The organism is Streptomyces sp. NPDC007157 (assembly GCF_040634235.1).
Lineage (GTDB): Bacteria > Actinomycetota > Actinomycetes > Streptomycetales > Streptomycetaceae > Streptomyces.
Genome location: NZ_JBEYFE010000013.1, coordinates 55,967 through 112,573, shown reverse-complemented (window position 1 = coordinate 112,573; position 56,607 = coordinate 55,967). Strand labels below are relative to the sequence as shown.

The window sequence follows — 56,607 nt, the reverse complement described above, 5'->3', positions numbered from 1 at the left end:
CCCGACCTGCGGGAACTACCGCTTGTGCTGCGAGTCCGCCACCGTCACCTCGACGCGCTGGAACTCCTTCAGCTCGCTGTAGCCGGTGGTGGCCATCGCCCGCCGCAGCGCGCCGAAGAGGTTCATCGAGCCGTCCGGGGTGTGGGACGGGCCGGTGAGGATCTCCTCGATGGTGCCGACCGTGCCGAGGTCGACCTTCTTGCCGCGCGGCAGTTCCTCGTTGACCGCCTCCATGCCCCAGTGGTGGCCCTTGCCGGGCGCGTCCGTCCCACGGGCGAGCGGGGAGCCCATCATCACCGCGTCCGCACCGCAGGCGATCGCCTTGGGGATGTCGCCGGACCAGCCGACACCGCCGTCGGCGATCACGTGGACGTACCGGCCGCCGGACTCGTCCATGTAGTCACGGCGGGCCGCCGCCACGTCCGCGACCGCGGTGGCCATCGGGACCTGGATGCCGAGCACGTTGCGCGTGGTGTGGGCGGCGCCGCCGCCGAAGCCGACGAGGACGCCCGCGGCACCCGTGCGCATCAGGTGCAGGGCCGCCGTGTAGGTGGCACAGCCGCCGACGATCACCGGGACGTCGAGCTCGTAGATGAACTGCTTCAGGTTGAGCGGCTCGTGCGAGGACGAGACGTGCTCCGCCGAGACCGTCGTACCGCGGATGACGAAGATGTCCACGCCCGCGTCCACGACCGCCTTGGAGAACTGGGCGGTGCGCTGCGGGGAGAGCGCGGCCGCCGTGACCACGCCGGAGTCGCGCACCTCCTTGATGCGCGCGCCGATCAGTTCCTCCTTGATGGGGGCCGCGTAGATCTCCTGGAGCCGGCGGGTGGCCTGCTCGGCGGGCAGCCCGGTGATCTCGTCGAGCAGCGGCTGCGGGTCCTCGTGCCGGGTCCAGAGACCTTCGAGGTTGAGCACGCCGAGGCCACCGAGCTCACCGATGCGGATGGCGGTGGCCGGGGAGACGACCGAGTCCATGGGGGCGGCCAGGAACGGCAGCTCGAAGCGGTAGGCGTCGATCTGCCAGGTGATCGAGACCTCCTTCGGGTCCCGCGTACGGCGGCTGGGGACGACGGCGATGTCGTCGAAGGCGTACGCCCGGCGGCCGCGCTTGCCGCGCCCGATCTCGATCTCAGTCACGTCTGTGGCCTTTCCTTCTTCGTTTCAGCGTCTTCCAGTATCGCCGACGGGTACGGCAAGGGCGGCCCCGGTGCGCCCGGGACCGCCCTGGAAAGGCCGTGGAGACTACTTGCGGCTGTAGTTCGGCGCCTCGACCGTCATCTGGATGTCGTGCGGGTGGCTCTCCTTGAGGCCCGCGGAGGTGATGCGGACGAACTTGCCCTTGGATTCCATCTCCTCGATGGTGGCGGCGCCCACGTAACCCATGGTCTGGCGCAGTCCGCCGACGAGCTGGTGCAGCACGTTGGAGAGCGGGCCGCGGTAGGGCACCTGGCCCTCGACGCCCTCGGGCACGAGCTTGTCGTCGGAGGCGACCTCGGCCTGGAAGTACCGGTCCTTCGAGTACGACCGGCCCTGGCCGCGGGACTGCATCGCACCGAGCGACCCCATGCCGCGGTACGACTTGAACTGCTTGCCGTTGATGAAGAGGAGTTCGCCGGGCGACTCCTCGCAGCCGGCCAGCAGGCTGCCGAGCATCACGGTGTCGGCGCCGGCGGCGAGCGCCTTGCCGATGTCGCCGGAGTACTGCAGACCGCCGTCGCCGATCAGCGGGATGCCGGCCGCGCGGGCCGCGAGGGAGGCCTCGTAGATGGCGGTGACCTGCGGGACGCCGATGCCGGCGACCACGCGCGTGGTGCAGATGGAACCGGGGCCCACACCCACCTTGATGCCGTCGACACCGGCGTCGACGAGCGCCTGGGCGCCGTCGCGGGTGGCGACGTTGCCGCCGATCACGTCGACGTCCACGCTCGACTTGATCTTCGACATCCAGCTGAGGGCGTTGCTGTTGTGGCCGTGCGAGGTGTCGACGACCAGGAAGTCCGCGCCGGCCTCGGCGAGCGCCTGGGCCCGCTCCAGGGCCTCGGGGCTGGCCCCGACGGCGGCGCCGACGAGCAGGCGGCCCTCGGCGTCCTTGGCGGCGTTCGGGTACTTCTCGGCCTTGACGAAGTCCTTGACCGTGATCAGGCCCTTGAGGACGCCCTCGGCGTCCACCAGCGGCAGCTTCTCGATCTTGTGCTTGCGCAGCAGCTGGATGGCCTCGGTGCCGGAGATGCCGACGTTGCCGGTGACCAGCGGCATCGGGGTCATGACCTCGTGCACGCGGCGGGAGCGGTCGCTCTCGAAGGCCATGTCACGGTTGGTGACGATGCCGAGCAGCTTGCCGGCCGGGTCGGTGACGGGCACGCCGCTGATCCGGAACTTGGCGCACAGGGCGTCGGCCTCGGCGAGGGTCGCCTCCGGGCGCACCGTGATCGGGTCGGTGACCATGCCGGACTCGGACCGCTTGACCAGGTCGACCTGGTTGACCTGGTCCTCGACCGACAGGTTGCGGTGCAGCACGCCGACGCCGCCGAGGCGGGCCATCGCGATCGCCATGCGGGACTCGGTCACCTTGTCCATCGCCGCGGACAGGAGCGGGATGTTCACCCGGACGTTGCGGGAGATGCGGGACGAGGTGTCGACCGCGTTCGGGAGCACCTCGGATGCACCCGGCAGCAGCAGCACGTCGTCGTAGGTAAGCCCGAGTGTCGCGAATTTTCCGGGCACTCCGTCGACGTTGGCAGTCATGACACCTTCCCCAAATGGCCTTGAACGGTGCGGATGTCCATGCTAACGGGAAGCACAGGCCCCAAATTCCACGGTACGACTCAGCTTCAGGCTTCGTATGTTCGTACGGAAATGAGCGCACACCTGTTCATCGGGGGCGGCGAACCGTGCGGCTACTGCTCCGCGAGGGCGCGCAGCCGGCTCAGGGCCCGGTGCTGGGCGACCCGGACCGCGCCCGGTGACATTCCCAACATCTGACCCGTCTCCTCGGCGGTGAGACCCACCGCGATGCGCAGGAGCAGGAGCTCGCGCTGGTTCTCGGGGAGGTTGGCCAGGAGTTTCTTGGCCCATTCGGCGTCGCTGCTGAGCAGCGCCCGCTCCTCGGGGCCGAGGGAGTCGTCGGGGCGTTCGGGCATCTCGTCGGAGGGGACGGCCGTGGAGCCCGGATGGCGCATCGCGGCCCGCTGCAGGTCGGCGACCTTGTGGGAGGCGATGGCGAAGACGAAGGCCTCGAAGGGGCGGCCGGTGTCGCGGTAGCGGGGCAGCGCGAGGAGGACCGCCACGCAGACCTCCTGGGCCAGGTCCTCCACGAAGTGCCGGGCGTCGCCCGGCAGGCGGGACAGGCGCGTGCGGCAGTAGCGCAGCGCGAGGGGGTGGACATGGGCGAGCAGGTCGTGCGTGGCCTGCTCGTCCCCGTCGACGGCGCGGTGGACGAGAGCGCCGATCGTCCCTATGGCGGTGACCGCCTCGTCGTCGCGCATCGGTCCATCGTGCCCTGCTGCCGTCGGTGGTGTGGCACCGCGTCCGTCGTTGTGCACTGAAGCGTTATGAGTAGGTGCGCCGGAGCTCATCCCTTGCGCCCTCCCCTTCCGCTCGAACGACTCGTCCCCGAGAGACTCCACACCTCAAGGATGCGGCATCGGCGCCGAAACGAGCAGCGGGCGTGCGGCGCTCCGCCTTGCGGACCCCGCCCACCGTGAGGTAGGCGGGGGCGTCCGGTCGGTCCGCGATCCCGCTGCGGCGCAGCTCACCGCCCTGCTATCGGACCAGTCCCCAGCGGAAGCCGAGGGCCACCGCGTGGGCGCGGTCTGAGGCGCCGAGCTTCTTGAACAGGCGCCGGGCATGGGTCTTCACGGTGTCCTCGGAGAGGAACAACTCCCGGCCGATCTCGGCGTTGGAGCGGCCGTGGCTCATGCCTTCCAGGACCTGGATCTCGCGCGCGGTGAGGGTGGGCGCGGCGCCCATCTCGGCCGAGCGGAGCCGGCGGGGCGCCAGCCGCCAGGTGGGGTCCGCGAGCGCCTGGGTGACGGTCGCGCGCAGCTCCGCACGCGAGGCGTCCTTGTGCAGGTAGCCGCGGGCGCCGGCGGCGACGGCCAGGGCCACCCCGTCCAGGTCCTCGGCGACCGTGAGCATGATGATGCGCGCGCCGGGGTCGGCCGACAGCAGCCGGCGCACGGTCTCGACGCCGCCCAGTCCGGGCATGCGCACGTCCATCAGAATCAGGTCGGAGCGGTCGGCGCCCCAGCGGCGGAGGACTTCCTCGCCGTTGGCCGCCGTGGTCACGCGCTCGACGCCGGGCACGGTCGCCACCGCGCGGCGCAGCGCCTCTCGGGCAAGCGGGGAGTCGTCGCAGACGAGGACGGATGTCATGACCGCCCTCCGCAGCTGATGCGCGTCACCTTGAGCCTCCAGGCTGGTACGGAATCGTCACCTGTGCGGTCGACCGTCTCGGACGCCTGCCCGAGCGCTTGTTGTTTCAACCGCCTCCGCACTCTCAACGACGGTCACTCGAAAGAGTTACGGGGCTGCCTGCCGTCTTCGGCACTCTACGTGAGGGCGCGGACACGGTGCAGACATGGACGTCAGACCCTCAACTTTTCATCACATCCAATGCCCCATTTAGACCTTTTTCTTCCCGTTTCACGGTGTCTGGGGCTAGATTCGCAATGAGTCATATTTTCATCTCTCTAGACCGGAGATGTACGGTCGTTGGCACCGTATCCGCCCAGAACGGCTACAAGGGGTCACGTAATGGCAGATTTCTCCCGCCTTCCCGGACCGAACGCGGACCTGTGGGACTGGCAGCTCCTGGCTGCCTGCCGTGGGGTCGACAGCTCGCTCTTCTTCCATCCCGAGGGCGAGCGCGGGGCGGCTCGGAGTGCCCGTGAGAACTCGGCCAAGGAGGTCTGCATGAGGTGCCCGGTCCGTGCGGAGTGCGCGGCACACGCGTTGGCGGTCCGCGAGCCTTACGGAGTCTGGGGCGGCCTGACCGAGGACGAGCGCGAAGAGCTCATGGGGAGGGCGCGCAACAGGCTGGTGTCGGCCTCGACGACCAGCGGCGACCCCCTCCCGCACACCTGAAGGAACCGATTCCCTCGCACACACCTGAAAGAACGTTTCTTCTAACCGCTGCCGATCGGGCCGCCCGTCGGCCCCGCCTTCCTAGGCCCGCTGGGCCGCCCGGCCCAGCTGTTCCAGCGTCGCCGCCACCGCCGGCACCTGTGCCAGGTCGGGCAGGGTGAGGGCGACGATCTCCCGCACCACCGCGGGTTCCAGCGCCACCGTGCGCGCGCCTCTCGGACGTACCGACTCGATCGCCAGCTGGGGCAGCACCGCGACGCCCAGACCGGCGCCGACCAGGCCGACCACGGCCGGGTAGTCGTCGGTGGCGAAGTCGATGCGGGGCGTGAAGCCCACGTTCTGACACGCCTGGACGAGCTGTCCCCGGCAGCGCGGGCAGCCCGCGATCCAGGGCTCGTCGGCGAGTTCCCCGAGGGCGACCGACTCCGCGCGTGCGAGCCGGTGCCGTTCGGGCAGCAGGCCGACCAGCCGGTCCGTCAGCAACGGCCGCACCACCAGGTCGTCCCACTCCTCGGCGCCCGCCGCACCCTCGTAGCGGAAGGCCAGCGCGATGTCGCAGTCACCCGCGCGCAACAGCTCCACGGATTTCGGCGGCTCGGCCTCCTCCAGGGAGACCCGGGTGCCGGGATGGGCCGCGCGCAGGGCGGCCAGCGCCGTCGGGACCAGGGTGGAGCTGCCGCTCGGAAAGGAGACCAGCCGGACCCGGCCGGCGCGCAGGCCGGCGATCGCGGCGACCTCCTCCTCGGCGGCGGTGAGCCCGGCGAGGATCCCGGAGGCGTGCCGCACGAGGGCCTCGCCGGCCTGGGTCAGACGCATCTCACGGCCGTTGCGCACCAGCAGCGGAGTGCCCACCGAGGTCTCCAGGGCCTTCATCTGCTGACTGACGGCGGGCTGGGTGCAGCCCAGTTCACGCCCCGCCGCCGAGAAGGAACCGGTGGTGGCGACGGCGCGCAGGACGCGGAGATGACGGGCCTCTATCACCCCTGAAGCATAAGGCGGGCTTGGACAGCGCACCCCGAAACGCGTCGACGCTTTGAGGCCGGTCCCGTACCTTCGGACCATGGAGCTTCTCTCGGTGAACCTCGGAATCCCGACGCCATCGCCCCACACGGACCAGAAGGACGGCGTGACCGGCATCGACAAGCGCCCCGTGGCCGGCCCGGTGCGGGTGCAGGCGCCCGGACCCAAGGGGGTCGCGGGCAGCGGACTGGCCGGGGACGCGGTGTGCGAGCTGCGCCACCACGGCGGCGACGACCAGGCGGTGTACGCCTACGCGCGCGAGGACCTCGACGCCTGGGAGAAGGAGCTCGGCCGCCCGCTGCCGAACGGCTGTTTCGGTGAGAACCTCACGACAAACGGGCTGATCGTGTCGGACGCGCTGATCGGCGAGCGCTGGCGGATCGGTTCCGGGGTCGTACTGGAGGTCACCTCCGGGCGCATCCCGTGCCGTACCTTCCAGGGCCATCTGGGCGAGCGGGGATGGGTGAAGAGGTTCACGCGGAAGGGTGCGTCCGGTGCCTACCTCCGAGTGATCGAACCGGGCGATATCCGGGCCGGCGACCCGATCGAGATCGTGCACCGGCCGGCCCACGGGGTGACGGCGGCGATGGAGTTCCGCGCGACCACCACCGAGCGGGAGCTGCTGCCGCGGATCCTCGCGGCGGGCGAGGCGCTGCACCCGGAGGCGCTGGCGCTGGCCCGGAAGTACGTGGCCGCGCGACAGGACTGAACGGCCGTCACTCCCGGGTCGTTCACCGGCGCTTCACCCTTCGGGAGAGCTGGTGCGCGCAGCGGACGCCGTCAGTCCGGGTAACTACCCTTGGGCCATGACAACGGCTCTGATTACGGGATCGACCGCGGGGATCGGTGCCGCGTTCGCGCGGCGGCTGGCGGCGGACGGGCACAACCTCGTTCTGGTGGCGCGGGACACCAAACGGCTGCGCGAGCAGGCGACCGAGCTGCACGACCGGCACGGCATCGAGGCGGAGGTGCTCACCGCCGACCTCGCCGAGGACACCGGCATCGAGTCGGTCGCAGGCCGCCTCGGCGACCGCAGGAACCCGGTCGACCTGCTGATCAACAACGCGGGCTTCGGCAACAAGGGCCGTTATCTGGACGTCCCGATGGCCGACGAGCTGAAGATGCTCAAGGTGCACTGCGAGGCGGTGCTGCGGCTGACGTCGGCGGCGGCCGAGGCGATGCGGGAGCGCGGGCGCGGCGGTGTCGTCAACGTGGCCTCGGTGGCGGCCTTCGTGCCCCGGGGCACCTACGGGGCCTCGAAGGCGTGGGTCGTCCAGTTCACCCAGGGCGCGGCCCGCGACCTGGCGGGGACCGGCGTCCGTCTGATGGCCCTGGCGCCCGGTTTCGTGCGCACCGAGTTCCACCAGCGGGCCGGGATGGGTACGGACAACATCCCGGACTGGATGTGGCTGGACGCCGACAAGCTGGTCGAGGCGGCGCTCGCCGACCTCGCGCGCGGCAAGTCGCTGTCGATCCCGGACCCGCGGTACAAGGTGCTGACCGGTCTGGCGAAGGTGGCGCCGCGCGGGCTGCTCGGCGGCATCACCTCGAAGACGGGACGCAAGTACGGGCCGCAGTGACGGCTGTGGTGCCGCTTGCCCCCGGTGGGAAAATGGGCGTGACGGTACCGGACCCAGGGGGGCCGGAGGCGGTGGCATGACGTTCGTACAGCTCATCGAGTGCAGGACCAGCAGGCCGGCCGAGATGGACCGGCTGATGGACAGGTGGGTCACGCAGGCCAAGGGGAAACGGACGGCGACGCACGCGGTGGTCGGCAAGGACCGCTCCGACGCGTCGCACGTCGTCGAGATCGTGGAGTTCCCCTCGTACGAGGAGGCGATGCGGAACTCCAACCGGCCGGAGACCGACCAGGTCCTCAACGAGATACTGGCAATCTGCGAGGGGATGCCGACGTTCACGGATCTGGACGTGGTGCGCGACGAGCGGTGGTACGCCGACACCGCGCGGCGGTTCTTCGAGACGATCGCCGCGCCCGGCCCGTTGGTTCCGCTGGACGACCTGATCACCGAGGACTACCACGACCACGAACCGGTCGAGGGCCAGGACACCATCGGCATGGACGCGATGCGCCGCAAGCTGGAGATGTGGCGGGCGGCCTTCGACTTCTCGTTCCTCGTCGAGGACCAGATCGCCCAGGGCGACCGGGTGTGCACCAGGTGGCTCTGGACGGGTGTGCAGAAGACGGAGTTCATGGGGGTGCCGAACACCGGTCGGCAGGTCACCATGGCCGGGACGACGATCCACCGCTTCGACGCCGCCGGGAAGATGGCCGAGGGCTGGTTGCAGTACGACCGGCTCGGGCTGATGGAGCGGCTCGGAGCGCTGGACGCGCTGGCGAAGTAGGCAGACGATCGAAGTACCCGCGAGGGGCGAAGCCCCCGTTCCGGACAGGAACGGGGGCTTCTTCCGTCGGGTGAGCGACACACGCTGCGACCGGCTGCCCGTGTCGCACGAGCGGATGCCGCGAGGACGGCGGCGTGTCCCCTCGTCACTGACGATTCGTCACCTTCCCTCAGAAAAAGCTCAGCCGATGGTCAAGCCAATGTCAAGCAAACGCCAGGCAAAGGTAAAGTCCACTGCTCCGAAACACCATCGAAAGTGGACAGAATTGAATTGATCATGCCATTCACCTCCCCTTCGTGACTGCTAGGTTCACGGCGGCTCCGGACCTGACCATCCGGGACCTTGCACAACAACGGGAGGAAAACATGCGCAAGTTGGCAGTCGGCGCAATAGCCGCAGGCCTGTTCGCCGTCAGCGCGGGGACGGCGGCCGCCGCCTCATGGCACACCGTTCCGACGCTGTCCACCGGCGGCGGTTCGTTCACCAGTGGCCAGTACGCCTTCTGGCCCTCGAACCAGAACCACGGCGCCTTCGAGTGGGCGGGCAACCTGAACGACACCGACAACGGTGACGGTCACAACGTCTACATGCAGGTCCGCGTCGAGGGCTACGACTGGAGCCGCTACAACGGCAAGCAGAAGCACAGCGTCCCGCTCGACAAGCTGAACTGGGACGGCGCCGCTCTGCACACCGACGACGCCTACATCCGCGTCTGCCGTGACAAGGGCTCGCTCAACCCTGACAACTGCTCGTCGACGAAGCACTACCAGAGGTAGCCGGCGCTTCGGCAGGACCGCGGGCCCAGGGGCACATCCCCCCTGGGCCCGCACGCTTCTTTGGGGGAAGCCATCAGCACGTCAGACATCATCTCGGCCGTCGGAGTCGACCTCTCCTACGGCAACCACCAGGCCGTCCGCGACGCCCATCTCTCGGTCGCCCCGGGTGAGGTCGTGGCCATCACAGGGCAGAGCGGCTCCGGAAAGTCCTCGCTGCTCTACTGCCTCGCCGGCGTCCTGCCGACCACACGTGGTCAGGTGCGCTTCGAAGGCCGCTCACTCGGTGACCTCTCCGACGACGAGATCAGCGCCCTGCGCCGGGAACGGTTCGGGTTCGTCTTCCAGTACGGCGAACTGCTCCCGGAACTGACCATCGAGGAGAACACCGCGCTGCCACTGCGTCTGACCGGACAGCGCAAGCGGCCCGCTCTCGCCAGAGCGGGCGAAGTCCTGGACCGGCTCGGCCTCGGCGAGCTGCGTGAACGCCGGCCGTCGCAGGTCTCAGGAGGGCAGAGTCAGCGCGCCGCGGTGGCGCGCGCCCTGGTCCACCGGCCCGCGGTCGTGTTCGCCGACGAGCCGACGGGCTCCCTGGACAGCGCCAACGCCTCCGCCGTACTGAAGGAGTTCCTCGGGCTGGCCCGCTCACAGGGCACCGCCGTCATTCTGGTGACGCACGATCACGGGGTTGCCGCACAGGCCGACACCCGATACACGATGGCGGACGGGGTACTCACGCCGCGAGGTGCGGCGTGACGGAATTCCTGCTCGGTCTGCGACTCCTCTTCGGCGCGGGACGAGGCAACCGCACACGCTTCTTCCTGATGGCGGCCGGCGGCTCCATCGGTGTCTGCTGCCTGGCCCTCGTCCTCACCGTTCCGGCGATCCTGCACGCCCACGACGGCCGGGCCGCGGCACGACAGCCCGTCACCTCCGCCAAGGGGCCGGCGGACGGCACGCTCGTCGTCCAGCGCTCCGACGCGTACGGGTCCAGGCCGTTCACCCGCGTGTTCATCGCCAGGGGCACCGAGGGAACACGGTCGGCCCCGCCCGGTCTGACCCGGCTCCCCGGCCCCGGCGAGGTGTTCGTCTCGCCGCGGGTCCATGACCTCCTGCGCGAGGCCCCCGCCGTCAAGGGGCTGCTGCCGGGACGGGAGAAGGGAACCATCGCGGGGGCCGGGCTCGCGCACCCGGACGAGCTGTACGCGTACGTCGGCACCACGCGCGGCCGTATCGCCCACGAGGGCCGGACCCTGAAGGGTTTCGGGTACGACTACGCCCCGTCCCCCGCCGTGGAACCGTCCACGCTGACGGACGTGCGGTTCGCCCTGGCCACCCTGGTTCTGCTGCCCCTGGGGATCTTCCTCACGGTCTGTGCGCGTCTGTCGGCCGCCAGCCGCATGCGGCGCCTGGCGGCGCTGCGCCTGCTGGGCCTCAGCGTCAAGGGCACCCAGCGCGTGAACGCGGCGGAGACCGTGATGGCCGCGCTGCTCGGCGCGGTGCTCGGCCTCGGTGAGTACTGGGTTCTCAACCAGGTGATGTCCAGGACCGGGCTGCCCGCGCTGCGGTGGTATCCGGACGACGGTGCCCTGTCCGCGACCACCGTCGCCGTCTGTCTGATCGGCTGCCCGGCGCTGGCCTGGTTCGTCGGCCGCAAGAGCGCGCGGGAAGCCGCCGCCAACCCGCTGGCGGTACGCCGCACCGCGCTCCCGCGACCGCCGTCCAAGTGGGGCGGTCTCCTCCTGATCGCCGGTATGGGCATCGTCTCCGGCTTCTGCCTCAGCGGTGTGCTCGGGCACCCGGCGTCGAGTGTGGGCGTGAACGCGCTGCTCGTGGTCGGCGGCGTCGTGCTGACCGGAGTCGGGCTCGTGCTCACGCTCCCGTTGATCTCGTACGTTCTCGCCCGCCGCGTGGCGGCGTCCACCCAGTCCCTCACGCTGAACCTGGCGATGCGGCGCAACGAGGCCGAGCCCGGAAGCACGATGAGGGTCGTCACCGGTCTCGTACTCCTCGTCTACGCCGCCTCGCTCGCCCAGGGTGTTCTGATCCAGCTGGAGCAGGTCAGCCGACCGTCCGGGCCCGTGCAGGACTACTCCCTCTCCCTGTCCGCCCTGAGCCCGGACCGGCAGAGGGAACTCGGCGGCCTCGCCGGTGTGCGCACTCACGCCGTCATGATGAACTCCTGGGTCGACTTCGAGAGGAAGAGCCCCGAGGACGCGTTCGCGTCGTCGGCCACCGCCCTGATCGCCACCTGCGCGCAGCTGGACCGCATGGTCCAGCGCTCCCAGGGCTGCGTGGACGGCAAGGTGATGAGGCTCGTCGACCCCAACTCCAGCGTCGGATCCGGCGTGAAGCCGGGCACGCCCTTCCGGTTCCGGCTCTCGGGGAGCGGGACCGGGCACCTGGACATCGGCTTCCCCGCCGACGGGATCGTCTACAGCGGGTACTCCGCGTCCGCCGTGGGCAACGCCGTGCTCCTCGTCCCGCCGTCGGCACTGCCCGCACACGCCCGGCCCCGTGACGCCGAGCTCGTACTGACCAGCAGCTCGGAGCCCGGACAGGTCCGCAAGGTCCTCGACGGCATCGGTGCGATCGCCCCGATCGCCGAGGTGGAGCTGGTCGGACTGAACGTCCAGGGACTCGAACAGATATCGGTCGTCGAAACCCTGCTGGCCCTCGGCATGGTCATGGGGCTGGTCATCGGCGTGGCCGCGTTCCTGGTGTCCGTGACCGACCGCGCGGTCGAACGCCGTGCGCAGGTCACCGCCATCACCCTGATCGGTGCGCGGGCCCGGACCATGCGGGCCGTGCAGTGCCTCCAGGTGGTGCTGCCGCTCGGTCTCGGTCTCGCCCTGGCGGCCGTCACCGGGAAGCTCGCCGAGTCCAGCTACCTGATCACCGGTGGCGGGGCGATCCGCTGGGATGTCGCCGGCATCCCCCTGCTGTCCGTGGCGGTGGCGGGAGTGGTGGCGGCCGCGGCAGCGGGCTCACTGCCGCTGGCCGGCCGCCGGATCGATCCGGAGCTGATCCGCCGCGACTGACCGGTCGGCTCGCCAGGACGAAACGGGCTGCCCGAGGCCGGGATCACCGCTCATCGACACACGGGGTGCTGAGACCCGGACGCGTCCCGGCAGTCCGGTGAGAGCACTGTGCCCCGCCGCAGAGCGGCGGGGCACAGCGACCTACTGCTCACCGGCTTCGCCGGCGTGCCTCAGTGGGAGTGGCCGTGGGAGTGACCGGCGGCGGCCGGCTCCTCCTCTTCCTTCTTCTCGACGACCAGGGTCTCGGTCGTCAGGAGGAGGGAGGCGATGGAGGCGGCGTTCTCCAGGGCGGAGCGGGTGACCTTGACCGGGTCGATGACGCCGGCCTTGACCAGGTCGCCGTACTCGCCGGTGGCGGCGTTGAAGCCCTGGCCCTTCTCCAGCTCGGCGACCTTGGAGGTGATGACGTAGCCCTCCAGGCCGGCGTTCTCGGCGATCCAGCGCAGCGGCTCGACGACCGCGCGGCGGACCACGGCGACACCGGTGGCCTCGTCGCCGGTCTTGCCCAGGCCGCCCTCCAGCACCTTCGCGGCGTGGACGAGCGCGGAGCCACCACCGGAGACGATGCCCTCCTCGACCGCGGCGCGGGTCGCGGAGATGGCGTCCTCCAGACGGTGCTTCTTCTCCTTCAGCTCCACCTCGGTGGCGGCGCCGACCTTGATCACGCACACGCCGCCGGCCAGCTTCGCGAGGCGCTCCTGGAGCTTCTCGCGGTCCCAGTCGGAGTCGGTGTTCTCGATCTCGGCCTTGATCTGGGCGACGCGGCCGGTGACCGCACCGGAGTCACCGGCGCCGTCGACGACCGTGGTGTCGTCCTTGGTGACCGTGACACGGCGGGCGGAGCCCAGCACGTCCAGGCCGGCCTGGTCGAGCTTGAGGCCGACCTCCTCGGAGATGACCGTGGCGCCGGTGAGGATCGCCAGGTCCTCCAGCATCGCCTTGCGGCGGTCGCCGAAGCCGGGGGCCTTGACCGCGACCGCGTTGAAGGTGCCGCGGATCTTGTTGACGACGAGGGTGGAGAGCGCCTCGCCCTCGACATCCTCGGCGATGATCAGCAGCGGGCGGGAGGCGTTGCCCTGGATGATCTTCTCGAGCAGCGGGAGCAGGTCCGCGATGGAGGAGATCTTGCCCTGGTTGATGAGGATGTAGGGGTCCTCCAGGACGGCCTCCATGCGCTCCTGGTCCGTCACGAAGTACGGAGACAGGTAGCCCTTGTCGAAGGCCATGCCCTCGGTGAAGTCCAGCTCCAGACCGAAGGTGTTGGACTCCTCGACGGTGATGACACCGTCCTTGCCGACCTTGTCCATCGCCTCGGCGATGAGCTCGCCGACCTGCTGGTCCTGGGCGGACAGCGCGGCGACGGCGGCGATGTCGGCCTTGTCGTCGATCGGACGGGCGGAGGAGAGCAGCTCCTCGGAGACAGCGGCGACGGCGGCGTCGATGCCCTTCTTCAGGGCGGCCGGGGAGGCACCCGCGGCGACGTTCTTGAGGCCCTCGCGGACGAGCGCCTGGGCCAGCACGGTGGCGGTGGTCGTACCGTCACCCGCGATGTCGTTGGTCTTGGTCGCCACCTCCTTCACCAGCTGGGCGCCGAGGTTCTCGTACGGGTCGTCGAGCTCGACCTCGCGGGCGATGGTGACACCGTCGTTGGTGATGGTGGGGGCGCCGAACTTCTTGTCGATGACGACGTTGCGGCCCTTGGGGCCGATCGTCACCTTGACGGTGTCGGCAAGCTTGTTGACGCCGCGCTCGAGGGCGCGACGGGCGTCCTCGTCGAACTTCAGGATCTTCGCCATGGGAGCGGTTCAGCCCTCTCGGAAAACGTGAGTGAAACGAACCGCGCCCCCGACGCCCGGCTTCATAAGGTCGCGGGGGCCAGGGGCGCAGCTCAAAGCAGAATGTGCTTGGGGTGAACTACTTCTCGATGATCGCGAGCACGTCGCGAGCCGAGAGGACGAGGTACTCGTCGCCGTTGTACTTCACCTCGGTGCCGCCGTACTTGCTGTAGAGCACGACGTCGCCGACCTTGACGTCGAGCGGCAGGCGCTCGCCGTTCTCGAAACGGCCCGGGCCCACGGCGAGGACAGCACCCTCCTGGGGCTTCTCCTTCGCGGTGTCCGGGATGACCAGGCCAGAGGCGGTGGTCTGCTCGGCGTCGAGCGGCTGGACCACAATGCGGTCCTCAAGCGGCTTGATGGCAACCTTGGAGCTGGTGGTCGTCACGATCCGACCTCCCCCTTCGGAGATCTCACGGGGTTAACTGTCTGAGGTGGCGACCAGGTGGATCCGTCGTCGCGGGTGCCGGACCTGCCCGTCGCGTTGTTGGCACTCTCATCTGCCGAGTGCCAGAGCCGAGACTATGACTGCGATTAGCACTCGGTCAAGCGGAGTGCCAATTGCCCGCGGCGCGGCGCGGAAAAAAATAGTGACCGGGGCCGCTGTGGCCGTCCCTGGGCCGCCGCCGGTTCCTACAGGTAATCCTCCAGCCGCCCCACCGTCAGACCGTTCTCCTGGACCCGGCGGAGCAGGCGGGTCGTGCGTTCGCGCAGGGTCAGGCCGGTGGCCTCGTCCGGGCCGACCAGGACGATGTCGCCGGGGCGCAGCCGCTTCTCGCCGTGGCGGTACGCGACGCCGTCGGCCGTCATCGCCGCGCGCCACAGGACCACCGCCGCCACCCCGCAGTCGGCCGCCGCGCGCAGGGTGGTGGTGTCGTACGTGCCGTAGGGCGGGCGGAAGAGGCGGGGGCGGATGCCGAAGCGGGACTTCAGCTTCTCCTGCTGGCCGCAGATCTCGGCGCGCTGGCCGGCGTAGGGCAGGCCGGGCATGGCCGGATGGTCGAGGGTGTGGTTCTGGACGCTCGCGCCGACCTCCTGGAGGCGGGCGAAGTGGCCGTAGCCGGGGCCGACCACGCTGTCCGTGAGGAACATGCTCACCGGGAGCCGCAGTTCACGGACCATGTCCACGAACCGCGGGTCCTTCTCGGCACCGTCGTCGTAGGTGAGGAATACGACCTTGTCGGTGGTGGTGACGTGGTCCACGACCGGGGGGAGGTTCGCGTGGAGGGCGAGCGGGTGGAGCGGCGGGTGCGGCGCCGGGAGCAGGGGTGCGGTCAGGCCCCAGTGGCGGTACGGCTGTTCGCCGGCCGGGCCGTGCGGCCGTACCCGGTCGGCCGCCTTCTTGCCCAGCCGTTCGATCGGGTCGACGGACTGCGCGCAGCCCGCCAGGAGGAGGGCGGCGGTCAGCAGCGCGGCCGTCGCCCTCGGCCGGCTCACAGGTAGTCCTCCAGGCGCGCCACCGCATAGCCCTCGCGGGTGACCTTGTTCAGAAAGCGGCGCATGTCGTCGACCATCGTGCCGTCCCAGTCGTCCTTGCCCCGGAAGTGCGTGAGCACGATGTCCCCGGGGTGCAGGCCGCGGTCCCACTCGCGGTACTCCCAGTGGTCGACGAACACCTCCTCGTCCCAGATCGGCGCGTACTTGATGCCGCAGGACTTGGCGGCGCGCAGGGTGTCGCCGTTGTAGTTGCCGTAGGGCGGCCGGAAGACCGTCGGCGCCTTGCCGAACTGCTTCTTCATGATCGTCTGCATGCCGCAGATCTCGTCCCGCTGCTCCTCGTAGGACAGGCCGGGCAGATAGGGGTGGGTCAGGGTGTGGTTGTTGAGGGTGTGGCCCTCGGACTGCATGGTGCGGAAGTAGCCGTAGTCGTCCTTGACCAGGTAGTTGCTGAGGAACGCGGTGTAGGGGATCCGCAGGTCGTTCATCATCCGGAGGAACCGCGGGTCCTTGTTCGAGCCGTCGTCGATGGTCAGGAAGACGACCTTCCGCTTGGTGGGGATCGTGGTGAAGACCGGGGGCAGATCGTCCTCCTCCTGCCCGTCCACCTCGAAGCCGTCGCGCGCGGTGATCCTCGGCTTCACCTGCGGCGGGGCCGGGGGCCGCAGCGGGACCGCGTCCAGGCCCCAGCGCCTGGCGGCGGCGACCAGGGCGGCGTGGGAGTCGGGGGCGGGTGCCGCCCGGGGCGGCGCCTGCCGGCCGGCGGGCGGACGGGCGGTGGAGCCGGTGTCCGGCCCCGCGCAGCCGGACATCAGGGCGGCCACGGCCAGCAGGCCCGCCGCGCCCGCCTTCAACCCTTTTTTGTCATTTTGTACGACTACTCGCATGGCGTCGGATCCTTCCAGTCCCTCCCCCGGAACCGGCGCCGACACCGCCGCCGGAGGCGAACCATCCACCGACTGGCCGACAATGACCCGGTGAACGACCTCCTCGCCCCCCTCCTCTCCCCCGAGGGCCGCGCCCTCCTCGCCGAGGTCCGCGGCACCGCGCCCGCCGACGAACTCGCCGTGGCCACCCGGCTGCGCCGCGAGCACCCCGCCGACCTGGTGTCGGCGGCACTCGCCCAGGCCCGGCTGCGGCAGCGGGCGGCGGCGAAGTTCGGGGAGGCGGACGCGGACCGCATGTTCTTCACACCGAACGGGGTCGAGCAGTCGACGCGGGCGAGCGTCGCCTCGTACCGGGCGGAGTCTCTCCGGGCGCTGGGCGTCCGCACCATCGCCGACCTGTGCTGCGGCATCGGCGGCGACGCGATCGCGCTCGCCCGTGCCGGGATCCGCGTGCTGGCGGTGGACCGGGACCCGTCGGCCGCGGCCGTGGCACGGGCCAACGCCGAGGCGCTCGGGCTCGACGACCTGATCGAGGTGCGGGAGGCGGACGTCACGGAGGTGGATACGGCCGGCTACGACGCCGTGTTCGTCGACCCGGCCCGGCGCGGCGGCCGGGGCCGCATCTTCGATCCGGAGGCCTACTCCCCACCGTTGTCGTGGGCCGTCGAGGCGGCCCGGCAGGCGTCGTGCGGTGTGCTGAAGGTCGCGCCGGGCATCCCGCACGAGGCGATCCCCGCGGATGCCGAGGCCGAATGGATCTCGGACGGGGGCGACGTCAAGGAGGCGACGGTGTGGTTCGGCGCGCGGGTGACGCCCGGCGCCCGGCGGGCGGTGCTGCTGCCCTCGGGGGCCGGCGTGTGGGCCTCGCCCGACAGCATGCTGCCGAATCCCGAGGTGCGGCCCGTCGGGCGGTACCTGTACGAGCCCGACGGCGCCGTCATCCGGGCCCACCTGGTCGCCGAGGTGGCCGCGGACCTGGACGGCGGACTGATCGACCCCACCATCGCGTACATCACGGCGGACGAGCGGCACATGACCCCGTACGCCAGCGCGTACGAGATCACCGACCAGCTCCCCTTCAACGTCAAGAAGCTGAAGGCGCTGCTGCGCGAGCGCGGGGTCGGCACGCTGACCGTGAAGAAGCGCGGGTCGGCCGTGGAGCCGGAGGAACTGCGCAGGAAGGTCAAGCCGCAGGGGCCGAACTCGGCGACGGTGTTCCTGACCCGGGTGGCGGGGGCGCCGACCATGCTCGTCGGCGCCCCCGCGCGGCCTGCTACTGGTGCTGGGCCGTCCTGATCGTGCCCAGGTTCGGCTCGGCGACCGGACGGGCGGACTTGGTCCCGGCCGAGGCGGGCTCACCGGCGTCCGTGCGCTGCGCGAACGTGCGCGCGGCCGAGGCGACCCCGTTGAAGTACGGCCGGTACACGAAGTCGTTGCCGCTCGCGCTGATCGACGAGCCGGCCGTGTTCAGCGCGCCCGCCGTCACCGAGCCGGTGTCGCCGAAGGCGATCACGGCCTGGGTGCCGGCGGACTCGCGCAGCAGATAGCTCTTGACCTCGTCGGACAGCGCGGGCCTGGAGGTCCACAGCACGGGCCCGTAGATGTTCATCGCCGAGCCCGCGGAGACCCCGTCCCGCCAGGACCCGGCGTAGGCGACGGCGGCCTGGCCGGGGGTGGTCCACCAGAACTTGGCGAGGGCCACCGACAGCGCCTCGCTGTTGGCCCCCGTGATCGGGTAGTAGTAGTACGTCGACGGCCACTTGGAGAACGACGCGTGGGTCAGCGCGTACTTCGCGTCGGACCCGACCGTGATGACCATGGTCTTGGCCGGGTTGAGGCTGTTGAGGTACGACTTCACCGCCGACGTCAGCGACTTGCCGCTGGTCAGGACCACACTGCCGGAGCTGCCCGTGCCGTCGGCGCCGGCCGCGGCGGCCGCCGGGAGCGCCGCCTGGTAGTCGGTGCCACTGGCCAGGAAGACGTACGACGGGCTGGTCGTGACCGTCTTCGCGGCCTTGACCGAGGTGTCGTAGCGGTCGGTGCCGGAGACCCGCTTCGGGACGTAGCCGAGGGACTTCAGCTGGGTGGAGACGTTGGTGGTGAGGACCGAGGTCCCGCCGACCATCCAGACGTTCGCGCCCTTCTTCAGGGTGCGCTTCAGCTCGTTCTTCACCGCCGTCGACAGCCCGGTCTTCACGGTCGTCAGCACCGGGCCCTGCCGCTTGCCGGCCAGTGCGGTGGCGGTCGGCGCGTCGGCCGAGTCGTCCTGGCCGAGCAGCACGGCGGACTTGGCGTCCAGCAGGCCCGCCTCGCTCTGGCCGACGGTGTTCCAGCTCCAGCGCGAGGAGGCGATGTCGGTGGCACCCGCGTCGGCGCCCCAGACCCGTGCGGTGGTGTTCTTGCGGACCGGCTGCCAGCTGGGGTTGCTGCCCTCCCAGGTGGTCGGGACCGGGGTGAACGCGCCGCTGGTCAGGTCGAGGTACTCGGTGCTGTGCGCGTCGCTGTTGTTCGGGTTGGTGTGGACGTCGTAGAGGATCCGGGTGCCGGTGGGCGACCAGGACGGGTTGGAGTAGGAGCGCGTGTCGTCGGTGAGCTGCTTGAGGCCGGTGCCGTCCGCGTTCGCCGTGAAGAGCTGGGAGTCACGGACGAAGACCAGCTTGGTGCCGTCGGGCGAGAAGGCGGGCTGCCCGGCGTGGCCGAGCACGAGCTTGACCGTGTCCGCGGCCGAGTCGTAGACGTAGACGCCCGGGTCCCCGGAGCAGCCGCCGTTGCGGCGCTCGAAGGCGACCCGGCCGGAGCCGTCCACGGTCGGGTTGGAGTCGCAGGCGGTCGACGGCTCCTGGGCGTTCGACAGCAGCGGGCCGGGGGCCCAGGCGCCGTCGGAGGGGCCGTAGGCGAGCTGGCCGCCGTCGGAGAACACGACGTAACGGCCGTTCCAGCCGTAGGTCAGGTCCGTGTAGCCGACGTTGTCGTTCCGCATGCCCTTGGCCAGGGGCAGGGTGAGCTTGGTGGCGCCGCTGGTGCGCACGCTGCTGATCGTCTGGTACGAGCCGGTGACGAACCGGCTGCCGTCCGGCGCCCAGGCGCCGTAGAGGCCCGAGGCCACGGACGAGACGGCGGTGGCCGCGCCGGTGACCGGGTCGATCAGCCGCGGTCCGTCGGTGAGGATCCTGCCCTCGGTTCCCGGCCAGGGCCCGGCGTCGTCGGCGACGGCGCCCGGCGCGAGCGCCAGGGTGCCCGTCGCGGCCAGTACGGCCGCGGTCGCGAGCGCCGCCGCACGGCGGCGCGTGAACATTCTCAAGTTGTCGACCCCCCATGGTCTGTACAGCCCCTGCACAGGGGCCGGGTCACTGTAGTGACCAACTAGTTGCCATGGGAACAGAGTTGCGGATGAACAGCTGTCTGCTTCCAGGTTACGAAGCACACTCCCGCGCCCTGGCCAGCAGCAACTCCCGCTCCCGCTCGTTGCGCGCCAGTCCCGCCGCCCGTTCGAACTCCGCGCGGGCCTCCGCCGTACGCCCGAGGCGGGCCAGCAGGTCACCCCGCACGCTGGGCAGCAGGTGGTAGTCGCGCAGGGCGGGTTCGGCCGTCAGCGGGTCCACGATCGCCAGGGCCGCCGCCGGACCGTCCGCCATCGACACGGCCACCGCCCGGTTCAACTCGACGACCGGGGACGGGGACCGGACCGCCAGCAGGCCGTACAGGGTGGCGATGGACCGCCAGTCGGTCTCCTTGTAGGTGTACGCGTGCGCGTGGCAGGCCGCGATGGCCGCCTGCAGGGCGTACGGCCCCGGGGCGCCCGTCGCCGTGGCGTCGGCGCGGGCCAGCGCCCGGATGCCGCGGGCGATGAGCATGCGGTTCCAGCGGCGGCGGTTCTGGTCCCTGAGCAGGACCGGCTCGCCGTCCGGGCCGGTGCGGGCGGCCGTGCGGGAGGACTGGAATTCGAGGAGCGAGGTGAGGGCGTGCACCTCCGGCTCCTTCGGCATCAGCGAGGACAGCACGCGGGCCAGCCGCAACGCGTCCTCGCACAGCGAGGGGCGCAGCCAGTCGTCGCCCGCGGTGGCCGCGTACCCCTCGTTGTGGATCAGGTAGATGACGTCGAGCACGGAGCCGAGCCGGGCCTCGCGGTCCGGGCCGTAGGGCACCTCGAAGGCGATGTTCCTGGTGGCCAGGGTGCGCTTGGCGCGGACGATGCGCTGGGCGATGGTCGGCTCGGGGACGAGGAAGGCGCGGGCGATCTCGGCCGTGCTCAGACCGCCGAGGAGGCGCAGGGTGAGGGCGGTGCGGGCCTCCGGCGACAGCACCGGGTGGCAGGCGGTGAAGACCAGACGGAGCAGGTCGTCGTCGATGTCGTCGGGGTCGGCGGGCTCCTCCGGCGGGGCGGCCGTCTCCATCCCGCGGCCGATCTCCGCGAGCTTGCGGGCGTAGTTCTCCCGGCGCCGGACCAGGTCGACGGCGCGGTGCCGGGCGGTGGCCGTGAGCCAGGCGCCCGGGTTGTCGGGCACCCCGTCCCGGGGCCACTGCTCCAGGGCGGCGACCAGGGCGTCCTGGGCCAGTTCCTCCGCGATGCCGACGTCCCGGACGATCCGGGCGACGCCGGCGATCACGCGGGGCGACTCCAGGCGGAAGACGGTCTCGATGGCGTGCCGGGCATCGGCGTCGACGGAGGGCTGTGTGCTCACAGCCCTCCATTCGACACCCCCGGACGGCGGTACGCCAGGAGGGTCAGCCCTCCGCGATCTCCCGGACCTCGCAGGTCACCGTCCAGAACTCCTCGTGCACCTTGAGGAACCGCTTGGTCCACTCCAGAGCCTCGGCCATGTCCTTGCACTGCATGATCGCGTAACCGCCGACGACCTCCTTGGACTCGGTGAACGGCCCGTCGGTGACGGAGATCTTCCCGCCCTCCCAGTGCACCCGGGTGCCCTGGGCGGTCGGCGTGAGCCCCGCGGTGTCCAGCATCACGCCGGCCTTGGTGATCTCCTCGATCAGCTCGCCCATCCGCTGCATCAGCTCCTGGCTGGGACCCTCGGCGGGGGCGGCGCTCTCGTCGATCTTCACGAGCGACAGGTAACGGGGCATGGTGACTCCTGGGATTCCGGTGCGGTGCGGGGTCTCTCCCCGCATCTCACCCTTGCGTCGAACGCGCCGGCCCCGGATCGACACGCGCACCGGAATCTTCCGAAGTTTTTTTCCGGCGCGGCTCCCGCTACTTCAGCGAGTCCCACAGTTCACTCGCGGCCGGCTCCTTCGCGATCACCCGGTTGGGGTCGGACGGGGCCGTCACCACCGGCATCATCACGGTCTTGAGATGGTCCGAGGTCAGGCCCTTGAGGCTCTGCCCGAGGCGCATCAGCTCGCTGAGCGAGTCCAGGCCCGTGTCGGTGGTGAGGCTGGCGGTGACCGCGTCGGCGACCTCGTAGAGCTTGGCCGGGTTGGTCAGGAGGCTGATGGAGGCCATCTGGTCCAGCAGGGCCTTGACCAGTTTCTGCTGGAGGCCTATCCGGCCGAGGTCGCTGCCGTCGCCTATGCCGTGCCGGGTGCGGGCGAGCGCCAGGGCCGTGGTGCCGTCGAGGTGGTGGGTGCCCTTCTTCAGGTGCAGGTGGCTGTCGTCGTCGTCGATGTCCTGGTCGGTGGTCACGGTCACCCCGCCGAGCGCGTCCACCAGCTTGGCGAAGCCCGAGAAGTCGATCTCCAGATAGTGGTCCATGCGGACGCCGGTGATCGACTCGACCGTCTTCACCGCGCACACCGCCCCGCCCACCGAGTAGGCGCTGTTGAACATCGCGTTGTAGGCGACGGACGTCGAGCCGCCGGAGGAGAGCGGGCAGGAGGGGCGGGTGACCAGGGTGTCGCGCGGGATGCTCACGACCGTGGCCCCGGTGCGGCCCGCGTCGATGTGGACGACCATCGCCGTGTCGGAGCGGGCGCCCGAACTGTCGCCGCCGCCGAGCTTCTTGTTCTCCTTGCCGCTGCGCGAGTCCGAGCCCAGCACCAGGATGTTGACGGAACCGGTGGGCAGCGGGGACGCCGACGCGGACGCGCTGGCCGTCGGGGTGGTAACCGCCCTGGCCGGGCGGTCGTCGCCGAGCGCGCTGTTGATGTCGACGCTCTTGATGTTGTCGTTGAGGTGCCAGTAGACCCACCCCGCGCCCGCGATGCCCAGCGTCATGACGCCCGCCAGGGTGAGGCCGACGATCTTCAGCCTTCTCGACCGCCGGCCCACCCGTCTGCCCGCGCCGCCTTGCTCCTCGTGTCCCGTCACGAGACAGGAACGTAAGTCCGAATTATTAGGGGACTGTTAGCGCGAGTGCCGCAAGAGCGTTTTCTTCGGAAAATCTCACCCTTCTCAGGCCGGGTTCAGCCCAGGGTCACGGACGGCACCGGATTGCTGGCGCTCCAGGACGCGTTGAACCCGAAGGTCACCGAACCCCCGTCCGCGACCGTCCCGTTGTAGGAGGCGTTCGCGCAGGAGACGGCCGCGCCCGACTGGGTGCAGACGGCGTTCCAGGCCTGGGTGATCTGCTGCCCGGCACCGTACGTCCAGTTCACCTTCCAGGACGAGAGCGAGGCACCCGAGCAGGAGATGGTCACCTGGCCGGTGAACCCGGTGTTCCACTGGCTGCCCACGCTGTAGGAGGCCGAGCAGGCACCGGTCGGCGGCGGTGTGGTCGTGGTCCCGCCGAGCGCCTCCGCGATGCCGTAGTACGCGGGTTTCGGCGCGTAGTTCGCGTCGTACGGCGTCGCCGCCCCGTACCCCGGGAAGGTGCTGTCCACCCAGGAGTCGGAGTCGGTGAAGCCCCACACAGTGACGTTGACGCAGCGGCTCACGGCCACGCACGCGGCGACCACCGACTTGAAGTCGGCCTTCTGCTGGGCGAGCTCGGTGCTGTCGGTGGGCAGCGCCATCCGGATGTCCAGCTCGGTGATCGCCACGTCCACGCCGAGGTCGGCGAAGCGCTGGATGTTCTGCTGGAGGGTGGCGGGCACCTGGCCGAGGATCAGATGGGCCTGCAGTCCCACCCCGTCGATCGGGACGCCCGCCGCCTTCAGGGACCTGACCAGGTTGTACAGGGCCGTGGACTTCGCGTCGACGCCCTCGACGTTGTAGTCGTTGATGTACAGCTTCGCCGCAGGGTCGGCCGCGTGTGCCCAGGTCAGGGCGTTGGCGATGTAGTCGGCGCCCAGGCCGTTGTACCAGAGGGTGGAGCGGTAGGTGCCGTCCTCGTTGAAGGGTTCGTTGACGACGTCCCAGGCGGCGATCCTGCCCTTGTAGCGGCCGACCTCGGTGCTGATGTGGTTCTGCAGCAGGCTGCTCAGCTGGGCGGACGTCCAGGTGCCGTTCGTCAGCCAGCCGGGGTTCTGGCTGTGCCAGACCAGGGTGTGGCCGCGTACCTGCTGGTTGTGGGCCTGGGCGAAGGCCACGATCTGGTCGGCCTCACTCCAGTCGAAGGTGCCCTGGGTGGGCTCGACCGACCCCCACTTCATGGCGTTGCCCGGGGTCAGCGAGCTGAACTGGGCGCCGGCGACGTCGCCGTACGTCCCGGTGAGCTTGGAGCCGGTGACCGCGGTGCCGATGACCTTGCTCTTGGCGGCGGCGAGGTCGCGCAGCGGGGTGTCGGCGGCGTGCGCCGCGGGTGCCGTGAACAGCAGCGCGGCGCCGGTGACAAGCGCCGCCAGGGACAAGCCCGTGGATAAGCGGGGGGAGAAGCGGGGGAACAAGCCTGTTCTCAGAGATCTCATGGCGGGTGCCTCCGAAACTTTCGGTCGTACAACCGATTGGCTTCGGTGGAGTGTGGAGACGCCCGCACCACCCGTCAATACGTCAACTTCCGGCCGGCCCGTCTCACCTGGCCGCGGGCGCCGCCGTGCTCGACCGCACCACCAGGCTGGTCGCCAGCTCCACCCGGGTCGCGGTGGTGGCCTCCTCCGCCCGCCCCATCTCCAGCACCAGCCGGGCCGCCGCCTCGGCCATCTCGGTGAGCGGCTGCCGTACGGTCGTCAGCGGGGGCCCCACCCAGCGGGCCACCGGCAGATCGTCGAACCCGACGATGCTCACGTCCTCCGGGATCCGCAGCCCCAGCTCGCGCGCGGCCTCGTACAGCCCGAGCGCCTGGAGGTCGTTGCCGGTGAAGACGGCGGTGGGCCGGTCGGGCATGCGCAGCAGCTCCAGGCCGAGCCGGTAGCCGGCGTCGTGGTGGAAGTCCCCGGCCTTGACCAGGCGCTGGTCGACGGGGAGCCCGGCGGTCTCCAGAGCGGCCCGGTAGCCGTCCACCCGGGCCCGGCTGCACATCATCCGGGAGGGCCCGCTGATCGCCCCGATGCGCCGGTGCCCCAGCTCGACCAGGTGCCGGGTGGCGGCCAGTCCCCCCTGCCAGTTCGTCGCGCCGATCGAGGGGACGTCGGGCCCCGGGTCGCCCGCCGGGTCCATCACCACGAACGGGATCGACCGGCTCATCAGCAGCGCACGCTGCGACTCGTCCAGCCCCGACAGCACCAGCACCACCCCGTGCGGCCGCCGGGCCGCCACCTGGTCGGCCCAGGTCCGCCCCGGGGTGAGCCGCCCGGCGCTCTCGCTGAGCACCACGCTCAGCCCGGCGTCCCGGGCCACGTTCTCCACCCCCCGGATGACCTCCATCGCCCAGGCGCTCTCCAGTTCGTGGAAGACCAGGTCGATGAGTGGCGACCGGGAGGCCTCGGCGCGCCGCCGCCGGTAGCCGTAGGCGCGCAGCAGTTCCTCGACCCGGGTGCGGGTCGCCGGAGCGACGTCCGCGCGCCCGTTCAGGACCTTCGAAACAGTCGGAGCGGACACGCCGGCCTCACGGGCGATTTCGGCGAGTGTCGCCGTCTGCGTTTCTGCGGGCTTCGGAGGCGTCATGACCGCGATCGTATCCCTGCACTCCCCCTTGACGAAGACCTGCGCACGCCATAGGTTCCCGGAACATTCGGTGTGTTGTACGAAACATTCGTGACGGGAGTTTCATGACCACCGCTCCTTGGCGAGACCCCGCACTGCCCGCCCCGGTCCGCGTCGACGACCTGCTCCCCCGGATGACCCTGGAGGAGAAGACCGCCCAGCTCTACGGCGTGTGGGTGGGCGCCGCCACGGACGGCGAGGGAGTCGCCCCGCTGCAACGCGAGATGACCGCCGACTACGACTGGGACGAGCTGGTCACCCTGGGCCTCGGCCAGCTGACCCGCTCCTTCGGCACCGCCCCCGTGGACCCGGCGCTGGGAGCGCGCGCACTGGCCCGCGCCCAGCGCCGGATCACCGCCGCCGGCCGGTTCGGCATCCCGGCGATCGCCCACGAGGAGTGCCTGGCCGGCTTCACGGCCTGGCGGGCGACGGCCTATCCGGTCCCGCTGGCCTGGGGCGCCGCCTTCGACCCGCCGCTGGTGGAGGAGCTGGGCCGGAGCATCGGCGCGGACCTGCGCTCGGTCGGCGTGCACCAGGGCCTGGCCCCCGTCCTGGACGTGGTCCGGGACCCGCGCTGGGGGCGGGTCGAGGAGACGATCGGCGAGGACCCGTACCTGGTGGGCACGATCGGCACGGCCTACGTCCGGGGCCTGGAGTCGGCCGGGATCATCGCCACGCTCAAGCACTTCGCGGGGTACGCCTCCTCGGCCGGCGCCCGTAACCTGGCCCCGGTCCGGGCGGGGGTGCGGGAGTTCGCGGACGTCACCCTCCCCCCGTTCGAGATGGCGCTGCGCGAGGGCGGCGCCCGCTCGGTGATGGCGGCGTACAACGAGACGGACGGTGTCCCGGCGTCCGCGGACCCCCGCCTGCTGACCGAACTGCTCCGCGAAGACTGGGACTTCACCGGAACGGTCGTCGCCGACTACTTCGGCATCGGCTTCCTGCAGACGCTGCACCGGGTGGCGGGCACGGAGGCAGAGGCGGCCGGTCTCGCGCTGGCGGCGGGCATCGACGTCGAACTGCCGACCCTCAAGTGCTACGGCCGCCCGCTGGTGGCGGCGGTGCGGGAGGGCACGATCCCCGAGTCCCTGGTGGACCGGGCGGTCCGCCGGGTGCTGCTCCAGAAGTGCGAACTCGGGCTGCTGGACGCGGACTGGGATCCCGAGCCCCCGGCCTCGGTCGACCTCGACTCGACGGCCAACCGCGACCTGGCCCGGCGCCTGGCGGAGGAGTCGGTCGTCCTGCTGGACAACCCGGACGGCGTCCTGCCGCTGGCCCCCGGCACCCGCATCGCAGTGGTCGGCCCGCGCGCGGCCGACGCCCTGGCCATGCTCGGCTGCTACTCCTTCCCGTCCCATGTCCTGACCCACCACCCCGAGGTCGACCTGGGCATCGCCATCCCCACCGTCCTGGAGTCGCTGCGGGCCGAACTCCCGGACGCGAAGGTGACGTTCGCCGAGGGCTGTGACGTCTCCGACCCGGACACCGCGGGCTTCGAGGAGGCGGTGGCGCGCGCGGCGGAGGCGGACGTGTGCGTGGCGGTGCTCGGCGACCGGGCGGGCCTGTTCGGGCGGGGCACCTCCGGCGAGGGCTGCGACGTCGCCGACCTGTCGCTGCCCGGCGTCCAGGCCGACCTGCTGGACGCGCTGCTCTCGACGGGCGTCCCGGTGGTCCTGGTCCTGCTCACCGGGCGCCCGTACGCACTGGGCCGCTGGCAGGGCCGGCTCGGCGCGGTGGTGCAGGCGTTCTTCCCCGGGGAGGAGGGCGGCCCGGCGGTGGCGGGCGTGCTGTCGGGCCGCGTCAACCCGTCGGGGCGGCTGCCGGTGAGCGTCCCGCGGGTGCCCGGCGGCCAGCCCTGGACCTACCTCCAGCCCCCGCTCGGCCTGGCGGGCGAGCTCAGCAATCTGGATCCGACCCCGCTGTACCCGTTCGGACACGGCCGCTCGTACACGACGTTCGCGTGGGAACTGGTGTCGCAGGGCACGGCCGAGATCGGGACGGACGGTTCGCACGACGTGACCGTGGCGGTCCGCAACACCGGCGACCGGGCCGGCGCGGAGGTCGTGCAGCTCTACCTGCACGACCCGGTGGCGTCGGTGACCCGCCCGGACGTCCGCCTGATCGGCTACCGGCGTCTGGACCTGGCGCCGGGCGAGTCCCGCCGGCTGACCTTCCGCTTCCACACCGACCTCTCGGCGTTCACCGACCGGGAGGGGACCCGGGTGGTGGAACCGGGTGCGCTGGAGCTCCGGGTGGGCACTTCGAGCACCGAGGTCCGAGCCACCGTACGGCTGCGACTGACGGGTCCGGTACGGCGGTCGGGGCCGGACCGGGTGCTGCGCTGCGAGACGGAGGTGAGGTGACCGCCGGGGCGCGGCAGACGGCCTCCTGAAGTACGGCGAGGACTCCGCACGGACCGCCACCACACTAAGCGGATAGATCTATCCGGTTAGTGCTACCGTGGTGCGCGTCGGCGTGGTCCGAACCGTGAGGAGTCCCGATGTCACGCAGCCGTCGGCTGTCGCTGGGAGCCGTCGTCCTGGTGGTGAACGCCCTGCAATGGGTGATCGCCGAAGCCGTCACCGCGGCGGCCTGGAACGATCCGCCCTACAGCTACGCCACCAACTACATCAGCGACCTCGGCGTGCCGGACTGCGGCACCAAGTTCCAGGGCCGCGAGATCTGCTCCCCCTCGCACCAGCTGATGAACACCTCGTTCATGGTCCAGGGGATCCTCTTCGCGGCCGGCGTGATCCTGCTGTCCCTGCTGGTCAGCGGCCGTGCGCGGCGCGTGGTCGTCGCCCTCGCCGCCACCCATGGCGTGGCGTTCGTCCTGGTCGGGCTCTTCCACGGCTCCGCGCACGGGCCGGGCTACAGCCTGGTCGTCCATGTCGTCGCGGCCGCGATCGGCATCCTGTGCGCGAACACCGTCGTGATCATGGCGGGGTCGCTGCGCGGTCTCGGCGCCCCGCCGTCGTACCGCGTCTTCAGCGTCACGGTCGGCGTGCTGGGCCTGCTCAGCGAGACCCTGGTCGGTGTCTCGGCGAGCACCGCCGGGGTGTTCGAACGCGCCGGGGTCTACTCCTGGCTGCTGTGGGGCACCGTGACCGGCGGCCTGCTCCTGGCCGGCCGACTGCCCCGCCCGGCGGTACTGGAGAATGTCCCGGTGTGACCCGGGAAACGCAACGCCCGCTGCGCGCGGACGCGGAACGAAACCGTCGGCTGATCATGGACACGGCCAACCGCATGATCGCGCAGCGGGGTGCCGTCGTCACCCTCAACGAGATCGCCCACGAGGCGGGGGTCGGCGTCGGCACCGTCTACCGGCGCTTCGCCGACCTCCAGGCGCTGGTCGACGCCCTGTTCGCCGAGCGGTTCAGCACGTTCCTGGGGCTCGCGGCGGCGGCCGAGGAGCACACCGACCCCGGCCTGGCACTTCGCCAGTACCTGCTGGAGACGGCGCGCTGGCGGGCCGGCGACCGGGCCCTGGACGTCGTCCTCGCCCACGCCGACCTCGACACCGGACCGCTCGCCGCGATGCGCGACGAACTCGGCGGCCATGTGGACGGCCTGGTGGCACGGGCCGTGGCGGCGGGCGCGGTCCGCGCGGACTTCGCCAGCTCCGACGTGTACGCCTACCTGTACATGGTCGGCGCCGTCGTGGACCGCACCCATGACATCGCGCCCGACGCCTGGCGCCGCTACGCCGAGGTCCTGCTCATCGGCTTCGGACTGGAACAGGCCCCGACGGCTGACACAGCGGCGATGACCGACGCCCAGATCCGCCGGACGTGGCCGAGGCCCTAGGGGATTTCCACTCCGGCCGACTCGAAGTGCCAGCGGTGCACCGGCCGGGTCACCAGTTCCCCCGGCGGGTCGGGGAGTTCGGGGCGGCCCGGGTCGTCGTACGAACCGTCCCACCAGGTGATCACCAGGACCCGGTCCTGCGGCGCCCGGAAGGTCTCCCGGCGCAGCGGGGCCGCGGGGAGGCTCTGCCCGCGCGCCCAGGTCAGCAGCTCCGCGCCCCGGCCCGCGACCGCCCGCGCCTCCCACATCAACGCGACCGTCACGAGTACAGGTTCTCCTTGCTGACCTCGTGCACGTGATCGTGGTGGTGGCTGCCCGGGACATGCGGGTCGGTCACCGGCAGGGAGCTGTCGGCCGAGAGGTCCCAGCTCGACGCGGCCCGGTTGCGCGCGACCATCTCGGCGCCGAGGGCGGCCACCATCGCGCCGTTGTCCGTGCACAGCTTCGGGCGCGGGACGCGGAGCCGGATGCCCGCGGCCTCGCAGCGCTCCTGGGCCAGGGCGCGCAGGCGGGAGTTGGCGGCGACCCCGCCGCCGATCATCAGGTGGTCGACGCCCTCGTCGCGGCAGGCCCGGACGGCCTTGCGGGTCAGGACGTCCACGACCGCCTCCTGGAAGGAGGCCGACACGTCGCGGACCGGCACGTCCTCGCCGGCCGCCCGCCTGGCCTCGATCCAGCGGGCCACCGCCGTCTTGAGGCCGGAGAAGGAGAAGTCGTACGCCGGGTCGCGCGGACCGGTGAGACCGCGCGGGAAGGCGATGGCCCGCGGGTCCCCCTCCTTCGCGTAGCGGTCGATGACCGGGCCGCCGGGGAAGCCCAGGTTCAGCACGCGGGCGATCTTGTCGAAGGCCTCGCCTGCCGCGTCGTCGATGGTCGCGCCGAGCGGCCGTACGTCGGAGGTGATGTCCGAGGAGAGCAGCAGGGAGCTGTGCCCGCCGGACACCAGCAGGGCCATCGTGGGCTCCGGCAGCGGACCGTGTTCCAGCTGGTCGACGCAGATGTGGGAGGCGAGGTGGTTCACCCCGTACAGGGGCTTGCCGAGTGCGTACGCGTACGCCTTCGCCGCCGAGACGCCGACCAGCAGCGCCCCGGCCAGGCCGGGGCCGGCCGTGACCGCGACGCCGTCCAGGTCCTTCGCGCTCACGCCCGCGTCCTTCAGCGCGCGCTGGATGGTCGGGACCATCGCCTCCAGGTGCGCCCGGGACGCCACCTCCGGCACCACTCCGCCGAAGCGGGCGTGCTCGTCGACGGACGAGGCGATGGCGTCGGCGAGCAGGGTGGTGCCACGGACGATGCCGACGCCGGTCTCGTCACAGGAGGTCTCGATCCCCAGAACCAGGGGTTCGTCAGCCATTGATCTCGGTTCCTTGTCCGGAAGTGGGTCCGTCGGCGGGGCCGCCGCCTGGTTTCGTCGTCAGGCGCATCACCAGGGCGTCCACGTTGCCCGGCTGGTAGTAGCCGCGTCTGAACCCGATGGCCTCGAAGCCGAACCGCTCGTAGAGCTTCTGCGCGCGGGTGTTGTCGACCCGGCACTCCAGCATCACCTCGGCGCACTCGAAGGCGGTCGCGGCCCGCAGCAGCTCGGTGAGGAGCAGTCCGCCGAGACCGGTGCCCCAGTGGTCGTGGGCGACGGCGATGGTCTGGATGTCGCCGAGTTCGCCCTGGGCGGCCAGCCCGGCGTATCCGACGACCCGGCCGTCGGTCACGGCGACCACGTACCGCCGGGTCGCCTCAGGGCCTCTCGCGTGCGCCAGCTCGGACCAGAACATCCCCCGCGACCAGGCGTCCTCGGGGAACAGGCCCTTCTCCAGCTCAAGGACCCGGTCGATGTCCCACCAGCGCATCTCGCGCAACTGTGCGGTCACTTCGGGGTGACCACCTTGTAGTTCTTGGGCACCTGGGCGTCCGGCCGGCGCAGATACAGCGGCCGGGGCGCGGGCAGTTCCTCGCCCGCGGCCAGCCGCTCGACGGCGAGCGAGGCGAGGGCGGCCGCGGAGACGTGCCCGGGTTCGTGCACGACCGGGAAGGTGCCCGGGTAGAGCATCGCCCCGGCGCCGACGGCGGGCAGTCCGGAGACCCGCTCGGCGATGTCGGCGGGCCGGTCGACGGCCGGATCCGTGAGGCGGGTGCGCGAGTCGGCGTACGTCGCCCAGTAGACCTCTTTGCGGCGGGCGTCGGTCGCCACGACGAACGGGCCCTTCTCGACGTCGGCCGCGTAGGCGAGCGCGTCGAGCGTGCACAGGCCGTACACGGGCACGCCCAGCGCGAGCCCGAAGGTGTCCGCGGTCATCAGACCGACCCGCAGGCCGGTGTAGGGACCGGGACCGATGCCTGTGACGATCCCGGTGACGGCGTCCAGCTTGACCCCGGCCTCGGCGAGAACGCGGTCGACGGCCGGCAGCAGCAGCTCGCCGTGCCGGCGCGCGTCCACCTGGCTCGACGAGGCGATGACGGCCTCACCGTCGTGCAACGCGACGGTGACGGCGGGGGTGGCGGTATCCAGAGCGAGCAAGAGCACGCGAACAGCCTACGGCTCCGACGCCGCGAGCACGGCCGCCAGGGGCGAACCGTCACTGGCTGCTACGGTCTGTACGAAGTACGACATATACGGCGAGTCAGAGGTGGCGCACGTGTCAGGGACCAGCTCGGGAATCGTGGCCGGCCTCACCGCGGCGGCCGTCGGGACGGTCGGTCTCCTCGCCTACCAGGCCTCGGCCACCGTCCCGCCCGGTCTCGGCAGCAGGTCCACGTCGAGCCCCGCCCCGGGAGCACCGGCGGCCAAGGCACCCCGCGACCAGCACCACCCCACCGCCCTGCCGAACAGCTCCGGAACGGGTGAACGGGTGGTGTACTCGGTGGACGACGACCGGGTCTGGCTCGTCAACGAGCGCGAGCGCGTCGAGCGCACCTTCACGGTGAGGCCCGGCACGATCGACCCGCCCGTGGGCGCCTACTGGGTGACGTCCCGCTCCAAGGCGGTCACGGGCACGGACGGTCTCCCCATCGAACACGTGGTCCGCTTCACCACCACGAAGGACGGCTCGGCGATCGGCTTCAGCGCGGCCACCGGCACCACCACGACGGAACCCCCCGACCCGACGGTCAAAACAGGCGGCATCCGCGAAACCCGCCCCGACGGCAACGCGATGTGGAACTTCGCGACGATCGGCGTGAAGGTGATGGTGATCCGCTGACCCTGTGGGCCGATTTTTCCAGCGCGCATGAGGGAACGCGCCCCGTAAGGGGCGCGGGGAACTGCGCGCTCAGCCCCCACACACCCGCAGCGACCTACCAACCGGCCGTCCCCACCTACGCGGCCTTACGCCCCCGCACAGCCGGCCGCGCAGGCAGCTCCGGCACTCTGGGCGGCCTCGACACCGCGTCAGCCGCCGCACAGGACGCCAGAAGCTCGCGCATGGAAACTCCGGCGACCGCGAACGGCCGCCGCTCCGTGGACTGGGACGCGGGCATGGACGCCTCCTGAGCTGCGGGGGCGGACGAAGTTAGGTACACCTAACCACGGGCTGGATACCATGTGACCACGCCCGAGTCACGAAATGCAATATCTTGCCGACACCTCGTCGGAATGTTCACGCACCCCTGACCCGCACCCACCGGCAACGGCGGACACCGCGCCGCTCGCCGCTCAGGCGGACAGCACCCCCAGGTCCACCCCGGCCCACCGCTCCCCGAGCCCCGTCAGGGTCACGTGCCGTACCTCGTCCGTGGTGTCCCCGACGGCCCGGTGGATCCGTACGGCGAGCCGGTCCTCGGTCAGCTCCTCGACCTTGCCCTCGCCCCACTCCACGACGATCACCGACTCGGGCAGCGAGACGTCGAGGTCCAGGTCCTCCATCTCGTCGAGCCCGCCGCCCAGGCGGTACGCGTCGACGTGGACGAGCGGCGGCCCGTCCCCGAGGGACGGATGAACGCGGGCGATCACGAAGGTCGGGGAGGTGACGGCCCCGCGCACACCGAGCCCCTCGCCCAGCCCGCGGGTCAGCGTCGTCTTGCCGGCGCCAAGTTCCCCGCTGAGCATCACGAGGTCACCGGCGCGCAGCAACTTGGCCAGTCGGCGCCCCAGTTCCCCCATCTGCCCGGGAGAGTTAACGATCAACTCCGTGCCGTTGCCGGCCCCGGCCCCGGCCAGGCCGTCAGCCTGGCTGTGCCGTGCTGCTGGTGCTTCCATAGCCACTTACCGTAGCCCCTGCCGGCACGGCACCCGCGCGGGTGAGCAGGTCGGCGAGGCGGTCGGTGACCACTTCCGGGTGTTCCAGCATGACCAGATGCCCGGCGTCCGGGACCAGCACCAGTTCGGCGTCGGGCAGCAGATCGGCGATGACCTCGCTGTGCTCGCTGGGGGTGACGAGATCCTGCACCCCGGCCAGCACCAGCACCGGCAGATCCTGGAAGTAGGCGAGGGCGGCGGTCTTGTCGTGGTCGGTGAAGGCCGGGTAGAACTCGGCGACCACGTCGATCGGGGTGGACTCGATCATCCGCTCGGCGAACCGCTCGACGGCGGGGTCGATGTCCCGGGACGCGAACGAGTACCGCTTGATGATCCCGGCGAACAGGTCGGCGGTGGCCCGCCGGCCCTTCTCCACCAGCGCGGCCTGGGTGCCCAGCGCCTTCAGCACTCCGGGCAGCACCCGGCGCACCACGTTGACGCCGGCGACCGGCAGCCCGAAGTTGACCTCGCCGAGCCGTCCGGACGACGTACCCACGAAGGCGGTGGCGACGACCCGCTCGCGGATCAGCTCGGGGTACTGCGCGGCGAGCGCCATCACCGTCATGCCGCCCATCGAGTGCCCGACCAGCACGATCGGCCCCTCGGGCACGGCCGCGTCGAGGACGGCCTTCAGGTCCCGGCCCAGCTGGTCGATGGTGAGCGGAACGCCGCCCTCGTGCTGGGCGACTCCCCGCCCGGAGCGGCCGTGGCTGCGCTGGTCCCAGTGCACGGTGCGGACGACGCCGCGCAGGGCCGCCCGCTGGAAGTGCCAGGAGTCCTGGTTGAGGCAGTAGCCGTGGCTGAAGACGACGGTGACGGGGGCGGGCGCCTTGCGGCCGAAGAGCCGGCGGCGACGCGGGGAGACGGCCGGGCCGAGGTCGGGCTCCACCTCGTCCACCTCGTAGTACAGCTCGGTGCCGTCGTCGGAGGTCGCCTTGCCGGGCGTGCCGCGCAGGGTGCCGTACGGTCCCGCCGAGTCCAGCGCCAGCCGGGCCTTGCGGCGCATCCCGCGGCCGACGGTCATCCGCTCCACGGCGACCCCCGCGGCCGCCCCGGCGGCGAGCACTCCTATGGCGGCCCCGGCGATACCGGTGACCTTGAGCCAACTCCCGTCCGCCCCCGTGGCGGAAGCGACGGCCGCCGCGGCGTCCGCTACGGCCTCCGCACTGCTCTCGCTCACGTACCGCTCCTCTTCGCCGTACTGCAGTTCGCTCGTTAGGTGATACGGGTGACGCTGATGAGGTGAGTGTTCCGTCTGTTGCTGCTGTGACAGGTGTAACCGGGTTCTGCCGTGGCCGAACCCCGGAGGTCAGTCCCCGTCCCCTGGTTCTTGCCCACTCGGTTCCCCGTTCACATAGACGCGGGGAACCCGGGTTCCGATGCGGGTGACGATTTCGTAGGCGATCGTGCCCGCGGCCTGGGCCCAGTCCTCGGCGGTGGGCTCGCCCCGGTCGCCCGGACCGAACAGCACGGCCTCGGAGCCGACTTCGGGTTCGTCGCCGCCTAGGTCGACGACGAACTGATCCATCGCGACGCGTCCGGCGACCGTCCGCCACTTGCCGCCGACCAGCACCGGTCCACTGCCGGAGGCATGGCGCGGGATGCCGTCCGCGTAGCCGACGGGGACCAGCCCGAGGGTGGTCTCGCCGGGCGTGACGTAGTGGTGCCCGTAGCTCACGCCGTGGCCGCCCGGGACGTGCTTCACCAGGGCGAGGGAGGCGGAGAGGGTCATCACCGGGCGCAGCCCGAAGTCGGCCGCGCTGCCCATCTCGGGGCTGGGCGAGATGCCGTAGAGGGCGATGCCCGTGCGGACCAGGTCGAAGTGGGACTCGGGGAGGGTGAGAGTGGCCGGCGAGTTGGCGATGTGCCGCACCTCGGGACGCACGCCCTGCTCCTCGGCGTGGGCGAGCATCTCGCGGAAGAGGGTGAGCTGGGCGGCGATGGAGGGGTGGCCGGGCTCGTCGGCGCAGGCGAAGTGCGACCAGAGCCCCGTGATCCGGACCAGCCCGGCCGTCTGCGCGCGCACCGCCTCGGCGACCAGCTCGGGCCAGTCACCGGGCTGGCAGCCGTTGCGCCCGAGCCCGGTGTCGGCCTTGAGCTGCACGCGCGCGGGGCGGCCGACGGCGCGGGCGGCCGCGACGACCTCCCGCAGCGCCCACATCCCGCTCACCGACACGTCGAGGTCGGCCTCGACGGCCTCCCGCCACGGGCCGCCGGGGGTCCAGAGCCAGCACATGATCCGTACGTCCGCGGGCAGCCCGGGGTCCGCGCGCAGCGCCAGGGCCTCCTCCGAGGTGGCCGTACCGAGCCAGCTCGCGCCCGCCGCCACGGCCTCGCGGGCACACCGGACGGCCCCGTGGCCGTAGGCGTCGGACTTCACCACGGCCATCAGGGCCGCGCCCGGCGCTAGGGCGCGCAGGGTCCGCACGTTGGCCCGCAGGGCGGCCAGGTCGATCTCGGCGCGGGCGCGCAGGGGCGCGGTCGGTGCAGTCGCTGTCTCACTCATCGCGCCCCCAGTGTCTCAGAGGCCTCTGACAGCCCTCCGGCACAGGCCCCGGTACGGACCCCGGTCACCTTCGGGTACCCCGCCGGGCACCGGGTCAGGTGCCCGTCCGGTGCCCCCACACATAGACCTTGTCGCCCTTCTTCAGCACGCCCCACAGCTTCTTCGCGTCGCCGAGCTTGAGGTTCACGCAGCCCCAGGAGCCGACGGTGGTGTAGATGGAGCCGTAGACGGCGTGGAAGGCCTGGCCGCCGTCGAAGAACTGGGCGTACGGCATGGGCGAGCTGTAGAGGGTCGACCAGTGGTTCTTGTGGCGCCAGTAGACGGTGTGCCACCCGGCCCGGGTCGCGTACCCCTTCCTTCCGCTGCGCATCTGCACCGGCCCGAAGACCACCTTGCCGCCCTTCTGCACCCAGGTGACCTGCCGGTTGAGATCGACACAGGCGACCCGGTACGACTTCACGGGGCAGTTCTTCTTGGCGTTCGGGTTCTTCTTCGCCGAGAGCAGCATCATCTGGTACCAGGTCACGGGTCCCGCGAACCCGATGGCCGGCTTGATCTTGTACGTCTTCTGGAACTTCTGGACGGCCTTGCAGTCGGAGACGGACTGCTTCCCGTCCACCTTCAGCATCAGCCACTGCTCGATCTGCCGCTGGTACGGCCCGGTCAGCTTGGAGCAGCTCACCTTGGCGACGGCGTCGCTGAGCGGTACGTACTCGACGAGGTCGTACGCCCCCGGCGGCGCCGCCTTGGGCTCGACGGCGTCCTCCTTGACGCTGGGTGTGTACACCTTCGGCGCCAGCATCTGGTCGGGGGTGTCGACCTGCCAGGGCTGCCCGGGTCCGGGCGCGATCCCCGGCACCAGCTCCGACTCGGCGACGGCGGTGGGGGGTTTGGGGGCGGTGTCCGCGGCGACGCTCCCGGCCCCGAGGCAGAGCACGACCACGGCGGCGACGAGGGTCCCCGCGACCCCGCGCGCAGAACCGCCCCAACAACGCACGATTCGTCCACTAATCATGCGATCAGACAACCCCGCACACCCAGGAATCCGGCGAAGCCGCGCGGCCAGGTCACCCGACGGATGCAGACCCCTCGGGCGAGACGGGGGACACACACGACAAAGAAAAGCGAGCACGCCCCGTCAGCGGCACGGCCCCCACTCCACGACCGACGCCGACAGCACACGCCCCGTCAGGGGCGCGGGGAACTGCGCGACCAGCCCCCGTCCCACCCGCACCCGAACCACGGCGCTGCCCGTGACGGTGAGGTCCTGGCCTACCGAGTCGGGCGGGTGGGCGGGAAAACGCCCCTCCACGCCGCCCCCAACTCGTCCGCCACCGCATGGGCGACCGTCGGCGCCCCCTCCGCCGCGAACCGCCCCGCGAGCCCGTGCAGATACGCCGCCACACTCCCCGCGTCCCGCCCGTCAAGACCGGACGCCAGCAGCGACCCCGCCAGCCCCGACAGCACATCCCCGCTCCCCGCGGTGGCCAGCCACGGCGTCCCCGTCGCGTTCACCCGCACGGCCGCCCCTCCCCCCGCCGCCGCCACCAGCGTCGTCGCCCCCTTCAGCAGCACCGTCGCCCGATACGCCTCCGCCAGCTCCCGCACCGCCGCGAGCCGGCCGGCCTCGACCTCCTCCCGCCGTACCCCGAGCAGCGCCGCCGCCTCCCCGGCGTGCGGCGTCATCAGCGTCGGCGCCGTACGACCGCGTACCGCGTCCCGGTCGGCGAGCCGCAGCCCGTCCGCGTCGACCAGCACCGGCACGTCCGCCTCCAGCACCTCGGCGACGGCCTCGGCGTCGTCCCCGATCCCCGGCCCGGCCACCCACGCCTGCACCCGCCCGGCCTTGCGCGGGCCTCCCTCCGACACCAGCGTCTCGGGAAAGCGCGCCAGCACCTCGTCCCCGGCGGGCCCGACGTACCGTACGGCCCCGGCCCCGCCCCGCAAGGCCCCCGCGACGGCCAGCACCGCGGCCCCGGGATAGCGGGCCGAGCCGGCCGCGATCCCCACCACCCCCCGCCGGTACTTGTCGCTCGCCGCCCCCGGCATCGGCAGCAGCCGTGCCACGTCCACGTCCTGCAACGCCTCCAGCTCGGCCTCCTCGGGCAGTTCGAGCCCGATGTCGACCAGCCGCACCGAACCGGCGTACTCCCGCGCCGGATCGATCAGCAGCCCCGGCTTGTGCGTCCCGAAGGTGACGGTCAGGTCCGCCCGTACGGCCGCTCCCCGCACCTCACCGCTGTCCGCCTCCACCCCGCTGGGCAGGTCCACGGCGACGACGGCGGCCCGCGACCGCTCCACCACGGCGACCAGCGCGGCCGCCTCGGGCCGCAGCCCGCCCGATCCGCCGATCCCCACGATCCCGTCCACGACGAGATCGGACCGCAGGATCAACTCCTCGGCGGCACCCGCGAGTACGGCCGTACCACCGGCCCGGCGCAGCGCCGCGAGGCCACCCGCGTGGGTGCGCTCCGGCGCGAGCAGTACGGCCGTCACCCCCGCGCCTCTCCGCGCCAGCCGCGCCCCGGCGTACAGCGCGTCGCCGCCGTTGTCACCGCTGCCGACCAGCAGCACCACCCGGCTGCCGTACACCCGTCCGAGCAACTCGGCGCAGGCGGCGGCCAGCCCCGCGGCGGCCCGCTGCATCAGCGCCCCGTCCGGCAGCCGCGCCATCAACTCCCGCTCGGCCGCCCGTACCGTCTCCACGCTGTAAGCAGTCCGCATGCCCCGAGTCTCCCCCGGAACCGCCGGGGCGCGCATCCGCCCGCCCCGCCCGGGTCACCCCTCCGCGATCACCACCGCCGACGCCACCCCGGCGTCATGGCTGAGTGACACATGCCAGGACCGCACGCCGAGTTCCGCCGCACACGCGGCCACGCTCCCCTTCACGTGCAGGAGCGGCCGCCCGCTGTCCTCCACGACCACCTCCGCGTCCGTCCAGAGCAGTCCGGGCGGCGCCCCCAGCGCCTTGGCCAGTGCCTCCTTGGCCGCGAACCGGGCCGCGAGCGAGGCGATACCGCGCCGCTCCCCGCTCGGCAGCAGCAACTCCCGCTCCACGAACAGCCGACCGGCCAGCCCGGGAGTCCGCTCCAACGACTCCCGGAACCGGTCGATCTCGGCGACGTCGATGCCTACCCCGATGATGCTCACCCGGGCACTCTACGATCCGCCCGGCCGCCGCAGGCCCGCCCGGCCGCCTCGCCTCACTCCACCGTCACCGACTTCGCCAGGTTGCGGGGCTGGTCGACCTCGTTGCCGCGGGCCGTGGCCAGTTCGCAGGCGAAGACCTGGAGGGGGACCGTGGCGACGAGGGGCTGGAGCAGGGTGGGGGTGGCCGGGATGCGGATCAGGTGGTCGGCGTAGGGGACCACCGCCTCGTCCCCCTCCTCCGCGATCACGATGGTGCGCGCGCCCCGGGCCCGGATCTCCTGGATGTTGGAGACGATCTTGTCGTACAGGACGGACCGGCCGCGCGGCGACGGCACGACGACCACCACCGGCAGGTCCTCCTCGATCAGCGCGATCGGGCCGTGCTTCAGCTCGCCCGCCGCGAAGCCCTCGGCGTGCATGTACGCCAGTTCCTTGAGTTTCAGGGCGCCTTCGAGGGCGACCGGGTAGCCGACGTGCCGGCCCAGGAAGAGCACCGTCTTCTTGTCGGCGAGGGAGCGTGCGAGCGCCCGGACCGGCTCCATGGTCTCCAGGACCCGTTCGACCTCGCCGGAGATGTGCGAGAGGTCCCGGATCACGGCGCTGACCTCGTCGCCCCACTTGGTGCCCCGTACCTGGCCGAGGTAGAGGGCGACCAGGTAGCAGGCCACCAGCTGGGTGAGGAACGCCTTGGTCGAGGCGACCGCCACCTCCGGACCGGCGTGGGTGTACAGCACCGCGTCCGACTCGCGCGGGATCGTGGAGCCGTTGGTGTTGCAGATCGCCAGGACCTTGGAGCCCTGTTCCCGCGCGTGCCGCAGGGCCATCAGGGTGTCCATGGTCTCGCCGGACTGGGAGATGGCGATCACCAGGCTCCGTGAGTCCAGGATCGGGTCCCGGTACCGGAACTCGCTGGCCAGCTCCACCTCGCAGGGGATGCGGGTCCAGTGCTCGATGGCGTACTTGGCGATCAGGCCGGCGTGGAAGGCCGTACCGCAGGCGACGATGACGACCTTGTCCACCTCGCGCAGTTCGGCGGCGCCGATCCGGACCTCGTCCAGGGTCAGGGAGCCGTTCGCGTCGATGCGGCCCAGGAGTGTGTCGGCGACCGCCTTGGGCTGCTCGGCGATCTCCTTGAGCATGAAGTAGTCATAACCCCCCTTTTCCGCTGCCGACGCGTCCCAGTCGACGTGGTACGAGCGGACATCGGCGGGGGCGCCGTCGAAGCCCGTCACCGTCACGCCGTCCCGGCGCAGCTCCACCACCTGGTCCTGGCCCAGCTCGATCGCCGCCCGCGTGTGGGCGATGAACGCGGCGACGTCCGAGGCGAGAAAGGCCTCGCCCTCTCCGACGCCCACCACCAGCGGGGAGTTCCGGCGCGCGCCCACGACCACGTCCGGGTCGTCGGCGTGCACCGCGACCAGCGTGAACGCGCCCTCCAGACGCCGGCACACCAGCCGCATCGCCTCCGCGAGATCGGCGGTCACGGAGAACTCCTCCGCCAGCAGGTGCGCGACCACCTCGGTGTCCGTCTCGGAGGCCAGGTCGTGCCCGCGCTCGGCCAACTCGGCGCGCAGCGCGGCGAAGTTCTCGATGATCCCGTTGTGGACGACGGCGACCCGGCCCCCGTTGTCGAGATGCGGATGCGCGTTGGCGTCCGTCGGCCCGCCGTGCGTGGCCCAGCGGGTGTGCCCGATCCCGGTGGCACCGGCCGGCAGCGGCCGCTCCGTCAGCTCCTTCTCCAGGTTGACCAGCTTCCCGGCCTTCTTCGCCGAGGCCAGCCCGCCGTCGGCGAGTACGGCGACGCCCGCGGAGTCGTACCCGCGGTACTCCAGCCGCTTCAGCCCGGCGACCACCACATCGAGCGCCGACTGCGCCCCCACGTATCCCACGATTCCGCACATGAGCGGCAGCCTAAGCGCCGTCCCCCACCCGAACACGGCTCAGCGTGCCCGAAATCGGAAATTACACCGGGGTTCACATCCGTCCAACCGCACGCCACCGACACCGCCCCCTCCGCATCCAGGTACCGGTCCCGTGCACCCCACGTGACCCACCCCACCCCCCACCCAGTTCAAACTCCGTTAACAATGGAATGTGATCTCTCCGGTCTCCCCGATGCCCCGGAGCGCCCACCGGCACAGGCCGGAGGCGACTCCCTATGTCGACCTCACGCGTTCCGAGTGGAGCGCGCTGCGCGACAAGACGCCGTTGCCGCTCACCGCCGAGGAGGTCGAGAAGCTGCGTGGCCTCGGCGACGTCATCGACCTCGACGAGGTGCGGGACATCTATCTCCCGCTGTCCCGGCTGCTCAACCTGTACGTCGGTGCCACCGACGGGCTCAGAGGCGCCCTGAACACCTTTCTCGGCGAGCAGGGCTCGCAGTCCGGCACCCCGTTCGTCATAGGCGTGGCGGGCTCGGTGGCCGTCGGGAAGTCGACCGTCGCCCGGCTCCTGCAGGCCCTGCTCTCCCGCTGGCCCGAGCACCCGCGCGTCGAGCTGGTGACGACGGACGGCTTCCTGCTCCCCACCGAAGAGCTGGAAGCCCGCGGTCTGATGGCACGCAAGGGCTTCCCCGAGTCGTACGACCGCCGGGCCCTGACCCGCTTCGTCGCCGACATCAAGGCAGGCAAGGACGAGGTCACCGCCCCCGTCTACTCGCACCTCATCTACGACATCGTCCCGGACCGCAGGCTCACCGTCCGGCGCCCGGACATCCTGATCGTCGAAGGACTCAACGTCCTCCAGCCCGCCCTCCCCGGCAAGGACGGCCGCACCCGGGTCGGGCTCGCCGACTACTTCGACTTCAGCGTGTACGTCGACGCGAGCGCCGAGGACATCGAGACCTGGTACCTCAACCGCTTCCGCAAGCTGCGCGCGACCGCCTTCCAGAACCCGGACTCGTACTTCCGGAAGTACACCCAGGTCTCCGAGGAGGACGCGGTCGACTACGCCCGCGGTCTGTGGCGCACCATCAACAAGCCCAACCTGGTCGAGAACATCGCCCCGACCCGCGGCCGCGCCACCCTGGTCGTCCGCAAGGGCCCTGACCACAAGGTGCAGCGACTGAGGCTCCGCAAGCTCTGACACCCCGCCTGTCGCAAGCGCCTCGTGCCGGATCCGCGCCTGATCACCACCCCGGCGGACCGCACGGACGACGTGGTCCGGCCGCTCGGAAGAACGGTCGGCACCGCACGCCCCGTGGGTCCTGCCGGGATCAGGAAGCAGCGGCGTCGACAGACCCAGGGGCGCGAGGAACCGCGCGACCGGACACGACGAACCAGCAGGCCGCCGCGCACCGGCCCCGCCACCTCGAACCCGGCGGAGAACCTACCCCAGCGCGGACTTCACGGCGTCGGCCAACCGCCCCGCCACCGACCGCGCCTGCTCGATGTCCGCGGCCTCCACCATCACCCGTACCAGCGGCTCGGTGCCCGAAGGGCGAAGCAGCACGCGCCCCGTCTCCCCCAGCTCCCGCTCCGCCTCCGCGACCGCCGCCGCCAGGTCCCCGGAGGTCCTCACCCGGGACTTGTCGACGTCCGGCACGTTGATCAGCACCTGCGGCAGCCGCTCCATCACGCCCGCCAGCTCCCGCAGCGACCGCCCGGTCTGCGCGACCCGCGCCGCCAGCAGCAGCCCGGTCAGTGTGCCGTCACCGGTCGTCGCGTGGTCGAGGATGATGACGTGCCCGGACTGCTCGCCGCCGAGGGCGTACCCGTGCTCCTTCATCTCCTCCAGGACGTACCGGTCGCCGACCGCGGTCTGGATGAGGCGCAGCCCCTCCCGCTCCAGCGCCAGCTTGAAGCCGAGGTTGGACATGACGGTGGCGACGACGGTGTCGGCGCGCAGCGCGCCCCGTTCCCGCATGGCCAGCGCCAGCACCGCCAGGATCTGGTCGCCGTCGACCTCCTCGCCGGTGTGGTCGACGGCGAGGCACCGGTCCGCGTCGCCGTCGTGGGCGATACCGAACGCGGCCCCGTGCTCGACGACCGCGGCCTTCAGCTTGCCGAGGTGCGTGGAGCCGCAGCCGTCGTTGATGTTGAGCCCGTCCGGCTCCGCGCCGATCGTGACGATCTCCGCGCCGGCCCGGCGGAACGCCTCCGGCGAGACCCCCGCGGCCGCGCCGTGTGCCTCGTCCAGGACGACCTTCAGCCCGTCGAGCCGGTTCGGGAGGACCGACAGCAGGTGGGCGACGTACTGCTCGGAGCCCTCGTCGTAGGACCGGACCCGGCCGACGCCCGAGCCGGTGGGCCGCTCCCAGGGCTCGCCGTGCCGGTGGGACTCGTAGACGGCCTCGATCCGGTCCTCCAGCTCGTCGGCGAGCTTGTGGCCGCCGCGGGCGAAGAACTTGATGCCGTTGTCGGGCATCGCGTTGTGGCTGGCGGAGAGCATGACACCGAGGTCGGCGCCGAGTGCGCCGGTCAGGTGGGCCACGGCGGGCGTGGGGAGGACACCGACCTTCAGCACGTCCACGCCGGCGCTGGCCAGGCCCGCGACCACGGCCGCCTCCAGGAACTCCCCGGACGCGCGTGGATCCCGTCCGACGACCGCCTTCGGCCGGTGGCCCTCGAACGTGCCCACCTCGGCCAGCACGTGCGCCGCCGCGACCGACAGCCCGAGCGCCATCTCGGCGGTCAGGTCCGCGTTGGCGACGCCGCGCACGCCGTCCGTGCCGAAGAGTCGTCCCACTTGTCCTCCTGAAGAAGCGTCCTTGCTGCCAGGAAATGATGGCAGGCGCTTAGTCATGCGATCACACCAGCCTTTGAGCGTCTTGTGTCGTTATACGCCCTTGACCGGGATAAACGAACGCCCCGGCGGCACATGTGGCGTGCCGCCGGGGCGTTCGGAGTACGCGCCGAGCCAGAACCCGGTTGCGCGGGCCAGGCCCGTACGTGCGTACGTGCAGGCAGCGGGCGATTAACGCTTGCTGTACTGCGGAGCCTTGCGGGCCTTCTTCAGACCGGCCTTCTTGCGCTCGACCGCACGGTCGTCGCGCTTGAGGAAGCCGGCCTTCTTGAGCGGGCCGCGGTTGTTGTCGACGTCGGCCTCGTTCAGCGCGCGGGCGACACCGAGACGGAGCGCACCGGCCTGACCGGAGACACCGCCACCGGAGATGCGGGCGACGACGTCGTAGCGGCCCTCGAGCTCCAGCACCTTGAAGGGCTCGTTGACTTCCTGCTGGTGCACCTTGTTGGGGAAGTAGTCCTCAAGGGTGCGACCGTTGATCTTCCACTTGCCGGTGCCCGGGACGATCCGGACGCGGGCGATGGCGTTCTTGCGACGGCCCAGGCCGGCGGCCGGCTGCGGGTCGCCGAAGCGGGAGGCGAGGGACTCGGAGGTGTACTCGCCCTCGACGGGGACGTCCGTCTCCGTGGTGTAGCTGTCGATGTCGATCTCTTCGAGCGGCTGCTCGGCAGTGGTCTCGGCCACGATGCTCCTCAGATTCTCTTCAGTCTTAGGGGGTGGCCGGACTTACTGCGCGACCTGGGTGATCTCGAACGGAACCGGCTGCTGCGCAGCGTGCGGGTGGTTCTCGCCTCGGTAGACCTTCAGCTTGGAGAGCATCTGACGGCCCAGGGTGTTCTTGGGGAGCATGCCCTTGACGGCCTTCTCGATGGCCTTCTCGGGGTTCTTGTCCAGCAGCTCGTCGTAGCGGACGGAGCGCAGACCACCCGGGTACCCGGAGTGGCGGTACGCCATCTTCTGGGTCCGCTTGTTGCCGGACAGGTGCACCTTGTCGGCGTTGATGATGACGACGAAGTCACCGGTGTCGACGTGAGGGGCGTAGATCGGCTTGTGCTTGCCCCGCAGAAGGGACGCGGCGGTGGTGGCGAGACGACCCAGGACGATGTCCTGAGCGTCGATGACGTGCCACTGGCGCGTCACATCGCCGGGCTTGGGGCTGTACGTACGCACGGTTCGTAGCCTTCGCTTCGAGTGAATGGTCCTGAACAGGTCACCGAAACGATCACGACAGCCTGAGCCACTGCGGCGACGCATACCGCGTACGTGGGGTTGCTGGTCATCGGCCCGGTGGACCGGTGTAAGGGCCCGTCCCGTGAGAATGAGCAAGCCAATACACAACGAAGAGTCAGCGTACCGGGGTGCCCCCGGACGGGTCAAAACGAGCTCGCGCAGACTTCGGAGGCGCGCGACGGCGACGGGATGCTCCACCGTGCCCCAAAGGTCCACTATCACCCTTCGTACTGTCGCACCGGTACCCCTCGACCCCCGTCTAAGATGCGCCCCATGAGCTATGGGCAGGGGGGACCCCAGTCCCAGTGGGATCCCTGGAAACCGCAGTCACAGCAGCCCTGGAGCGGCGGCGCCGACCAGACTCCGGACTGGGCCGCGCTCGCCGAGGCCTCGGAGACGCGCAACAAGCGGCGCAGAGTGCTGTTCATCGGCGGTGGCGTGGTCGCCACGCTGGCGATCGGCACCGCCGTCGCCATGGCCGTGGTGTCCGCGAACGGCGACAACAAGGCCTCCGGCACGCCCAGCAACCTGCCCGCGAGCGTCTCGCTGCCGAGCGGGTCGGCGGCCTCGGCGCCGTCCTTCGCGCCGACCAGTGCGCCGCCGCCGCTGGATCCCGAGGAATTCATATCCAGCGTGAAGAAGGACACGGCGCCACTCAGCGCCGAGACCCTCTTCCCGGGCACCCAGCTGACCATGGGCGAGACGGTGTACAAGAAGGGCGCCACGGCCGACACCAAGAAGTGCGCCACGGCCGCCAAGGGCACCCTCCCGAACGTCCTCACCAAGAACCACTGCACCCGGCTGCTGCGCGTCACCTACTTCAAGGACGGCGCCGCGGTCACGGTCGGCGTGGCCGTCTTCGACACCGAGGCGCAGGCGGCCAAGGCCAAGACCGAGGCCGACAAGAAGGGCTTCGTCACCGCGCTGGCCGGCTCCGGGGCGAAGGCCTTCTGCGTCTCCGGCGTCTGCCGTACGACGACCAACTCCTACGGCCGGTACGCCTACTTCACCACCGCCGGCTTCCTCAACGGCAAGGACGTCACCACCAAGGACACCAAGGTCTTCCAGACCGGTGACGACCTGGCCGAGTTCACCTTCCGGCAGATCCGCAGGCGGGGCGAGGCGCAGGCCTCCGCGGCCGCGAACCAGTGACGCGTCCGCGGGGCGCGTGAGAGCTCCCGGGCCCGACCGGTGACCAAGGCGACCGCGTCGCCCGACTCGCCGTCGAGCCCGCCCAGGCCCTGACCGGCGGCACAATGGCCTCGGGTTCGGTCGGGGAGGGACGGGGGCGGGCGAGGGTCATGCGCATGCGGGGACGGGTCGGGCTCATCGGTGCGGGTGCCGCCGCCGGACTGCTGGGGCCGCTGGCACTGTGGCGGGCCTGGCAGGACGGCGCGGACGGCGCGCGGGTCCCGCGGCTCGCCCCCACCGACCTGCGGGACCGCGACCCCGAGGCGACACCCGCGGCCCGCCGGGTCTACGCGCTGCTGGCCGGCCTGGAGAACGACGCCCGCCGCGGCCGTACGACCCGTACCGTCATCGGGCAGCACGTGGAGCTGCAGAACGAGCGCTACAACGCGGGCTACGGCGACTACCGGGGCACCAAGCAGCCGGGCTACTACTACCGCAAGGCCCGGGACATCACCGGACGGCTGCCCGGTTTCGTGGAGCTGGACCTCGGGCCCGGTTACGGACAGCCGGGCTGGGCGGTGGGCACGGCACGCTCCTACTCCCGGGCCTGGCCGGCCTGCCGGCGCTTCTGGGGGTACACCGAGGACGCCGTGGACCTCGCGGTCGGCGTGTGGTCGGGCCTGCCCCGGGCGGCCGACGGCTCCTACCGGCCCTCCGGCACGGACCAGGAGTGCGCCTCCGGCACCGAGGTCTCCCTGCCGCACAACGGCGGCGGCCCCGCGGGCCTGGTCGGCTTCTCCTTCCACCAGCCCTACCCGGGCAGCACGGTCAAGGGGTTCGAGCAGACCCTGCTGCGCAACTCCCCCGGCGCGCGGGACAGCGGCTGGTTCCACCGGGTGGTCACGCCGGGCAGCGCCGAGTACCGGGCCCTGCTGCACGACCTCGACTTTCTCGCGGACCACCTCGGCTATCTCGCCGACCAGGGGGTGCCGGTGCTGCTGCGCCCGTACCACGAGATGAACACCCGGCCGGGCCACGGCTTCTGGTGGGCGGGGCAGGATCCCGCCGCCTTCCGGCAGCTGTGGCGGCTGGCCCACGACCACCTGGTGCACCGGCGCGGCCTGCACAACCTGATCTTCGTCTGGTCGCCGAGCTCCTGGGACAGCACCTACGGCCGGCGGCCCGACGCCTACTACCCGGGCGGCCGCTATGTCGACGTCGTCGGCGTGGACGCCTACAGCGACACCCCGGCCACTCCGGCCGGCGGGGCCTGGACCGAGGTCTGGTACCGGGGCCTGGAGGAGTACCGCAGGCCGCGCGTCGTCGCCGAGTCCTTCTACGTCCCGCTGAACGCGGCGCAGCCCGAGACCCTCACCCGGACGCCGTGGGTCATGTGGACGGTGTGGGGCCAGGCGCTGTCGTACGACAATCTCGCCGCGCCCCGGGGGAAGAACACCACGGCCGATGTGAAGCGGACCTACGGCTCACCGAAGGTGATCACCGGTGGACGCCCCGTCCGCGTTTCGGATGTGGACTGGGAAACGCTCCGCAAAGGTCACTGAGGTTAACTTCTGAACACAATTCCCACACACGCGTTCCCATGTACCGCACATACATGCAAGGATCGCTGTTCTGTTCGGTCAGTGGTTCGGGCGCCCGGGGGGGCATCTGAGAGGCGGCTGACCGAGGCGCCTATAGAAGGCGCGGGGGGATCGATCCCGGAACAGCACAGCGGTCGTGGCGTGCTCCGCCATGCCGCGGCCCAGGTCCGTCGATGCCCCCGCGCACCACCGATCTCACGGGGAGTTCCACAGCCGTCATGGCATCGACAACGGTCGACGGTGGTACGCCGCAGTCGCGGCACACCGCGAAACTGGCGAAGCGCACCGCCGCCTGGAAACCGGGCATCCTGCCGTTCCTGATCCCGCTGGTCCTCCTGACCCTGTTCAGCCTGTGGTCGTACACACCCAGCCACTCGCCGCTGGCGTGGCTCATCACCATCTGCTGGGCGCTTCCGGTTCCCGGTGTACTCGTGTCAGTACAAGGGTTCTTCCTCATCCGGCGGCGGCTCCGCAAGGCCCATCTGATGACCCCGCCGGCTCCGGTGGACCAGGACTTCCTGATCGTCCTCGTCCCCACCATCGGACGCCACGACACCTACCCGGCCCTGGAGCGCTCCGTCCTCTCCTACGTGGAGCACCTCCCGGAGTGGTTCCCGTACATGCGCGTGGACGTGCTCACCGAGGAGGGCTGCGAAGCCGGCCCGCGGATCGACGAGCTGGCCGCGGTCAGCCCGCTGATCCGCGTGGTCACCGTGCCCAAGGCGTACGAGACCGAGAACGGCACCCGCTTCAAGGCCCGTGCCAACAACTACGCCCACGAGCTGCGCATCGCCGAGCGCGAGGCCCTCGACCACGTCTGGGTGCTGCACATGGACGACGACACCGGTGTCGGCCCCGACACCTCGGCGTCCCTCGCCCAGTTCATCAACCGCCAGCGCCGTGCGGCCCCCGAAGAGGTCAAGCACATGGCGCAGGGCATCCTGACCTACCCGCGCGAGAACGCGGTGAGCCTGCTGACCTGGTTCGCCGACGCCATCCGCCCCGCCGACGACATCGCGCGCTTCAGGGCCTTCACCGGCCTCGGCACCCCGGCGGCCGGTGTGCACGGTGAGCTGCTCGTCATCCGTGCCTCCATCGAGGCCGAGATCGGCTGGGACTTCGGCCCCAGGGAGATCGTCGAGGACGCCCGGCTCGCCCTGACCTTCTGCCGTCTCTACCCGGGGCGCAGCGACTGGTTCAACGGCCGCTGCTACGGCGCCTCACCGGCCAACGCCAAGGACTTCATCAAGCAGCGCGAGCGCTGGGCCTGGGGCCTGGTCGCCCTCTGCTTCAACCGCAGGGTCCCGCTGCGCTACCGCTGGTTCCTGACCATCTGCGTGACGAGCTGGATCCTCGGACCTCTTCAGCACGTCGGCACGATCATCTTCGTCGCCTGGTTCATCGGCGACATGAACACCTCGCCCGTGACCCAGTCCGTGGTCATTCTGTGGTCGATCAGCTTCGCGTACGTGATCTGGGCGTACTGGGAAGGGCTGCGGCTCAACGCGATCGCCTCGGTCAGCGGCCGGCGCAGGTGGTGGGAGCCCATGGCGGTCCTCCTGCTGCTGCCGTACTTCTCCCTCATCGAAGGAATCGGGGGCATCAAGGGCCTCTGGAAGTTCCTCCGCCGTGAGGAGAACAAGTTCGTCGTCATCGCCAAGCCCGCCTGACCCGGAAGAGACCTCACACCCATGAAGCGCGCACGCCTGCCCATGCTCGCCGTGCTCCCCGTCACCGTCATCTCCCTCGTGGTCGCGGCACCCTTCGTGGTCGGCGACCACCCCCTGCAGTGGTCGTCCGGCTCCCTCACGCCCCACCTGGTGCTCGACGGCAGCGAGCCCACCCACCCGGGCGGCACCGGGTCCGGCACCGACGCCGGCACCGCGGCGGCTCCGGAGCACACCGAAACCGCGAAGGTCGACAAGGAGTGGAAGAAGGGCATGCCGCAGTGGGGCGTCCAGCTCTACTGGGAGGACAACCCCGAGCACTCCCTCGAATACGTGGAGAAGCAGGCCCGGCTCCACGCGAACTACCTGGTCGGCCTGCACGCCAACTCCATCAGCGTCTCCTTCCCCTTCTTCACCGGGACCAAGTCCTCGACGAAGATCACCGCCGGCACCAAGACCCCCACCCCCGAGCGGCTCGCCCGGGTACTGGCGATCTTCCACGAGGCCGGACTGCGCACGACCGTACGGCCGCTCATGGACGAGAGATCGCTCGACATCGCGGACGGCAACTGGCGCGGGAACATCGCCCCCTCCAGCCGTGACGCCTGGTTCGCCTCCTACGAGAAGTTCCTGACGCCCTACCTGGAGGCGGCCCAGGGCGAGAAGGCGGCGACCTTCGTCATCGGCACCGAGCTGAACTCCATGGAGGGCGACGACCGCTGGAGCGCGCTCGTGGACAGGGCCGAGAAGGAGTTCACCGGCGAGGTCGCGTACGACGCGAACTGGGACAACTACGTCAGCGGCCCGATCTCCATGCCCGTCAGCCACCTCGGCATCGACGCGTACTTCCCCGTCAAGGTCGACGACGACGCCTCGGTGGACACCCTCGTCAACGGCTGGGACGACTGGCTGGACAAGAAGGCCACCGGCACCCTGCCGAAGATCACCATCGCCGAGGCCGGCATCGGCGCCATGAACGGCGCGTACCACTCCCCCGGCAACTTTTACGCCAAGCGCGCCGTCAACCTCCGGGTGCAGGCCAACTGGTACACCGCCGTCTGCCGGGTGGTCCAGGAACGGAAGATGAGCGGCGTCTACTGGTGGTCGATCTACTTCGACGACAACCCCAACGACAAGCCCGACGACAAGGTTGCCTCCCGGCTCGACTTCGCCGGTCGCCCCCTCTCCGAGAAGGCGATCAAGTCCTGTTTCACCTCCGACTACGCGGGCCCCGGGACTGACACCGCTAGCTGACCGAGCGAGGCAATCATGCAAGAAGCCATCATTCTGGTGGGCGGCAAGGGAACCCGCCTGCGCCCACTGACCAACCACACCCCGAAGCCGCTTCTCGGCGTCGCGGGCTCCTCCTTCATCCGCCACCAGGTGGCCAAGCTGATGGAGGCCGGGGTCGAGCACCTGGTGTTCGCCACCTCGTATCTCGCCGACCTCTTCGAGGACGAGTTCCGGGGATTCTCCCGGGATCTGAAAATCTCCTACGCCGTCGAGGGGGTCCCGCTCGGCACCGGCGGCGCCATCCGCAACGCCGGCCGCCTGCTGCGCGGCCCGTCCGACGCCCCGGTCCTCGTCCTCAACGGCGACATCCTCTCCGGCGTCGACCTGCGCGCCGTCCTGGACCGGCACGAGGCCCGGGAAGCGGACGTCACCCTGCACCTCACCCGGGTCGCCGACCCGCGCGCCTTCGGCCTCGTCCCCACCGACCGGAACGGCCGGGTGCTCTCCTTCCTGGAGAAGCCGAAGACGGCCGAGGAGTGCGTCACCGACCAGATCAACGCCGGTTGCTACGTCTTCCGCCGATCGGTCCTCGACGCCATCCCCGCCGACCGCGAGGTCTCGGTCGAGCAGGAGACCTTCCCGGAGCTCGTCGCCCGGGGCGGCCGCGTCTTCGGCCACACCACCGCCGACTACTGGCGTGACCTCGGCACCCCGCTGGCCTTCGTGCACGGCTCCGCCGACCTGGTCACCGGCCGGGCGACCTCGCCGCTGGTGGGCCCGCCCGCCGAGGCCCTGATCCACCCCACGGCCACCGTCGACCCGACCGCCCGCGTCACCGGCGGCTCGACCGTCGGCCCGTACGCGGTCATCGGCCCGCGCGTGGTCGTCGACCGCTCCATCGTCGGCGAGCGCGTCACCGTGGCCGAGGGCGCCCGGATCCACGAGTCCGTGGTGGACCACGACGCCTCCATCGGCAGCGAATCGATTCTGCGCGAGGCCGTGGTGGGCTGCCACTCCCACGTCGGCGCCGAGAACGAACTGCCCGCCCAGTTGCGGCTGTCCTGCGGCATCCGCATTCCCGCCCAGGGGGTGCGCGTCAGCGGTACGGCTGCCGCCTGCCCGACGGCCCACTGAATTCACCGGCCCGACCGGACAGTTACTGGAGAGACGTGACCACCCATCGTTCAACGGCCGCGAGCGAAGAACGACTCCGCAAATACCGGCCGGACATCCAGGGCCTGCGCGCCGTCGCCATCATGATGGTCGTCGCGATGCACTGCGGCATAGTCGACATCCACGGCGGCGTGGACGTCAGCTTCGTCCTCAGCGGCTTCCTCATCGGCGGCCAGTTGCTCGCCGAGATCGACAAGTCGGGCAAGGTCTCCCTGACCAAGTTCTGGGCCCGCCGCTTCCGGCGCCTCGCCCCGGGCATGTCGGTCGTCATCCTCGCCACTGCAGCCCTGGCATGGCTTTACGCCAGCCCGCTCAGGTTCCGCCAGACCATGGAGGACGGCCTCGCCGCCTCGCTGAGCGTCATGAACTGGCGGCTGGTCGAGACGGGCACCGACTACTTCGCCAACGACGGGACCCAGTCCCCGTACCAGCACTTCTGGTCGCTGGGCATCGAGGAGCAGTTCTATCTGGCGGCCCCGGTCACCCTGTTCGTCACCGTCTGGCTCAGCCGGAAGGTGTTCCGCAACCGCGTCCTGGTGGGCGTGTTCCTCACGGCGGTGATGGCCGGGTCGCTCTACCTGTCCGTGACGCAGACCAAGTCGAACCAGCCGCTCGCCTACTTCGGCACCCAGACCCGCATCTGGGAACTCACCTCCGGCATCATGCTCGCCCTCGGCGCGCCGCTGCTCTCCCGGATGAATCGCGGGGTCGCCGCGGTGATCTCCTGGCTGGGACTCGCCACCGCGATCGGCACCGCGCTCCTCATCTCGGCGGAGACACCCCTGCCGGGGTACGCGGTGGCCGGCCCGGTACTGGGCGCCGCCATGATCATCGCCGGCGGGTGCGCGGCTCCCCGCTTCGGCGCGGAGTGGTTCCTGCACAACCCGGTGCTCAACTCCGTCGCGAACGTCAGCTACGGCTGGTACCTCTGGCACTGGCCGATCCTCATCCTCTGGCCGGACATCACCGGCCACGACCTCTCCTACTCGGACCGCTTCCGCGTCGCCTCGCTCTCGCTGATCCTGGCCTACGCCATGTACCACGTGATCGAGTTCCGATTCCGGAACAACGCCCAGCTGGTGGCTCGCCCCTGGAAGGGAATCTTCGCGGGCGGCACGGCGGTCGCGGGCACGGCAGGAGCCGCGGCCATCGCCATGACCGTCCTCCCGCTGAACATCTCGGGCTCGGCCGTGGCCGTCGACAGCAGCACCATCGGTTACAGCGGCGCGGCGTCGGTGAAGAGTTCCGTGCTCCAGAAGAAACTCACCGCGGCCGCCCAGGCAGCCCTGCCGAAGTCTCCCGACGACCGAACCCACTACGGCTGCATCGACAACACCGACATCGAGAAGTTCGTCATGCGTGACAACTGCGTCATCGGGGACCCGGCCGGGAAGAAGTCGATCGTCGTTCTCGGCGACTCCCATGCCTGGCAGTGGGGCGACGCGTTCAACGAGATCGGAAAGAAACTCGACGCCAAGGTCGTGACCATGGCGAAGGGCGGCTGCTCCCCCGAGGTCTATGCCATCAAGAACCCCGAGCTGAACCGTGAGTACTCCGAGTGCGACAGCTGGCGTGAATCGGTGTTCGAGCAGCTCAAGGCCCTCAAGCCGGATGTCATTGTCGTCACCAGCCGGGTCCGCCAGGAGGCCACCGAAGCCGGTGCCGAGAAGACCTTCCAGGCTCTGCAGAACTCCGGCGCCCACCTCATCTACATGACGGACACCCCCCAGCCAGGCAAGAACGTCCCGGACTGCCTCGCCACCCACACCGACGACATCTCCGCCTGCAATCCAGGCCAGGACGCGGCCATCGAGTTCCCCGACTTCCGGACCATGGAGGAGAAGGTGGCCACGCGCCACGGGGCGGTGATCATCGACACCCTGCCCGCGTTCTGCGCGGACAACCTCTGCCCGACGGTGATCTCCGGCCAGATCGTCTACTTCGACTCCAGCCACATCACGGCGGGTTACGCGAAGACACTGGTGCCCTTCATCCAGCCGACGGTGAAGCAGGTGCTGGCCGGCTGACCAAGTGCACCTCGCCGCGTACCCGGCGGGCCTCCCGCTGCCGCTCGGCAAGCCGGTCGTCCGCCGGGTACGCGACCTCCTCCAGCGTCAGCCCGTGCGGCCGCACGACATGCACGGCGCTGTCCCGCACGCCGGCGTCGAGAACGCGCCGCGGCCACTCCACGCCCCGGTGCCCGTCCCCCACGAACAGCAACGCCCCGACCATGGACCGCACCTGGTTGTGGCAGAAGGCATCGGCCCGCACCTCGATCTCGACGACGCCGTCCGCCCGTCGGCTCACCCCGAAGTCGAGGATCTCGCGAATGGTCGTCGCCCCCTCCCGCTTCTTCGCGTAGGCGGCGAAGTCATGCTCCCCCACAAGGGACTTGGCGGCGGCGTCCATCGCCTCGACGTCCAACTCCCAGTCGTGCCACAGGACGTGGTTGCGCAGCAGCGGGTCCACGCCCCCCGGCCGGTCCCCGACCCGGTACACATACCGTCGCCACAGCGCCGCGAACCGCGCGTTGAACCCTGTCGGCGCCTCACCCAGCGCCCACACCCGCACGTCCTTCGGCAGCCGCCCGGCGAGCCGCTTCAGCAGCTTCTCGCGCTGCTCCTCCCACACCCCGGCCGGCAGATCGACGTGCGCCACCTGTCCCCGCGCGTGCACTCCGGCATCCGTCCGTCCGGCCACGGTCAGGTCGTACGTCGTCTCCTGGGACCGGGTGACGACCCGCAGCGCCTCCTCGATCTCCCCCTGCACGGTCCGCTTCCCCCCGGCCTGCTTGGCCCACCCGTGAAACCCACTCCCGTCGTAGGACAGGTCGAGACGGACGCGGACATGGCCGGGCTGAACTTCGTCACTCACAGGAGAATCCTCTCAGGGCAAGAAAAGCGGGCCCGTCCCGGAAAGGAACGGACCCGCTCACGCGCCCCTTCAGGGGCGCGGGGAACTGCGCGACCAGCCACAACGGACCGGCAGCCAAAGGACGGCTTACGCCTCCTTCGACTCCTCGGCCTCGTCAGCCTTGGCGTCCTCGACGACCTCGGTCTCCTCGACCTTGGCCGTCTCGGCCTCCTTGACCGCACGCTTCGTGGCGGCCTCGGCCTCACCCGTCGCCTGCTGCGCGACCGTCAGCGCCTCGACCAGCTCGATGACAGCCATGGGCGCGTTGTCGCCACGACGGTTACCGATCTTGGTGATACGGGTGTAGCCACCCGGACGGTTCTCGTACCGCGGGCCGATCTCGGTGAAGAGCGTGTGCACGATGCTCTTGTCCGTGATGACCTGGAGCACCTGACGGCGGTTGTGAAGGTCGCCCTTCTTCGCCTTGGTGACCAGACGCTCGGCGTACGGCCGCAGACGGCGGGCCTTCGCCTCGGTGGTGGTGATACGGCCGTGCTCGAACAGCGCCTTCGCGAGGTTCGCGAGGAGCAGCTTCTCGTGCGCGGCGCTGCCGCCCAGACGGGCACCCTTGGTGGGCTTCGGCATGGTTCTTCTCCTGTGGGTCTGCCCCGGCCGTATCAGGTACCGGAGTCAGTATCCGAGCAGACGGTCGTCTGTCGGAGATCCGGGGCGTCCCCGAAGGGGCGTCCCGGAGGGGGCGCGGGGAACTGCGCGATCAAGCACAGCGCACCCGCACCCGAGTACGGACCGCGCGGCCCGAGCTCTTAGTACTGCTCGGTCTCCACGAAGCCCGCGTCCGCGTCGTCGTCGGCACCGAAGGCGTCGGCGGCGGCGGTCGGGTCGAATCCGGGCGGGCTGTCCTTGAGGGCCAGGCCCATGCCGGCCAGCTTCGCCTTGACCTCGTCGATGGACTTCGCACCGAAGTTGCGGATGTCCAGGAGGTCGGCCTCGGAGCGCGCCACGAGCTCACCCACGGAGTGGATGCCCTCACGCTTGAGGCAGTTGTAGGAGCGGACCGTGAGCTCCAGCTCCTCGATCGGCAGCGCCAGGTCGGCGGCCAGGGCGGCGTCCGTCGGGGACGGGCCCATGTCGATGCCCTCGGCGTCGATGTTCAGCTCGCGGGCGAGACCGAACAGCTCCACCAGGGTCTTGCCGGCCGACGCCATGGCGTCACGCGGCCGCATGGCCTGCTTCGTCTCGACGTCGACGATCAGCTTGTCGAAGTCGGTGCGCTGCTCGACACGGGTCGCCTCGACCTTGTACGTGACCTTGAGCACCGGCGAGTAGATGGAGTCGACCGGGATACGGCCGATCTCCTGGCCCACCTGCTTGTTCTGCACGGCGGAGACGTAACCGCGGCCGCGCTCGACCGTCAGCTCCATCTCCAGCTTGCCCTTGCCGTTGAGCGTGGCGAGGACCAGGTCGGGGTTGTGCACCTCGACACCGGCCGGGGGCGCGATGTCGGCGGCGGTGACCAGACCCGGGCCCTGCTTGCGCAGGTACATCACGACCGGCTCGTCGTGCTCCGAGGAGACGACCAGCTGCTTGATGTTGAGGATCAGGTCGGTGACGTCCTCCTTGACGCCCGGCACGGTGGTGAACTCGTGCAGGACACCGTCGATGCGGATGCTGGTGACAGCAGCGCCGGGGATCGACGACAGGAGGGTACGGCGCAGGGAGTTGCCGAGGGTGTAGCCGAAGCCCGGCTCCAGCGGCTCGATCACGAACCGGGAGCGGAACTCGTCGACGACCTCTTCGGTCAACGAGGGACGCTGAGCGATCAGCATGTTGTGGATCCTTCAGTTGCGGGCGCCCGCTATTTGACGCCCTACTGGTACTGCAAGGGTACGGGCGATACGGCCC

51 protein-coding genes are annotated in these 56,607 nt (G+C 70.8%); 19 read left to right on the top strand and 32 right to left on the bottom strand.

The window, feature by feature from the left end; translation table 11 throughout:
- Positions 1-15: 15 nt before the first annotated feature.
- From ABZ642_RS24000 to ABZ642_RS23985, 4 genes are all read right to left on the bottom strand, one after another.
- A complete protein-coding gene (locus ABZ642_RS24000; RefSeq protein WP_360487563.1) occupies positions 16-1,140 on the bottom strand; it encodes a GuaB3 family IMP dehydrogenase-related protein in 1,125 nt (374 codons plus the stop codon).
- A 105-nt stretch (positions 1,141-1,245) separates the two neighbouring features.
- Positions 1,246-2,748 (bottom strand): IMP dehydrogenase, encoded by a 1,503-nt coding sequence (gene guaB, locus ABZ642_RS23995; protein WP_360487560.1) that lies wholly within the window; start codon positions 2,746-2,748, stop codon positions 1,246-1,248.
- Between the two features lie 152 nt (positions 2,749-2,900).
- Positions 2,901-3,488, bottom strand: a complete 588-nt coding sequence (locus ABZ642_RS23990; protein WP_351693558.1) for a sigma-70 family RNA polymerase sigma factor — start codon at positions 3,486-3,488, stop codon at positions 2,901-2,903.
- Between the two features lie 277 nt (positions 3,489-3,765).
- Positions 3,766-4,377 carry a response regulator transcription factor gene (locus ABZ642_RS23985; RefSeq protein WP_003948568.1) on the bottom strand — a complete coding sequence of 204 codons (612 nt, stop codon included), beginning with the start codon at positions 4,375-4,377 and terminating at the stop codon, positions 3,766-3,768.
- 381 nt (positions 4,378-4,758) lie between these two features.
- Here ABZ642_RS23985 and ABZ642_RS23980 point away from each other — a divergent pair, with 381 nt between their 5' ends.
- Complete coding sequence (locus ABZ642_RS23980; RefSeq protein WP_351693561.1) at positions 4,759-5,088, top strand: WhiB family transcriptional regulator; 330 nt, start codon at positions 4,759-4,761, stop codon at positions 5,086-5,088.
- Positions 5,089-5,169: 81 nt separating this feature from the next.
- Here the strand turns inward: ABZ642_RS23980 and ABZ642_RS23975 are convergent, their stop codons facing one another.
- The gene (locus tag ABZ642_RS23975; protein WP_360487556.1) at positions 5,170-6,069 is read right to left on the bottom strand and encodes a LysR family transcriptional regulator; all 900 of its coding nucleotides are present in this window, start codon (positions 6,067-6,069) and stop codon (positions 5,170-5,172) included.
- A gap of 79 nt (positions 6,070-6,148) precedes the next feature.
- On the opposite strand from ABZ642_RS23975, the gene ABZ642_RS23970 reads away from it, so the two are divergent.
- The 6 genes from ABZ642_RS23970 to ABZ642_RS23945 all read left to right on the top strand — a co-directional run bounded on the left by ABZ642_RS23970 (position 6,149) and on the right by ABZ642_RS23945 (position 12,286).
- Positions 6,149-6,817, top strand: a complete 669-nt coding sequence (locus ABZ642_RS23970; RefSeq protein WP_360487553.1) for an MOSC domain-containing protein — start codon at positions 6,149-6,151, stop codon at positions 6,815-6,817.
- Positions 6,818-6,914: 97 nt separating this feature from the next.
- Positions 6,915-7,688 carry an SDR family oxidoreductase gene (locus ABZ642_RS23965; RefSeq protein WP_360487550.1) on the top strand — a complete coding sequence of 258 codons (774 nt, stop codon included), beginning with the start codon at positions 6,915-6,917 and terminating at the stop codon, positions 7,686-7,688.
- A gap of 76 nt (positions 7,689-7,764) precedes the next feature.
- Positions 7,765-8,472, top strand: coding sequence for an ester cyclase (locus tag ABZ642_RS23960; RefSeq protein ID WP_360487547.1), 708 nt, complete (start codon positions 7,765-7,767; stop codon positions 8,470-8,472).
- Between the two features lie 365 nt (positions 8,473-8,837).
- A complete protein-coding gene (locus ABZ642_RS23955) occupies positions 8,838-9,248 on the top strand; it encodes a hypothetical protein (protein ID WP_360487544.1) in 411 nt (136 codons plus the stop codon).
- A 60-nt stretch (positions 9,249-9,308) separates the two neighbouring features.
- Complete coding sequence (locus ABZ642_RS23950; protein ID WP_360487541.1) at positions 9,309-10,001, top strand: ABC transporter ATP-binding protein; 693 nt, start codon at positions 9,309-9,311, stop codon at positions 9,999-10,001.
- Positions 9,998-12,286 carry an FtsX-like permease family protein gene (locus ABZ642_RS23945; protein ID WP_360487538.1) on the top strand — a complete coding sequence of 763 codons (2,289 nt, stop codon included), beginning with the start codon at positions 9,998-10,000 and terminating at the stop codon, positions 12,284-12,286. Before ABZ642_RS23950 ends, ABZ642_RS23945 begins: the two co-directional genes overlap by 4 nt.
- A gap of 170 nt (positions 12,287-12,456) precedes the next feature.
- Here the strand turns inward: ABZ642_RS23945 and groL are convergent, their stop codons facing one another.
- The 4 genes from groL to ABZ642_RS23925 all read right to left on the bottom strand — a co-directional run bounded on the left by groL (position 12,457) and on the right by ABZ642_RS23925 (position 16,445).
- Positions 12,457-14,082 carry a chaperonin GroEL gene (groL, locus tag ABZ642_RS23940; RefSeq protein WP_360487535.1) on the bottom strand — a complete coding sequence of 542 codons (1,626 nt, stop codon included), beginning with the start codon at positions 14,080-14,082 and terminating at the stop codon, positions 12,457-12,459.
- 118 nt (positions 14,083-14,200) lie between these two features.
- A complete protein-coding gene (gene groES, locus ABZ642_RS23935; protein ID WP_066995800.1) occupies positions 14,201-14,509 on the bottom strand; it encodes a co-chaperone GroES in 309 nt (102 codons plus the stop codon).
- Positions 14,510-14,754: 245 nt separating this feature from the next.
- Positions 14,755-15,558 carry a polysaccharide deacetylase family protein gene (locus ABZ642_RS23930; RefSeq protein ID WP_360487532.1) on the bottom strand — a complete coding sequence of 268 codons (804 nt, stop codon included), beginning with the start codon at positions 15,556-15,558 and terminating at the stop codon, positions 14,755-14,757.
- Complete coding sequence (locus tag ABZ642_RS23925; RefSeq protein WP_360487529.1) at positions 15,555-16,445, bottom strand: polysaccharide deacetylase family protein; 891 nt, start codon at positions 16,443-16,445, stop codon at positions 15,555-15,557. The genes ABZ642_RS23930 and ABZ642_RS23925 overlap by 4 nt, the downstream gene beginning before the upstream one ends.
- 90 nt (positions 16,446-16,535) lie before the next feature.
- Here ABZ642_RS23925 and ABZ642_RS23920 point away from each other — a divergent pair, with 90 nt between their 5' ends.
- Entirely contained in the window at positions 16,536-17,741 is a 1,206-nt protein-coding gene (locus ABZ642_RS23920; protein WP_360487526.1) for a methyltransferase domain-containing protein, read from the top strand.
- Here ABZ642_RS23920 and ABZ642_RS23915 read toward each other — a convergent pair.
- From ABZ642_RS23915 to ABZ642_RS23890, 6 genes are all read right to left on the bottom strand, one after another.
- Positions 17,719-19,740, bottom strand: coding sequence for a cell wall-binding repeat-containing protein (locus tag ABZ642_RS23915; RefSeq protein ID WP_360487523.1), 2,022 nt, complete (start codon positions 19,738-19,740; stop codon positions 17,719-17,721). The genes ABZ642_RS23920 and ABZ642_RS23915 overlap by 23 nt on opposite strands.
- A 118-nt stretch (positions 19,741-19,858) precedes the next feature.
- The gene (locus tag ABZ642_RS23910) at positions 19,859-21,127 is read right to left on the bottom strand and encodes an RNA polymerase sigma factor (RefSeq protein ID WP_360487520.1); all 1,269 of its coding nucleotides are present in this window, start codon (positions 21,125-21,127) and stop codon (positions 19,859-19,861) included.
- 43 nt (positions 21,128-21,170) lie between these two features.
- A complete protein-coding gene (locus ABZ642_RS23905) occupies positions 21,171-21,527 on the bottom strand; it encodes a YciI family protein (RefSeq protein ID WP_351693607.1) in 357 nt (118 codons plus the stop codon).
- A 127-nt stretch (positions 21,528-21,654) separates the two neighbouring features.
- Positions 21,655-22,710, bottom strand: a complete 1,056-nt coding sequence (locus ABZ642_RS23900; protein ID WP_360487518.1) for an LCP family protein — start codon at positions 22,708-22,710, stop codon at positions 21,655-21,657.
- 95 nt (positions 22,711-22,805) lie between these two features.
- The gene (locus tag ABZ642_RS23895; protein WP_360487515.1) at positions 22,806-24,131 is read right to left on the bottom strand and encodes an endo-1,4-beta-xylanase; all 1,326 of its coding nucleotides are present in this window, start codon (positions 24,129-24,131) and stop codon (positions 22,806-22,808) included.
- Between the two features lie 160 nt (positions 24,132-24,291).
- Positions 24,292-25,323: a LacI family DNA-binding transcriptional regulator gene (locus ABZ642_RS23890; RefSeq protein ID WP_360487512.1), complete on the bottom strand. Its 1,032-nt coding sequence runs from the start codon at positions 25,321-25,323 to the stop codon at positions 24,292-24,294.
- Between the two features lie 104 nt (positions 25,324-25,427).
- On the opposite strand from ABZ642_RS23890, the gene ABZ642_RS23885 reads away from it, so the two are divergent.
- From ABZ642_RS23885 to ABZ642_RS23875, 3 genes are all read left to right on the top strand, one after another.
- A complete protein-coding gene (locus tag ABZ642_RS23885) occupies positions 25,428-27,725 on the top strand; it encodes a glycoside hydrolase family 3 N-terminal domain-containing protein (RefSeq protein WP_360487509.1) in 2,298 nt (765 codons plus the stop codon).
- 137 nt (positions 27,726-27,862) lie between these two features.
- Positions 27,863-28,534, top strand: coding sequence for a DUF998 domain-containing protein (locus tag ABZ642_RS23880; RefSeq protein ID WP_360487506.1), 672 nt, complete (start codon positions 27,863-27,865; stop codon positions 28,532-28,534).
- Positions 28,531-29,169 carry a helix-turn-helix domain-containing protein gene (locus ABZ642_RS23875; protein ID WP_360487503.1) on the top strand — a complete coding sequence of 213 codons (639 nt, stop codon included), beginning with the start codon at positions 28,531-28,533 and terminating at the stop codon, positions 29,167-29,169. The genes ABZ642_RS23880 and ABZ642_RS23875 overlap by 4 nt, the downstream gene beginning before the upstream one ends.
- On the opposite strand, the gene ABZ642_RS23870 is transcribed toward ABZ642_RS23875, so the two are convergent.
- From ABZ642_RS23870 to tsaB, 4 genes are read right to left on the bottom strand one after another with little or no spacing between them, the layout of a single operon-like run.
- Positions 29,166-29,432, bottom strand: a complete 267-nt coding sequence (locus tag ABZ642_RS23870) for a hypothetical protein (protein WP_360487500.1) — start codon at positions 29,430-29,432, stop codon at positions 29,166-29,168. The genes ABZ642_RS23875 and ABZ642_RS23870 overlap by 4 nt on opposite strands.
- On the bottom strand, positions 29,429-30,523 hold the full coding sequence (tsaD, locus tag ABZ642_RS23865; RefSeq protein ID WP_360487497.1) for a tRNA (adenosine(37)-N6)-threonylcarbamoyltransferase complex transferase subunit TsaD: 1,095 nt from the start codon (positions 30,521-30,523) through the stop codon (positions 29,429-29,431). The genes ABZ642_RS23870 and tsaD overlap by 4 nt, the downstream gene beginning before the upstream one ends.
- A complete protein-coding gene (gene rimI, locus ABZ642_RS23860) occupies positions 30,516-31,013 on the bottom strand; it encodes a ribosomal protein S18-alanine N-acetyltransferase (protein ID WP_360488001.1) in 498 nt (165 codons plus the stop codon). The genes tsaD and rimI overlap by 8 nt, the downstream gene beginning before the upstream one ends.
- 17 nt (positions 31,014-31,030) lie before the next feature.
- Positions 31,031-31,687: a tRNA (adenosine(37)-N6)-threonylcarbamoyltransferase complex dimerization subunit type 1 TsaB gene (tsaB, locus tag ABZ642_RS23855; RefSeq protein WP_360487494.1), complete on the bottom strand. Its 657-nt coding sequence runs from the start codon at positions 31,685-31,687 to the stop codon at positions 31,031-31,033.
- Positions 31,688-31,799: 112 nt separating this feature from the next.
- Between tsaB and ABZ642_RS23850 the strand changes: the two genes are divergently transcribed.
- Positions 31,800-32,363, top strand: a complete 564-nt coding sequence (locus ABZ642_RS23850; protein ID WP_360487490.1) for a hypothetical protein — start codon at positions 31,800-31,802, stop codon at positions 32,361-32,363.
- Positions 32,364-32,815: 452 nt separating this feature from the next.
- Here the strand turns inward: ABZ642_RS23850 and tsaE are convergent, their stop codons facing one another.
- The 7 genes from tsaE to glmS all read right to left on the bottom strand — a co-directional run bounded on the left by tsaE (position 32,816) and on the right by glmS (position 40,954).
- On the bottom strand, positions 32,816-33,358 hold the full coding sequence (gene tsaE, locus ABZ642_RS23845; protein ID WP_360487486.1) for a tRNA (adenosine(37)-N6)-threonylcarbamoyltransferase complex ATPase subunit type 1 TsaE: 543 nt from the start codon (positions 33,356-33,358) through the stop codon (positions 32,816-32,818).
- Positions 33,324-34,577, bottom strand: a complete 1,254-nt coding sequence (locus ABZ642_RS23840; protein ID WP_360487483.1) for an alpha/beta hydrolase — start codon at positions 34,575-34,577, stop codon at positions 33,324-33,326. Before ABZ642_RS23840 ends, tsaE begins: the two co-directional genes overlap by 35 nt.
- A gap of 129 nt (positions 34,578-34,706) precedes the next feature.
- Positions 34,707-35,903 carry an alanine racemase gene (gene alr / locus ABZ642_RS23835; RefSeq protein ID WP_360487480.1) on the bottom strand — a complete coding sequence of 399 codons (1,197 nt, stop codon included), beginning with the start codon at positions 35,901-35,903 and terminating at the stop codon, positions 34,707-34,709.
- 94 nt (positions 35,904-35,997) lie between these two features.
- Positions 35,998-36,918: a L,D-transpeptidase gene (locus ABZ642_RS23830; RefSeq protein WP_360487477.1), complete on the bottom strand. Its 921-nt coding sequence runs from the start codon at positions 36,916-36,918 to the stop codon at positions 35,998-36,000.
- 257 nt (positions 36,919-37,175) lie between these two features.
- Positions 37,176-38,627, bottom strand: coding sequence for an NAD(P)H-hydrate dehydratase (locus ABZ642_RS23825; protein ID WP_360487474.1), 1,452 nt, complete (start codon positions 38,625-38,627; stop codon positions 37,176-37,178).
- A gap of 54 nt (positions 38,628-38,681) precedes the next feature.
- Entirely contained in the window at positions 38,682-39,053 is a 372-nt protein-coding gene (locus tag ABZ642_RS23820) for a holo-ACP synthase (RefSeq protein WP_351742222.1), read from the bottom strand.
- A 53-nt stretch (positions 39,054-39,106) separates the two neighbouring features.
- Positions 39,107-40,954 (bottom strand): glutamine--fructose-6-phosphate transaminase (isomerizing), encoded by a 1,848-nt coding sequence (gene glmS, locus ABZ642_RS23815; RefSeq protein WP_360487470.1) that lies wholly within the window; start codon positions 40,952-40,954, stop codon positions 39,107-39,109.
- Between the two features lie 214 nt (positions 40,955-41,168).
- Between glmS and coaA the strand changes: the two genes are divergently transcribed.
- Entirely contained in the window at positions 41,169-42,137 is a 969-nt protein-coding gene (coaA, locus tag ABZ642_RS23810) for a type I pantothenate kinase (protein WP_360487467.1), read from the top strand.
- Between the two features lie 243 nt (positions 42,138-42,380).
- On the opposite strand, the gene glmM is transcribed toward coaA, so the two are convergent.
- From glmM to rplM, 3 genes are all read right to left on the bottom strand, one after another.
- On the bottom strand, positions 42,381-43,739 hold the full coding sequence (glmM, locus tag ABZ642_RS23805) for a phosphoglucosamine mutase (RefSeq protein WP_360487464.1): 1,359 nt from the start codon (positions 43,737-43,739) through the stop codon (positions 42,381-42,383).
- 228 nt (positions 43,740-43,967) lie between these two features.
- Complete coding sequence (gene rpsI, locus ABZ642_RS23800) at positions 43,968-44,480, bottom strand: 30S ribosomal protein S9 (protein WP_360487461.1); 513 nt, start codon at positions 44,478-44,480, stop codon at positions 43,968-43,970.
- Positions 44,481-44,522: 42 nt separating this feature from the next.
- Positions 44,523-44,966: a 50S ribosomal protein L13 gene (gene rplM, locus ABZ642_RS23795; RefSeq protein WP_351933140.1), complete on the bottom strand. Its 444-nt coding sequence runs from the start codon at positions 44,964-44,966 to the stop codon at positions 44,523-44,525.
- 333 nt (positions 44,967-45,299) lie between these two features.
- Here rplM and ABZ642_RS23790 point away from each other — a divergent pair, with 333 nt between their 5' ends.
- From ABZ642_RS23790 to ABZ642_RS23765, 6 genes are all read left to right on the top strand, one after another.
- On the top strand, positions 45,300-46,178 hold the full coding sequence (locus tag ABZ642_RS23790) for a hypothetical protein (protein ID WP_360487457.1): 879 nt from the start codon (positions 45,300-45,302) through the stop codon (positions 46,176-46,178).
- Between the two features lie 155 nt (positions 46,179-46,333).
- Positions 46,334-47,719 (top strand): glycosyl hydrolase, encoded by a 1,386-nt coding sequence (locus tag ABZ642_RS23785; protein WP_360487454.1) that lies wholly within the window; start codon positions 46,334-46,336, stop codon positions 47,717-47,719.
- Between the two features lie 257 nt (positions 47,720-47,976).
- Positions 47,977-49,428, top strand: coding sequence for a glycosyltransferase family 2 protein (locus ABZ642_RS23780; RefSeq protein WP_360487451.1), 1,452 nt, complete (start codon positions 47,977-47,979; stop codon positions 49,426-49,428).
- A gap of 21 nt (positions 49,429-49,449) precedes the next feature.
- Entirely contained in the window at positions 49,450-50,679 is a 1,230-nt protein-coding gene (locus tag ABZ642_RS23775; RefSeq protein ID WP_360487448.1) for a hypothetical protein, read from the top strand.
- Between the two features lie 15 nt (positions 50,680-50,694).
- Complete coding sequence (locus ABZ642_RS23770; protein WP_360487445.1) at positions 50,695-51,792, top strand: NDP-sugar synthase; 1,098 nt, start codon at positions 50,695-50,697, stop codon at positions 51,790-51,792.
- Positions 51,793-51,827: 35 nt separating this feature from the next.
- The gene (locus tag ABZ642_RS23765) at positions 51,828-53,858 is read left to right on the top strand and encodes an acyltransferase family protein (RefSeq protein ID WP_360487442.1); all 2,031 of its coding nucleotides are present in this window, start codon (positions 51,828-51,830) and stop codon (positions 53,856-53,858) included.
- Here the strand turns inward: ABZ642_RS23765 and truA are convergent.
- The 3 genes from truA to ABZ642_RS23750 form a co-directional block, all read right to left on the bottom strand.
- Positions 53,821-54,705 (bottom strand): tRNA pseudouridine(38-40) synthase TruA, encoded by an 885-nt coding sequence (gene truA / locus ABZ642_RS23760; RefSeq protein WP_360487439.1) that lies wholly within the window; start codon positions 54,703-54,705, stop codon positions 53,821-53,823. The two genes, ABZ642_RS23765 and truA, sit on opposite strands and share 38 nt — an antisense overlap.
- 126 nt (positions 54,706-54,831) lie before the next feature.
- Positions 54,832-55,329 carry a 50S ribosomal protein L17 gene (rplQ, locus tag ABZ642_RS23755; RefSeq protein ID WP_360487436.1) on the bottom strand — a complete coding sequence of 166 codons (498 nt, stop codon included), beginning with the start codon at positions 55,327-55,329 and terminating at the stop codon, positions 54,832-54,834.
- Between the two features lie 179 nt (positions 55,330-55,508).
- Positions 55,509-56,531 carry a DNA-directed RNA polymerase subunit alpha gene (locus ABZ642_RS23750; protein ID WP_003966937.1) on the bottom strand — a complete coding sequence of 341 codons (1,023 nt, stop codon included), beginning with the start codon at positions 56,529-56,531 and terminating at the stop codon, positions 55,509-55,511.
- Positions 56,532-56,607 lie beyond the last annotated feature (76 nt).

What these genes read in the sequence shown, in the direction of transcription:
- alr (WP_360487480.1), bottom strand. Translation starts at nt 35,903, where the DNA reads ATGAGTGAGACAGCGACTGCACCGACCGCGCCCCTGCGCGCCCGCGCC.
- ABZ642_RS23775 (WP_360487448.1), top strand. Translation starts at nt 49,450, where the DNA reads ATGAAGCGCGCACGCCTGCCCATGCTCGCCGTGCTCCCCGTCACCGTC.
- ABZ642_RS23830 (WP_360487477.1), bottom strand. Translation starts at nt 36,918, where the DNA reads ATGATTAGTGGACGAATCGTGCGTTGTTGGGGCGGTTCTGCGCGCGGG.
- ABZ642_RS23970 (WP_360487553.1), top strand. Translation starts at nt 6,149, where the DNA reads ATGGAGCTTCTCTCGGTGAACCTCGGAATCCCGACGCCATCGCCCCAC.
- ABZ642_RS23780 (WP_360487451.1), top strand. Translation starts at nt 47,977, where the DNA reads ATGGCATCGACAACGGTCGACGGTGGTACGCCGCAGTCGCGGCACACC.
- ABZ642_RS23790 (WP_360487457.1), top strand. Translation starts at nt 45,300, where the DNA reads ATGAGCTATGGGCAGGGGGGACCCCAGTCCCAGTGGGATCCCTGGAAA.
- rimI (WP_360488001.1), bottom strand. Translation starts at nt 31,013, where the DNA reads ATGCGCTGGTGGGACATCGACCGGGTCCTTGAGCTGGAGAAGGGCCTG.
- glmS (WP_360487470.1), bottom strand. Translation starts at nt 40,954, where the DNA reads ATGTGCGGAATCGTGGGATACGTGGGGGCGCAGTCGGCGCTCGATGTG.
- tsaD (WP_360487497.1), bottom strand. Translation starts at nt 30,523, where the DNA reads ATGGCTGACGAACCCCTGGTTCTGGGGATCGAGACCTCCTGTGACGAG.
- ABZ642_RS23960 (WP_360487547.1), top strand. Translation starts at nt 7,765, where the DNA reads ATGACGTTCGTACAGCTCATCGAGTGCAGGACCAGCAGGCCGGCCGAG.
- rplQ (WP_360487436.1), bottom strand. Translation starts at nt 55,329, where the DNA reads ATGCCGAAGCCCACCAAGGGTGCCCGTCTGGGCGGCAGCGCCGCGCAC.
- ABZ642_RS23905 (WP_351693607.1), bottom strand. Translation starts at nt 21,527, where the DNA reads ATGCCCCGTTACCTGTCGCTCGTGAAGATCGACGAGAGCGCCGCCCCC.
- ABZ642_RS23955 (WP_360487544.1), top strand. Translation starts at nt 8,838, where the DNA reads ATGCGCAAGTTGGCAGTCGGCGCAATAGCCGCAGGCCTGTTCGCCGTC.
- ABZ642_RS23825 (WP_360487474.1), bottom strand. Translation starts at nt 38,627, where the DNA reads ATGCGGACTGCTTACAGCGTGGAGACGGTACGGGCGGCCGAGCGGGAG.
- ABZ642_RS23925 (WP_360487529.1), bottom strand. Translation starts at nt 16,445, where the DNA reads ATGCGAGTAGTCGTACAAAATGACAAAAAAGGGTTGAAGGCGGGCGCG.
- ABZ642_RS23750 (WP_003966937.1), bottom strand. Translation starts at nt 56,531, where the DNA reads ATGCTGATCGCTCAGCGTCCCTCGTTGACCGAAGAGGTCGTCGACGAG.
- ABZ642_RS23985 (WP_003948568.1), bottom strand. Translation starts at nt 4,377, where the DNA reads ATGACATCCGTCCTCGTCTGCGACGACTCCCCGCTTGCCCGAGAGGCG.
- ABZ642_RS23965 (WP_360487550.1), top strand. Translation starts at nt 6,915, where the DNA reads ATGACAACGGCTCTGATTACGGGATCGACCGCGGGGATCGGTGCCGCG.
- ABZ642_RS23885 (WP_360487509.1), top strand. Translation starts at nt 25,428, where the DNA reads ATGACCACCGCTCCTTGGCGAGACCCCGCACTGCCCGCCCCGGTCCGC.
- ABZ642_RS23785 (WP_360487454.1), top strand. Translation starts at nt 46,334, where the DNA reads ATGCGGGGACGGGTCGGGCTCATCGGTGCGGGTGCCGCCGCCGGACTG.
- ABZ642_RS23990 (WP_351693558.1), bottom strand. Translation starts at nt 3,488, where the DNA reads ATGCGCGACGACGAGGCGGTCACCGCCATAGGGACGATCGGCGCTCTC.
- guaB (WP_360487560.1), bottom strand. Translation starts at nt 2,748, where the DNA reads ATGACTGCCAACGTCGACGGAGTGCCCGGAAAATTCGCGACACTCGGG.
- tsaE (WP_360487486.1), bottom strand. Translation starts at nt 33,358, where the DNA reads ATGGAAGCACCAGCAGCACGGCACAGCCAGGCTGACGGCCTGGCCGGG.
- ABZ642_RS23770 (WP_360487445.1), top strand. Translation starts at nt 50,695, where the DNA reads ATGCAAGAAGCCATCATTCTGGTGGGCGGCAAGGGAACCCGCCTGCGC.
- ABZ642_RS23880 (WP_360487506.1), top strand. Translation starts at nt 27,863, where the DNA reads ATGTCACGCAGCCGTCGGCTGTCGCTGGGAGCCGTCGTCCTGGTGGTG.
- ABZ642_RS23915 (WP_360487523.1), bottom strand. Translation starts at nt 19,740, where the DNA reads ATGTTCACGCGCCGCCGTGCGGCGGCGCTCGCGACCGCGGCCGTACTG.
- groL (WP_360487535.1), bottom strand. Translation starts at nt 14,082, where the DNA reads ATGGCGAAGATCCTGAAGTTCGACGAGGACGCCCGTCGCGCCCTCGAG.
- coaA (WP_360487467.1), top strand. Translation starts at nt 41,169, where the DNA reads ATGCCCCGGAGCGCCCACCGGCACAGGCCGGAGGCGACTCCCTATGTC.
- ABZ642_RS23890 (WP_360487512.1), bottom strand. Translation starts at nt 25,323, where the DNA reads ATGACGCCTCCGAAGCCCGCAGAAACGCAGACGGCGACACTCGCCGAA.
- ABZ642_RS23980 (WP_351693561.1), top strand. Translation starts at nt 4,759, where the DNA reads ATGGCAGATTTCTCCCGCCTTCCCGGACCGAACGCGGACCTGTGGGAC.